The sequence below is a fragment of the Larkinella sp. C7 genome, assembly GCF_006149005.1.
Classification (GTDB): Bacteria; Bacteroidota; Bacteroidia; order Cytophagales; family Spirosomataceae; genus Larkinella.
Window position 1 is genome coordinate 1 of sequence record NZ_VBSL01000017.1, and the last position, 57,671, is coordinate 57,671.

Genomic DNA, 57,671 nt, shown 5'->3' on the forward strand with positions numbered 1-57,671 from the left:
AAAGGAATGATAAAGACCAAATGATAAATGCCAAATGTAAAAGTCAAACGCGTGCAGGGCTACTTTATCATTCATCATTTTGTATTTATCATTTGACATTACAAAATTTCAGATGCATCCCTCAAATCACCCACATCCGCCCCGCTGGGCGCAGCGGCTTCTGGCCTGGCTTCATCCGTCGGAAACGCTGGAGGAAGTCGAGGGTGATCTGGATGAATTGTACACCTACTGGCATCGGCGGGCGGGCAAAACCGAGGCCACGGTGCGCTATGTGCTCAATGTGGTGTCGGTTTTGCCGCCGTTCGTGCGCCGACGTCCTCAAAAAGTTTATTACCCCCAACCCTCGTCGCTTCGCCCGGATATGATCCGCAATTATCTCAAAATCGCTTTTCGCAACCTGCTGAAAAACAAGGTTTTTTCGTTGGTCAATCTGACCGGACTGGTGGTCGGCATTACGGCTTGTCTGATGATTTTGCAGTATGTCAGTTTTGAACTGAGTTTCGACCAGTTTCATACCGACATCGACCGGATCTACCGCGTCACGAACGACCGTTTCCAGCAGGGAAAACTCGTTCAACACGGTACCATTACGTATCCAACCATCGGCAAAACCATGGCGAAGGATTACCAGGAAGTGGATTCCTACACCACGATGGTCAACGGCGGAACGGTCAAGATTCGGCGGGAGAAGTCGATTTTTCAGGAAGAACAACTCTTTTATGTGGATGATCATTTCCTGACTTTTTTCACCTTCCCGTTGTTGGCGGGCGATGCAAAAACCGCCCTGAAAGCGCCGAACAGTATGGTGTTGACCGAAAGCAATGCGAAGCGGATTTTCGGCGTCGAACCAAAGGATTACGCCCGACTGATCGGCCAAACACTGTATGTCGATCTGGACACTGAACCGTTCCGCATCACGGGCATTCTGAAAGAGATTCCGGCCACGTCGCACCTGCAATTCAAGACGCTGATTTCGTACGAAACCCTGGTCAGAACCTGGGGCGACTGGGTGAAAACCAGTTGGGACGGATCGGACATGTGGCATTACCTCAAACTCAAACCGACTGCCAATGCGGCTGCTTTGGAACAAAAATTCCCGGCGTTCAGTGACCGGTATTTCCAGGGCGACAAGGTGTCGGGAAGCGTCGAGAAGTTCTACCTGCAACCCCTGCGGCAAGCGCATCTGTACTCCGACTATGAATATGAAATTGGCATTGTCAACAACGGAAAGGCGGTTTGGACGATGCTGATCATTGCGGCCTTTATCCTGCTCATTGCCTGGATCAACTACATTAATCTGGCCACGGCCCGGTCGCTGGAGCGGGCCAAAGAAGTGGGTGTGCGAAAAGTGGCCGGGGCCACGTCGGGGCAACTGATCGGGCAGTTTTTGTCGGAATCGGTTCTGCTGAATCTGTTTGCGCTGGTTCTTGCCATCATACTAACGGTTTCGCTGCAACCGGTTTTGAATGAGATGGTTGAGAAGCCGTTGTCGCTGTCGTTGCTGACTGGTCAGGGCTACGGTGGAAGTGCCATGGCAATGGCGTTGGTGGGCGTGTTTGCGCTGGGGCTGTTCTTATCCGGTTTTTACCCGGCTTTTGCCTTGTCGGCTTTTCAGGCCATTCAGGTGCTGAAAGGCAGTTTCAAGCGGTCGGCCAAAGGAATCTGGGTTCGGAAATCGCTGGTGGTTTTTCAATACACCGCTTCGGTTGTCCTGATTATCGGGACGTTTATTGTGTTCAGGCAGCTCGAATTTATGCGCAAAGAAAACCTCGGTTTCAACATGGATCAGGTGTTGGTCGTTTCCGGCCCCGATCTGACCCGCTGGGATTCGACCGCCATCGATCGGATCAATACCTTCAAAGCGGAAGCAAAACAGTATCCCGCTATCAAAGCCGCTTCGGCTTCCATGAACCTGTTTGGAAAGCGCCTGCCGCGTTCGTTCAATGTGAAACGGCTCGGATCAAATCAGGAAAAGGGCGTAACCGTTAGCCGAATGGCGATTGACCTGGACTTTTTCGACACCTACCAGATCAAGGTGCTGGCAGGTCGAAATTTCATCCCCACCGACGCCAACCCGGATGGCCGAAAAGTAAAAAATACGGTGATCAATCTCTCCACGGCCCAATTGCTGGGCTTGCCCGATGCGGCTTCGGCCATTGGTCAGAAAATCACGTTTTTTGGCCGGGATTGGGAAATTGTCGGCGTGGTCAGCGATTTTCACCAGCAATCGTTGCGGCACCCGATTGAACCCATTGTTTTCCAGCCTTTCTACACCAACGGCGGTTATTACTCGTTCAAAATCGCAGCAACCGATCCGGAAAAGACGATTGACCAGATCGAACAGAAATACCGGGAGTTTTTCCCCGGTAATAATTTCTCGTATTTCTTTATGGATGAGCAATTTAACCACCAATACCGGGATGATCAGGTGTTTGGTAAAATCACCACGTTCTTTTCTTTCTTAGCGGTTTTGATTGCGTCGCTGGGCCTGTTCGGCTTGTCGTCGTATACGATTTCGCAGCGTGCCAAGGAGATCGGCGTTCGGAAAGTGCTGGGCGCATCGGTGGCCAGTATTGTTGCCCTGCTGTCGAAAGACTTCCTCAAACTCGTGGGGATCGCCATCGTCATGGCTGCACCCATTGCCTGGTATGCGGTTTCGACCTGGCTGGACGACTTTGCCTATAAAATCGATCTGTCCTGGTGGATTTTTGCTTTGGCCGGTATCCTTGCCGTCGGAATTGCCCTGCTGACGGTGAGCTTTCAAAGCATCAAAGCCGCGTTGATGAATCCGGTGAAGACGCTGCGAAGCGAGTGAAAAAGAAAGGAATGATAAAGACCAAATGATAAATGCCAAATGTAAAAGTCGAACGTATACAAGGCCATTTTATCATTCATCATTTTGTATTTATCATTTGATATTAAAAAATTTCAGATGACCTCCACAAATCCCCCAAATCCTCCCCGCTGGGCGCAGCGGCTTCTGGCCTGGCTTCATCCGGCGGAAACGCTGGAGGAAGTCGAGGGCGATCTGGACGAATTGTATACGTATTGGTATAACCGAGCGGGGGAAACTCAGGCGGTTTTACGGTATTTGCTCAATGTGCTGTCAGTTTTGCCGCCGTTTGTGCGCCGACGACAACGTAAACATCACTATAGTAACCCTTCAAACCTGCGTATTTCTATGATTCGGAATTATCTAAAAATCACCTTTCGCAACCTGAAACGACAAAAAGTTTCCACCGGCATCAACATAGTTGGGTTAGCCATCGGATTGGCTACCTGCATACTAATTATGCTATACGTGCAGGATGAATTATCCTACGACCGGTACAATGAGAAAGCAGATCGGATTTTCCGGGTCAGACTCAACTTGCGGTTGAACGGTAAGGACCTTGGTGGAGACGGTTTAGGCCAGAATGCCGCCCGAAATTTGAAACAGGAATTCGCCGAAGTAGTAAACGCAACGCGTATCCGCGGGGGAAGTGAGTTCGTCAGCTATGGAACCACCTCATTCCGACAAGATAACCTGCTGCTTGCCGACTCCTCTTTTTTCGAAGTATTCACCATTCCGTTCCTGAAAGGGAATCCGAAGCGGGCGTTGACAGAGCCAAACACGGTGGTATTGACCGAAGAAACCGCCAGGAAATACTTCGGTAATCAGGAGCCGATCGGAAAAATCCTGTCATTCGGCAGCGACAAGACGCCCTATCGGGTTACAGGCGTGGTCCGAAATGTACCGACGAACTCTCATTTTCAGTTCGATATGCTGGCGACGCTGGTCGGTCGTGACGAAATCATTGATGGGTCGGGCTGGTTGTATAACATGAGCTATCAAACCTATCTGCTTCTGCCCGAGCGCTACGATTATAAACGGCTGGAGGCCAAACTTCCCCAACTCACCGAAAAACAGATTGGGAGTGAAATACAGCAATTCCTGAAACTGACCCCGAAACAGTTTCGTGAGCGGGGTGATGATTTCGGCGTTTTACTGCAACCACTCACCGAAATCCATTTGTATTCCAGGACCGAATCGAACAAGGGTGGGAATATCATGTACATATACGTGCTGACAGCCATCGCCGGCTTTATGTTGCTGATTGCCTGTGTAAACTTCATGAATCTGTCGACGGCCACGGCGGTCCGTCGTTCGCGTGAGGTTGGGGTACGTAAGGTGATGGGGTCGGTGAAAGGACAACTGCAGCAACAGTTTCTGCTCGAATCGGTTCTGTTGGCGCTGTTGGCACTGTTGGTTGGTTTGCTGGTTGTTGGGATAGCACTTCCTTACTTTAATCAACTCACTGGCAAGACCCTGACAATCCATTTATTGACCGAGCCTTACATAGTGGCTGGTTTGGTAGCGGGAACGGTATTGGTGGGACTGCTCGCCGGTAGCTACCCGGCTTTTTACCTGTCTTCCTTTAAGCCGGTTTTGGTCTTGAAAGGGCGGTTTACAGCCGGAAGAGGGAGTTTCAACCTGCGAAGCGGTTTGGTGGTCTTTCAGTTTTTCATCACCATTTCAATGATTATTGCCACCGTTACGGCAGATCGACAACTGCGCTACATGCAAAGCCAGAAAGTGGGTTTTAATCGCGAACAGGTACTGGTGATTCATGATTCGAACATGCTTCGAAGCAACGAAACCGTATTTCGCGATCAGATCATCCGATCTCCGCAAGTCGTCATGGGGAGTATTTCGGGGCAGGTTCCTGTCGGGAAAACCAACCTGGATAACACCACCGTCAGGGCTAAGGAAAATCCGGATCAGGGCGTTATGACCCGGTTCTACTTTGTTGATCCGGAGTACATTCCTACTTTGGGAATGCATATGGTCCAGGGGCGCAATTTTTCAAAACAGTTTCCTACTGATGCTTCAGGGGTTATTCTGAATGAAACCGCTGTTCAGGCATTGGGCTGGCAGAAGAATCCGATTGGAAGGGAGTTGATCGGCTCCACAGACGATAAGGGCGCATATGTAATTTACCGGGTAGTTGGCGTGGTAAGCGATTTCCATTTCGAATCCCTGCGGCAGAAAATCGGGCCATTGGCCATGTTTTTGGGTAGAAACTCCGGCAACATTCTGGTCAAAACCCGTACAGATAACCTTCCGCAGCTTCTCACTTCCTTAAAGCAGCAATGGGAGGAATTTTCGCCCGCAGCCCCTTTTTCCTATTCGTTTCTGGACGACCGGTTTGAACAGGTTTATGTCGATGAGCAAAAAATAGAACAGGTATTAACTCTCTTCTCCAGCCTGACGATCTTCATCGCCTGTTTAGGGCTATTCGGATTGGCAACCTACAACGCCGAACAACGTACGAAAGAGATTGGCGTTCGGAAAGTGCTGGGCGCATCCGTGGGCAGTGTGGTGGCCTTACTCTCCAAAGACTTTCTCAAACTCATTCTGATCGCGCTGGTACTGGCTTCTCCGGTTGCCTGGTGGGGCATGACCCAATGGCTAGAAGAATTTGCCTACAAGGTTACAATCGACTGGTGGATTTTTGCTTTGGCCGGGCTTTTGGCGGTCGGAATTGCCCTGCTGACAGTCAGTTTCCACGGCATCAAAGCCGCGTTGATGAATCCGGTGAAGACGCTGCGTTCGGAGTGAACGGATATTAAATCGAATAACGAATAATAAATGCCGAATATCGAATAACGAAGTTTGACGGCGGTTTTTTTGGTTTTTTGGATAAAAATGGCTGATTGGGCGAATTTGGCACAGGATCAACAGCATTTGGCACAGGATTGACAGGCTATCTGATATAAGGGTCGGAACTTTGGGTATCTTTAGAAACCCAGCTCCCGCTCTTATGAAAAGATACGCTACCTTATTTTTGAGTATTGGCCTGTATGTCATCAGCGTGGTCAGTTGGTCGCAAACGCCACAACTTCGCTTGCAGACCGTTGCGACGGGACTAACCAAACCGGTCGATGTCGTCAGTGCCGGTACAAATCGGCTGTTTGTCGCCGAAATGGGTGGTAAAATCAAAATTATCGAGTCGACCGGTACGGTTCTTTCAACGCCTTTTCTCCATATTCCAGCCGATCGACTGATTGATGTCGAATTCAATGGGGTTTACAGCATCGCTTGCCATCCCAATTTTGCCAGCAATGGCTATTTCTACGTCTTTTATAATCAGAAAGACGGACAAGGTGTTCTTTCCCGGTTTTCCCGGAATGGCAGCAATCCGAATGTCGCGGATTTGGCGAGTGAGCGGGTGCTCATGACCTTTCCTTTTCCGGATCAAGGCCATCGGGGGGGCAAAATCCTGTTTGGACCCGACGGCTATCTGTACATTTTTGTCGGCGATGATGGAAACGTGGGCCGGGGGCAAATGGGCGATGTGCTGGGCAACGCGCAGAATCTTCAGAAATGGTACGGAAAGATTCTGCGCATCGACGTCAACAGCGGGTCACCATACCGCATTCCGCCGACCAACCCGTATCTGACTCCCGGCGATGGGATTCCGGACGAAATCTGGGCCCGCGGTCTGCGCAATCCCTGGCGGTGTAGTTTTGACCGGGAAACGGGTGACCTCTGGCTGGGCGACAATGGGCAGGACGGGTATGAAGAGGTCGATTTTGTGGCGGCCAATGCCAGTAAAACCGTGCCTGCGGCCCAGAATTTCGGGTGGCGTTGTTACGAAGGCGCGCATCCGTATGCAACGGCCGACTGTAACCCGGCGCAAAGTCTGGTGATGCCCCTGCACGAATACGCCGGTTTTTCCAACAATGGCAACCAGTCGGCTTCGGTGGTGGGGGGCTACGTCTACCGGGGCAATGCCTATCCATCCCTGCGGGGTTGGTATGTATATGGGGACTATGCGCAGGGAAAATTGTGGCTGTTGCGCCGGGAGGCCAACAACACGTACCAGACGATTCTGCAAACGCCAGCCTTGGTGAATCCCATTGGTTTTGGCGAAGGGGCGGATGGCGAACTCTACGTTCTGACGCTCAATGAGGGTTCGTTGTACCGGATCACAACGACCGAATCACCGGTGGTAACGAATCGTCCGCCCGTAGCGCCTTCCCCGCCTGCACTGGCCGCAACGGTTGGTCAGGTTTTCACAACCACCCTGCCGGTTTTTACCGATTCGGATGCTGACCCATTAACCTATGCGCTGACAAGCTTGCCTGTGGGGCTGACCTTCAACGCCGGTAGCCGCCAGATCAGCGGGACGCCTACCCGGTCAGGCACGTTTCCGCTGGTTTATTCAGCAACCGACGGTTTCCTGAAAACCGACTTGTCGATTTCTTTGACGGTGGCTGCGGGCGGTGCGTTCGTCACCGGCAATTTTGAAGGCTTTCTGGATGTGGTCAATTGCAGTACCATTTCCGGCTGGGTCTGGAACCGGGACAAACCCAATTTGCCCCTTCCCGTCGAGTTTCTGGACGGTGCCACGAGTGCCACGGCGGTTTTGATCGGGTCGACGCTGGCGAATATCTACCGGCAGGATCTTAAAAATGCCAACAAAGGCAATGGCGAACACGGGTATAGTTTTGTTGTACCGGAAAGCCTGAAGGACAACCAGACGCACACGATCTGGGGGCGGGTACAAGGCTCGACGTACATTTTGAAGTGGGCTCCCAAAACCATCAACTGCGTAGGCACGGGTCTCCCGCCGACCAATGCGGCCCCGGTGGCACCGGCGGTTTCAGCCCTGACGGCTCCGGTCAACGTGGCCTACACTTCGGCCGCCCTGCCTGCTTTCTCGGATGCCGAAAGTGATCCATTGTCGTATTCCCTAACGAGCCTGCCGTCGGGCCTGAGTTTCAATGCCGTTACCCGGGTGATCAGCGGGACGCCCACGCAGCCCGGGACTTTCAACCTGACGTATGCGGCCACGGACGGTAAACACACGCCGGTTTCGACTACGCTGACCCTGACCGTCAATGGAACGGTTGCTCCTCCGCCGGTTGTGACCGGTAATTTTGAAGGATATTTGTCGGTGGTGAACTGTCAGGAAATGCGGGGCTGGGTCTGGGATCGAAACAAACCGAACACACCCCTGACCGTCGAGTTCTTTGCGGATGGCAACGCGATCGGAACCGTCGAAGCCAAAAATTACCGGCAGGATTTGAAAGATGCCGGCAAGGGCAATGGCGAACACGGGTACGTCTTTCAAACGCCTTCGGCGGTGCGGGATAACGTCAATCACCAGATCAGTGCGAAGGTGAAGAGCAGCACCTACACGCTCAAAGGCTCCCCGATAGCGTTACAATGTGCTTCTGCCGCCCGCTTATTGGCATCCTCCGAAGAGTCTCGGCTGGAGGTGATCATTCGGGGAAATCCCGTCACCGGCGATGAACTGGTGGTAGAAGTTCGGGGAGCCGCCGGTCAGCCGCTGCGTCTGCAGCTGAACGACCTGAACGGGCGACTCATCAGCGAGCGACAACTGGAGCAAGCGCAGGAAGTGGAGCGTCACATGCTGGGCTTGAATCATCACCCGGCGGGTCTGCTTTTGCTCCGGATCAGTACGCCGACCCGGAGCAAAACGGTTAAAGTCGTAAAACTAAATTGACCGGTTTGGGAATCAGGCTTCGGCCCGCAGCACTTCCAACGGCGGACGCACCAGCACCCCGCGGCTGTTCAGCAAACCGATGATGATCGTCAGACTGGTGACGATGCCCACAACGGCCAGCAGGGGCGCAAAATTGGGACTGAACGGCACTTCGAAGACGAAATAAGCCAGCGCCCAGGTGCCGAACAACGACAAGACGATACCCGAAAAGGCTGCCAGCAGGCCCAGAAACAGGTATTCGATCAGCGTAATGAGCAGAATCTGACGGCGGCTGGCACCCAGCGTTCGCAGCAGAACGCTTTCCTGAATTCGCTGGTATTTGCTGATAATCACCGAACTACTCAACACGAGCAAACCGGTAATGATGCTGAACAGCGCCATAAACCGGATCACGAACGAAACTTTTTCCAGTACTTCGTCGATGGTTTGCAAAATCAACCCCAGGTCGATGGCCGAGACGTTTGGGAAATGAGTGACCAGATCCCGCTGAAACGAGGCCGATTGCTGGGTGTCACCAACGCGCGTCATCAACACGTGAAACTGCGGTGCCTGATCGAGCACGCCTTTCGGAAAAACAACCAGGAAATTGGTCTGAATGCGGTTCCAGTCCACCTCACGGGTTCCGCCCACGATGGTCGGCACGATCAAACCCTGCACGTTGAACGTCAGTTTATCGCCCAGCTTCAGTTTCATCCGCTCCAGATACCCTTTTTCCACCGAAATGTAAACCTGGTCATTGGTCTGGTAAGGTGCTTTTCCCGCCGTTAGTTTTTCGGAACTGATCAGCGAATCGCGGTAGGTCACGCGGTATTCGCGGGTCAGGGCCCAGTCGGGGATTTTGGCACTCGTATCTTTCTGAATGGCTTCCACCGTCCGCCCGTTGATTTCGGTCAGCCGCATGGTGACCACCGGAACGTTCTGAAGAACGGGCAAACGGTGGTTTTTGACCAGTTGCTGAACCCCGGCTTTCTGCTCATTCTGAATATCGAACAGCACCATATTGGCCTGATTGCCACTGGACGAGAGTTGCACCCGGCTCAACAACAGCGTCTGCGTCAGGTACAGCGTGGCAATCAAAAATGCCCCAAGCCCAATCGAAATCACCAGAATAAGCGTCTGATTCTGGGGTCGATATAAATTCGCCAGACTTTGCCGCCAGATGTAACTCCACGAAACCGGGAAAAACCGGCGTACCAGAACCATCAACAATTGGGCAATGCCGGTCAAGACACCAAAAGCAAAAGCCAAACCGGCCGTAAAACCGACGGCCATCTTCCAGTCGCGGATCTGCCAGTAGGCAAAACCGGTAATCGACAGCACAATCAGGAAATAAACCGCCCACTGAAGCGGATCACGGCCGGTCACATCGTCGTCGTACGAACTGCGGAGCGTGCGTAGGGGCGACACCTTCCGGATCACCAGCAACGGCAGCAGCGCGAACAAAATGGCAATGATCAAGCCCGCGCCGACGCCCTGGGCCACGGCTTTCCAGGATATTTCAGTAACCACATCGACCGGCAGAAAACTCCCGAAAACCGCAGGCAACATCAGTTGCACCACCGAACCCAGAAGCGCCCCGACGATGGCACCCAGCAGCCCCATCAGCGAGGTTTGAATGAGGTAAATCAAAAACGCCTGCCGACCCGTTGCACCCAGACAGCGCAGCACGGCCACCGAAGCCACTTTCTCTTTCACGTAGAGATGTACGGCACTGGCCACGCCCACGCAGCCCAGCAACAGGGCAACAAAAGCGACCAGATTCAGGAACTTGGTCAAATCCGCGAAAGCCCGGCCGGTTTGTTCTTTGCGTTCCGTCACCGTGTCGGAATTGATGCCCAGTTTGTCGAGCCGGGACGAAATCGTTTTGAGGTATTTGTCAACATCAGTACCGGGTGCAAACTGGTAATACGACCGGTAGGTCGCCCGGCTGCCGCGTTGCAGCAGGCCCGTTTCCGGCAGAAAACCGTACGGAATAAAAACCGTCGGCGCCACCGTGGTCGTGACCGCCGACTGCCCCGGAATCTTCATCACCCGACCGGCCACGTAAAACATCAGCTTCCCGACTTTTACCGAATCGCCGGGTTTGGCATTCAGTTGCACGAGCAGCGCATCATCGACCAGCGCAACCCGCTGCCGGTTTTGGTTCGCTTTCCGAAAGAGCGCAACCGCATCGGCGGGCTGGGTGTCCCAGGCCCCGTAATACGGAAATTTGCCCTGAATGGCTTTCACCTGTGCCAGCCGGACGCCCTGGGAACGCGGAAACAGAACCATCGACGGAAACGCCACCTCCCGGCTGCGTTCCGGGCTGATTTTGGCCAGAAACTGCTCCGTGCTTTTATTGATTTCTTTGTTGGACGACAGCACCAGATCGGCACCGATCAGTTCGCGGGCCTGCTCATCGACGCTGCGCGAGAGGTTGTCGCCGAACGAATTGATGGCGACCAGGGCTGCAATGCCGAGCACAATGGCCGACATGAATAAAAACAGCCGTTGCCGGCTCCGGCGACTGTCGCGCCAGGCCATTTTCCACAGCCACGGATCGAAAATCGAGGCAGCCTGCGGTTTTATGTTGGGAATTTCACGATCCATCAGTTGGTAGCGATGCGGTTTCCGGTTAATGTATCTGACACCAGATTGCCGCCCTTGATGCGGATGATGCGCTGGGTGCGGGAGGCCAGTTCGAGGTCGTGCGTCACCAGCACCAGCGTCGTTCCGGCTTCGCGGTTGAGTTCGAAAATCAGGTCAACCACCGTGGCGCTGGTATCGGTGTCCAGGTTGCCGGTTGGTTCATCGGCAAACAGGATTTTGGGCCGGTTGGCAAACGCCCGCGCCAGCGAAACCCGTTGCTGCTCGCCCCCCGACAATTGGGTGGGGTAATGGTGACCGCGCTGGCCCAGACCCACCCGTTCCAGCAATTCCTGAGCGGTTTTGCCCGCCCGTTTCTCGCCCCGCAATTCGAGCGGAACCATGACGTTTTCGAGGGCTGTCAGCGTGGGCAGCAACTGAAAATTCTGGAAAATAAATCCGACGTATTGGTTGCGAACGGCAGCGCGTTCGTCTTCGCTGAGGGTATCTAATTTAATGTTATTCAGATAGATGCTGCCCGAAGAGGCCCGGTCTAACCCGGCACAAAGGCCGAGGAGGGTGGTTTTACCGCTGCCCGAAGGCCCCACGATGGAAAAGGTATCACCGGGCTGGATTTCGAAACTCACGGAATTCAGAACGGTTAATGTTCGACCTCCGCTTTGGTAGGTTTTTGTCAGATTCTCGGCACGCAGAATACTCATAAGTCAGTAGCTTAACGGAATGCTTAGATAACCAATTCGTTGCCGTTTTATTCACCGCGAGGGACGGAATATTTGATAAAGGGCAGGAAATGGGTCTAAATGGATAAATTACCCTTATTTTTGTTGGTAATCGGCTGAAACTTCATCCTGAAAATTGCGTAAACAATGAATTTATTGAAAACCATACCGAATTACAAGGTCTGGATAGCCGGTTTGTCGCTGCTGGCGTCGGTGGTAGGCTGTAATTCCAAAACTGAAACCAGTCAGGCGCAGGAAGAAAAACCGGCTGCGGCCGACAGCACCCAACCGGCCGACAACCCGAAGAAAACGATTTTATTCTTCGGGAACAGCCTGACGGCGGGCTACGGCCTGGACCCGGCGGAAGCCTTTCCGGCCCTGGTGGGCGAAAAAGCCAAGGCGGCAGGTTATGACTATCAGGTTATTAACGCCGGGGTGAGTGGTGAGACCACGGCGGGTGGCAAAAGCCGCATCAGTTGGGTGTTGCGAAAACCGGTCGATGTATTTGTGTTGGAATTGGGTGCCAACGACGGGCTACGCGGTATTCCACTGGCGGATTCGCGCAAAAATTTACAGGCCATCATCGATACCGTTCGGCTGAAAAGCCCGCAGGCGCAGATCGTGATTGCCGGGATGCGCATTCCGCCGAATCTCGGACCCGACTACGGCGAGCAATTTTACCGGATTTTCACGGACATTTCCGCCCAAAACAAGGCTGCGTTGATTCCATTTCTGCTCGAAAATGTAGGTGGAATCCGGAAATTGAATCAATCTGACGGCATTCATCCCACGGCGGAAGGCCATAAAATTGTTGCCGAAAACGTCTGGAAAGTGTTGGAACCGGTGCTTCAGAAACAATCCTTGTGAGTGAATGAATCTACAGACCGGTTGGGTGTTTAAAACCTGGCAGGTCTGCTTCCCCAACCATTTTCATAAACCTACCCTGCTGTGCGCAAACTTCTAAACAACCTGACCTTTCGCGTTCTGGTCGCCATTACGCTCGGGATTCTGATCGGTCACTTTTTTCCCACTACGGCGGCTAAACTCAAACCGCTGGGTGACCTGTTCATCAATCTGATCAAGATGGTGATTGCACCCATCATTTTCCTGACCATCGTGTTGGGAATCAGCAATATGGGTGATTTGAAAAAGGTGGGTCGGGTAGGAGGGAAAGCGCTGCTGTATTTTGAAATCGTGACGACCGTCGCACTCGTGATCGGGATTGTTATTGCCAACTGGGTGAAACCGGGGGCCGGGGTGGATGCCTCTTCGGTGCAGGGTGGTGACATTTCGGCGTATACATCGCAGGGAAAAGACTTGGACTGGGTCAAGTTTTTCATGCACATCGTTCCCGACAACGCCATCAAAGCCTTCGCCGAGGGGGAAATCCTGCAGGTGCTGGTTTTTTCCGTGTTTTTTGGCGTCGGACTGACGCGCATGGGCGAGCGGGGCCATTCGCTGATTGTGACGTTCGAAAAGCTGTCGCGGGTGTTTTTCAACATCCTGAACGTGGTCATGACGCTGGCTCCGCTGGGGGCGCTGGGCGGTATGGCTTACACCATCGGCAAATTCGGACTGGCCACGTTGCTGCCACTGGCTAAACTGATGGGAACGGTTTATCTGACCATGTTCCTGTTCATCTTCGTGATTCTGAACCTGATTCTGCGCTACTACCGCGTCAGTTTGTGGAGCGTTTTGAAATACATCAAGGAAGAACTGCTGATCGTTTTCGGGACGTCGTCGTCGGAATCAGCCTTGCCGCAGGTGATGGATAAACTCGAGAACATGGGCTGTTCGCGGTCGGTGGTGGGGCTGGTGATTCCGGCAGGCTACTCGTTCAACCTGGACGGCACGACCATCTACCTGTCGATGGCGACGATTTTTCTGGCGCAGGTTTTCAGTGTGGATCTGACGCTGGGGCAGGAATTGACCATCATCGGCATTCTGATGATTACGTCGAAAGGCGCTGCGGGCGTGACGGGCAGCGGTTTTATCGTGCTGGCGTCGACGCTGACGGCGGTGCGGGTGATCCCGGTCGAAGGGCTGGCGCTGCTGCTGGGCGTCGACCGGTTTATGTCGGAAGCCCGTTCCATTACCAACATCATTGGGAACACCGTGGCCACGATTTTTATCGCCAATAATGAGAAAGAGTTTGACCGGGCGAAAATGCAGAAAGCCTTCGGTAAAATGGAAAAAGAAGAACTGACGGATTATAAATACTGATGGGAACACGGCTTGGGCGGATCGAACGGATTTGCACAGATGGTAAGAAAGATTTTAGCAGATAAAAACCGTTTTGATCCGTTCGCTCCGCCTAATCCGTGTTCCCATCCCAACACTTTCGCAGACGATACGATAAAAAAGCCCTCCGATCTCGGCATAAAAAATGTATTTTTGCTTTATTCAGTGCAAAAAACAGTTCAGGGGCGCGTCAGTGCATATCAACGTAATGGAATGAGAGTTTCGGGAATTTGGGCGGGAATTATTGCCATATGTATCCTTCTTGGGTGCGATTCGAGTGAAGAGAAAAAATTGAAGCGTTCGGCAAATGCCATGCACAATTGCGCCGAGGAGCAGACCCTGAGTTCGGCGGAGGAGCGTGCCATCCGGCAACAAATTGGAGCCGATGCGAAAATTGCGAAAATTGAAGCCATCATTCGCGGCAAGGTGCGGGCGGGTTTCAACGGCAACGTTTTGATCGCGCAGAAAGGCGTTATTCTTTACAAAAACACGTTTGGGCTGGCCCATTTCGAAAGCTCTTCCCGCGACTCGCTCAACGAAAACTCCAAATTTCAGTTGGCGTCGCTTTCCAAAACCTTCACGGCGGTGGCTACGCTCAAACTGATCGAAGCCGGGAAGCTGAAACTGAACGACACGATTCAAAAATTCTTCCCGGATTTTCCATACCACGGCATTTCGGTCGAGAACCTGCTGTCGCACCGAAGCGGTTTGCCCAACTATGCCTACGCTTTTGAAGACAGCATGCGGACGAATTTTTACAAGTTCGAAAAACCGTATCCGAACAACAGCGAAATCATGTACTGGTTCGCCAATGTGCATCCTACACCCCAGCGCTACAACATTCCGGGCCGCACGTTCAGCTACAGCAACACCAACTACTGCGTGCTGGCGGCCATCATCGAGAAAATTACAGGCATGTCGTTCGACCAGTTTGCCAAGAAAAACATCTTCGAACCGCTCGGCATGAGGAACACCTGGGTAGCCACCACCCGCAACGATTCCATCAACCAGTTTCGCACGGCGGGCTACCAGTGGAACCGCCGGATTCCGAAGGATTATTACGATAACGTGGTGGGTGACAAGGGAATCTACTCGACTGTCGGCGATTTGTTCAAGTGGTATCGTGCGCTCAACGGCGACTGTCTGATGCGGAAATCCCTGCTGGCCGAAGCGTTTTTGCCCCGCAGTTTCGAACGCAAAGGCACGAAAAATTACGGATACGGTTTTCGGATGTACGTCAACAACCAGAACCAGCCGGAATACATTTACCACACCGGCTGGTGGAAAGGCTACAACAGCCTGTTCTGGTTCAGCCCGAAAGACGATTTTGTGATCATTCTGCTGGGCAACCGCTACAACAAGTCGATTTATCAGGTCAAGGAACTGCTCGAAGTGCTGCACGGTCACCCCTCCAACGCCGAACCGGAAGCCGAAACCGGCGAAGTCGACGTTTAAGTGCTTTCTTTCTCGATATCCTGGTTGAAATGCAGTCCCCGGTTGTCGTGCCGGGCCATGGCGGCTTTGATCACCAGATACGCCACTTCGATCATATTCCGCAGTTCGCAAATTCGGTTCGAGACTTTCGACTGCCGGTAGAGCTCTTCATGTTCCAGATAAATCAGTTCCAGCCGGTCCATCGCCCGTTTCATCCGCCGGTTGGTGCGAACAATCCCGACATAGTTCGACATGATCGACTCCAGTTCGCGCTGCATTTCCGTCACCAGCACGAGTTCTTCGGGGTGCGTCGTTCCGGCGTCGTTCCATTCCGGCAGGTTATCCGGGATCGCGGCTTCGTTGAAGTTTTCGACGGTTTTCAGATACGCCCGGTGGCCGAAAACCACCGCTTCCAGTAAGGAGTTGGAAGCCAGTCGGTTGGCTCCGTGTAAACCGGTGCAGGAACATTCTCCGGCGGCATACAGGAAATTGATATTCGTTTGGCCGTATTCGTTTACTTTGATGCCTCCGCAGAGGTAATGCTGCGCCGGGACCACCGGAATATAGTCTTTCCGGATGTCGATGCCCAGGTTATCCTGGCAGTAGGCCGTAATGTTGGGGAAATGCTCGACAAACTTCTCGAAATCGCAGTGCGTCACGTCCAGATACACGTGCGGATCACCGGATTTTTTCATCTCGGAGTCGATGGCACGGGCCACAATGTCGCGAGGAGCCAGGGAAAGACGCTCATCGTAGTGCTCCATGAACGTCTCGCCCTTGATCGTCTTCAGAATTCCGCCGAAACCGCGCACAGCTTCGGAAATCAGGAAGCTTGGTTTTTTGCCCGGTTCATACAAGGCCGTCGGGTGGAACTGGATGAATTCCATGTCCTTGCAGATCGATTTGGCGCGGTAGGCCATCGCAATGCCGTCGCCCGTGGCAATGGTCGGGTTGGTGGTGCTTTGGTAGACGTTGCCAATGCCGCCCGTGGCCAGCAGCGTGGTTTTCGCCAGAAACATTTCGACCTGGCCGGTGTGCGTATTCAGCACGTAGGCCCCAAAACAGCGGTTATCGTTGTCGTAGCGGTGGACGGTTTCGCCGAGGTGGTGGCGCGTGATGAGGTCGACAGCGTAGTAGTGCGTAAAAATCTCAATGGCCGGCAGCGACTGGGTTTTTTCCAGCAGCGCCCGCTCGATTTCGGCCCCGGTAATGTCTTTGAAGTGCAGAATCCGGTGGTCGGAGTGGCCACCTTCGCGGGCGAGGTCATAGTCGCCGTCGTCTTCCTTGTCAAACCGGGTACCGTAGTCGATCAGTTCGCGAATCCGCTCGGGCGCTTCGCGCACCACGATTTCGACCACCTCGCGTTTGCTCAGGAAGTCGCCCGCAATCATCGTATCCTCGATGTGTTTCTCGAACGAATCCTCTTCGGCCCACACGGCGGCAATACCGCCCTGGGCATACTTGGTGTTGGTCTCGTCGGCCCGGACTTTGGTAATGACGGCAATCCGGACGGGCTGGCCGGTTTCTTCAAAGTGAATCGCCAGTTTGGTAGCGTAACTCAGTCCGGCAATTCCGGAACCAATCACGAGGAAATCGAAGTGTTGGGGCATGATTAAGGGGCGGTGTCTAATCGTAGGTTAGCGAGTTCCTGTTCCAGAAGTTGTAGCTCATCGGACCAAAGAGCGTTACCTACAAAGAATGTTTTAATGCGTTTAAAATGAGGATCATCCAGCAAAACCGTCGCGACGGTTGCACTGTACGGTTTTGTAGCTTTGCCTAAATTCATTAGGTTTTCTAACGAAGCGGTTATTCTTATCTCTTCATCAGGAGTCAAACCGTCATCTGCCAGCTTGATAACTTGCTGATACTGCTTGTGCAATTCCGTACGAACAGCAATTCCAATTTCCCGGCGTGGACTGATCAATTGTTGCTCATCGTTCAGTTTAAGAACAATAACTGAATTTTTTCCTTTTTGTGTTCGACCAAACAGAATGTAATCAAGCATGTAGAAATGCTCTTTCGGATTGTCAGTTATCGGATTAACAAGCGGATATTTATTCGGGTCCTTCTCTCTCTTGGCATTGTTGCAGTGACGGCTAGAAGGAAGCAAATTCAGCCAGTCCAGAACTTGATTAGGATAGATTGATTTTGGAAGAAAATGCTCCACCTCCATTAATTTCCCTTCTTCGTGTAATTGGATTTCCGAATAAGCGCATTTGTAAGCGGACATTTCCAGCAATGCTTTCTTCAGGAAAGAGAAATCCCAAACCCGTAATTCTTGATTTGAAATGAATTTGGCGGTTTGCTTCTCAACCCATTCGGCAGTCATTTCGACCGGTGGCTCCGTGCGTACTAATCGAATCATATTTTAAACGGGAATCAGCGAAGACATTTGAATTTGCAATACTTTTCGTTGGTGACTGGAAGGAGAAAGGATTTTATCAAGTTCTTCGTAGGCGGTTTTAGCACCTGCGTAATTCTCTTCCAGTAACGAATCTTCAAATTCCCGCATTAATTCTAAATAACGATCTGAACGGGTTTTCTCGCCCAAATCCATCAATTCCCGCAAAATTTCTTCCACTGTCCAACCTTGAAATGACCCAAACTGTTGGCGAATGTTAATACTTCCCGTCGCTTCGTCTTTTTCCAGCATAACCAGATTAACATTCTCTGCTGATTGGACGATGAGTGGACTGTGAGCGGTCACGATAAACTGGGTATTTGGAAATAAATCACTGAGGTATTTTATGATTTTTCGTTGCCATTCCGGATGGATGTGCAAATCTATCTCGTCAACTAAAACGATTGCGGGGCCGTGAAGAGGGTTTTCTAAATCAGGATAGCGATCAAACATTCTTTTGGCTAAATCAGCAAGCCAAGAAATTGTTATTTGGTATCCATAACCGAGTGATGATAATTTTACCCACCCATAAATTGTATCAACTTCAACAAACGACTTAAGATGTTCATCCGTCGTAAACCTTATATTTCTGATATCAGGTAAAATGTGACTTTTTATAAGAACATCCTCTATATTTTTATAAACTTTTTTAGCGAATGCACTTCCATTTTTTACTGCATAATCAGTTTGAAGGAGCCACTCTTCAGTATTAATTAATTCGGTCTTATCATTTATTAAGTCTTCTAGTGGATCGTTAATTTCACTTTTATTAAAACTTGTTGATGCAGTACGCCTTGATGTTCCATAAGAACAAATGATGAGATCAGTAATCTCGCTGTTTTTAGCGATACCAGCACTTTCATTACTATAATAATAGGAGTCTACAAAGTCTTTATATATTTTATTTAAGGGGATAGTAAATTCAGCCCTTACATGGCCTGAACTATCTCCAAAGATTTCACCTCTATAGAAAAAGCCAGTAGGTACATAAGCCACTCTATGATCGTCGTTAACCTCCGTATCCTTGACCAAATTACCTACACTTTTAGGTTGTAAACCTGCTACCAACTTTAGAAGGGTCGTCTTTCCAGTATTATTATTCCCAATAATTACTGACCATTGATTTGGGTTCTTATCTTTATCAGTAAAATTTATTGTATATGTGTTTTTAAAGCATTTCACGTTATCTAAGTGAAGTGCTTTAAAGTAAATAGTATTATTGGTTGATTGAAGCATTAATTTGATTAGTTTTTAGAATTCAAGAAACCTTATATAAGGTTTCTTGAATTCTAAATTAAGTTCGTACTCTATAAAATATGAGAAGATTGTCTATACCCTTCAAATGAATTGCCAAAAAATTATGTAACCAGGTACAACAATGTTGTGACTGGTCATAAAGAATTAAAATAATTGATCTTTACCCTCCAAAATTGGAGTAAGATCCCGATCCGACCAAACCGATACGGATTGTATTTCTCTTCGGTAGGCGTCCATATCGAACTGGACTGGTTTTTCCTGCTTGTGCAGGAAAAAGTTAACGAAGTCAATCACCTCTTTTTGATGTTCGTCGCTTAACTGTGTATATTTTCCCAGTAAGTCTTTCATAGCTGGTTAATTTACAATCCCTTACTCATTTCCAGCATCCTTAACACCGAAGCCTCAGCTTTCACGCGCACGTCTTCCGGGACAAAAATCTCCGGTTTTTCGTAATACAACGTATTGTACAGCTTTTCGAGCGTGTTCATTTTCATGTATGGACACTCCGAACAGGCGCAGGTGTTGTTCTCACTGGCCGGAGCCGGAATGATTTTCTTATTCGGAACCGACTGCTTCATCTTGTGCAGAATACCGGCTTCCGTTCCCACAATAAACACCTCGTCGGGCTGATCCGTCACGTATTTCAGCAGGGCTGTGGTCGAACCCACAAAATCGGCCTGACTCAGAATGTGTTCCTGGCATTCGGGGTGGGCAATGAACTTGGCTTCGGGGTATTTCTGCCGCAAAGCCGTCAGTTTTTCCAGCGAAATATCGATGTGGACAATGCAGGCCCCATCCCACAACACCATATCCCGACCGGTTTTCTTGGCCACAAACCGCCCCAGGTTGGCATCCGGCGCGAAGATAATTTTCTGATCTTTCGGTAAAGACTCTACGATCTTCACCGCGTTCGAAGACGTGCAGATGATGTCCGACAACGCCTTGATTTCCGCCGAGCAGTTGATGTAACTGATTACGATGTGGTCCGGGTGTTGGGCCTTGAAAGCCGCAAACTGATCGGCCGGGGCCGAGTCGGCCAGTGAACAACCGGCGTTCATGTCGGGAATGACGACTTTCTTGTGGGGTGACAGAATTTTGGCGGTTTCGCCCATGAAATGCACCCCGCAGAACACAATCATCTCGGCGTCGGTGGCGGCTGCCTGCTGCGACAAACCGAGGCTGTCGCCGATGTAGTCGGCCAGGTCCTGAATGTCGCTATCGACGTAATAGTGGGCCAGAATCACGGCGTTTTTCTCCTTCTTCATCCGCCGGATTTCGTCCATTAAAACGTCTTTTTCTTTCGGCGTGGAACGGCTGATATAACCGATTTGCCGGATTTCTTCATCTAAAGTGAGTGGGAGCGTTGCCATAGTGTATAAAAAACTACCTCTGATGTTCTCTGATCAACTCTGTGTAACAAATTTAACTATTACACAGAGTTGATCAGAAAGTTAATATGCTTTTAAACTCATATCTAAACTTTTGACCTGGTGCGTCAGAGCACCGGACGAAATGTAATCGACGCCGGAATCCGCATAGTCGCGCAGGTTGGTTTCGTTGATCCCGCCCGATGCTTCCGTCACCATCCGCCCGTCGATCAGTTCCACCATCCGTTTCAGTTCCGCCGGTGCAAAGTTGTCCAGCAACATCCGGTCGATTTGCCCGATGCGCAGCACTTCTTCCACTTCCTTCTGGTTTCGCACTTCCACTTCAATCGGCAGGGTGCGACCGGTGGTTTTCAGATACTGAACGGCTTTGGTAACGGCCGCTTCGATCCCGCCAGCGTAGTCGAGGTGGTTGTCTTTGATCAGAATCATGTCGAACAGGCCGAAACGGTGATTGATGGCACCGCCAATCTTTACCGCCATTTTTTCGCAAATCCGGAAGTTCGGCGTTGTTTTTCGCGTATCCAGCAGCCTGGTTTTGGTGCCTTCCAGCATGTTTACCATCGTTCGGGTGTGGGTTGCAATGCCACTCATGCGCTGCATGCAGTTCAGCACCAGCCGCTCCGCTTTCAGAATCGATTGCGCCCGACCGCTGACCGTCAGCACAATGTCGCCGTAATGAATGGCCGAGCCATCCTGGATGTTGACATGAACCTGCAAGTCCGGGTCCACTTCCCGAAAAACCGCTTCGGCCACTTCAACACCCGCCAGCACGCCGTCCTGCTTCACCAAAAGCCGGGCGCGCTTATGGGCATCGGCCGGAATGGTCGAGAGCGAGGTATGATCGCCATCGCCGATATCCTCGGCTAAGGCCAGTTTGATAAACTCCTGTAATGTCATTTTTAATTATTTCGGCGAAAGTTAGTGGACTTCTTGAAAAAATACCCGAAAAAAACCGATTTGCTTTCTTGCCGAACTATCACGAAATTTGTTCCCCTCGTTCCGGCGAACCATTTTAAACGTCCATGAAGCAACAGCGTAACGATTATATTCGTTTGATGAGCCTCTTCCTGACCGGCTTGCTACTCCTGGTGGCATCGGGCGGGCCTTCGTGGTTGTCTGTTGAACAACTTCCGGCAAAGCAAACTGTTCAAACGCCGAAGAAGGAAAAGAAAGCCGCCGATGCTCAGCAGGTTGTCGTTCAGGCGACCTCGTTTGATGCTGTTGTCACGCCCGCGTTGACGTTTGGCTTCGCGCAGGCGGTTTATCTGCTGCCACCGCCCGTCTTGTTTTTTGTCCTCAAACAAACGGTTATTCCCCGGTATTCGGAAGTTCCTTACTTTTATTTCTCGTTTTTTCGCTACGTTTTCGGGCATCACATCGCCATCAATGCGCCCTGATTTTTTTCAGAAGTGAGAAGGTAAAGACAAAAACCGCCTTTCACCGGGTTACGATGTCATTTCTTCATCTTTCTCATGCTGCTATTTTTTTCTATTGTCTCACATCTTTTCTCTTTATTCTTCATTACTAATGCAAAACCGAGTCGGAATACTCATTCTGACGGGTGTAGTTGCGCTATTGTGCATTTACTATCTGTCGTTTACGTTCGTGTCGAACAGCATCAAAAATGACGCGACCACCTACGCTACCAACACGAAGGGTGATGTGGATATCACCAAAAAACAGCATTACATCGATTCCCTCTGGAAAGAACCGGTTTATCTGGGCAACACGCTGGAAGAAGTAACCACCCGCGAATTGGGCCTGGGTCTTGACTTGCAGGGCGGTATGCACGTCGTTCTGGAAGTGTCGCCCTCCGAAATCCTGCGCGGTCTGGCCGGTGGCACCCGTGATCCGAAATTCGAACAGGCGCTGAAAAAGGCGACCGAAGCCCAGAAGTCGGGGCAATCGAAATTTGTGGATAATTTTATCAGCGCCTACAAAGAGGTGGCACCCAACACGAAACTGGCGACGATTTTTGCCAACAGCACCAACCGGGGCAAAATCAACTTTCAGTCGTCGGATGCCGAAGTTCGCAAACTGATCAACGACGAAGTCGACGGTTCCATCAGCCGGGCGTTCCAGATCATTCAGGCGCGGGTCGATAAGTTTGGGGTTGCCAATCCTAACATTCAACGGTTGCCGGGTTCGGGCCGGATTCTGATCGAATTACCGGGTGTCGATAATCCTGAGCGTGTTCGTCGTCTGTTGTCGGGGGCGGCCAAACTGGAATTTGCCGAAGTCTATACCCTGAACGATGTGGCTGGTGGGCTGGATCAACTGGGCGCATATCTCGTGCAGATGGAAGCCGAACGGAAAATCGCGGCTACCCAAAAACCGGCTGGAACGACAGCAACCACCACGGACACGACGAAAAAAGACAACTCGCTGGCGGCTCAGCTGGCGCAGAAAAACCAGGCCGCCAAAGGCGACAGCGCTAAGTCGGATACCTCGGCAACAGCGGCCCAGAACGCGGCCCTGACGAGCCTGTTCGTGCCGATGTCGCAGAACCAACTGGGTGTTTATCTGAAAGATACGGCTCGTGCCAACGACATTCTGGGCCGCGCCAACGTGAAAGCACTGTTCCCGGCGGATGCGGTTCTGATGTGGGACCGGAAAGCCATCGTTACCAACGATAACAAAGAGATTCTTCCTTTGTATTTCATTCGTAAACCGGCGGGCCGAGCACCGCTGGAAGGCGATGTGATCGTCGATGCCACCAACGACTACGACGACCGGGGTCGTCCGGAAGTGACCATGCGGATGAACGCAGAAGGTGCCCGCAAATGGCGTGCGCTGACGGCGGCCAACATCAACCGCCCGGTTGCCATCATCCTCGATAACCTGGTGTATACCGCGCCAACGGTGCAGAACGAGATTCCGAACGGTAGCTCCAGCATTTCGGGGAACTTCACCGTGGATGAAACCAAAGATATGGCTAACATCCTGAAAGCCGGTAAGTTACCTGCGCCTACCAACATTGTGGAAGAAGCGGTTGTCGGTGCTACCCTGGGTTCAGAAGCGGTTTCGGCGGGGGTTCTTTCTTCGGTGGTGGGGTTGATCATCGTTCTGATTTTCGTGGTAGCCTACTACGGCAGCGCCGGTTTCATTGCTGACCTTGCCCTGTTTGTCAACCTGTTTTTCCTGCTGGGCATCATGGCCTCGCTGGGGGCGGTTTTGACCATGCCCGGTATCGCCGGTATCGTGTTGACGATCGGTATGGCGGTCGATGCCAACGTACTGATTTTTGAGCGGATCAAGGAGGAGCTGGCATTAGGGAAACCGTTCAAACAGGCCATTGCCGACGGTTTTACAAATGCCTATTCGTCCATCATCGACTCGAACGTAACGACCCTGTTAACCGGTGTGATCCTGTTCATCTTCGGAACGGGTCTGATTCTGGGTTTTGCCACCACGCTCGTCATCGGTATTCTGACATCGCTGTTTGCCGCCATCTTCATCACCCGGATTATCCTGGAACAATATGTGAAGAATGGTAAAACGCTGGCTTTCGGAACGAGCTGGTCGAGAAACCTCTTCAAAGATTCGTCGTTTGATTTTGTATCGCGCCGGAAATTATACTACACGATTTCGTCGGTCATCATCGGCTTGGGGATCATTTCGGTGATTTTCAAAGGCTTCGGTCTGGGGGTCGATTTCAAAGGCGGACGCTCGTATGTCGTTCGTTTCGAAAACAACGTCAGCACCGATGATGTGCGGAATGCACTGGAAAATGAACTGCCTGGTTCACTCGAAGTAAAAACCTACGGCGGAACCGGTGTTGGCGGGGCCAACCAGGTTCGGGTTACGACCAGCTACCTGGCCGATGCCACCACACCGGAAGCCGACAAACAGACGGAATCAAAATTACTCGCCGGTCTGACCAAAATTCAGGGTAATAAAGGGAACATTGAAAGCTCGCAGAAAGTAGGTCCGGCCATTGCCAATGACCTGATCTATTCGGCACTCTGGTCGATTTTGCTGGCCGTTGCCGTGGTATTCTGTTACATTCTGATCCGGTTTAAGAAGCTGGCTTTTGGTTACGGTGCCGTCGTCGCGTTGTTCCACGACGTGCTGATCATTCTGGCTATTTTCTCGATTGGTAATGGCTGGCTGCCGTTCTCACTGGATGTTGATCAGGCGTTTATCGGGGCCTTGCTGACCATCATGGGGTATTCGATGAACGATACCGTCGTCGTCTTTGACCGCGTTCGGGAATACCTGAACGATACGAAAGGCCGCAAGGAAAGCATTCCGGTGATTATCAATAACGCTTTGAACAGCACCCTGAGCCGCACCGCCGTAACGGGTCTTTCGACCATGCTGGTGTTGATCGTGTTGTTCTTCTTCGGTGGCGAAACCATCCGTGGGTTCTCGTTTGCGATGCTGATCGGGGTCATTGTCGGAACGTATTCGTCGCTGTTTGTCGCGACGCCGATTGTGGTCGATGCCCTGAGCCGCGACCAGCTCAACGAAGTAGTCGCCACGCCGGAACCGCCGGCAACCGGCAAAGCAGCCCGCGCCAAAGCCTAAGGGTGATGCATGAAAAAAGGGATAAGGACTATGATCGTCTTTATCCCTTTTTTATATTTCGGTTTTCTTGTATTGACTACAACTACAAAAGCCTTATTTTGCAAAACATTTAATCCGTAAAATTTTATTCGGTTCTATATGGAGTCTACCAAAGCATCAACCCAAACTAAAAATCAACTCTGGGCCAAGAAGTCGATCAGCAAGCTCATGGAAGAGACGGCTGCCGAGCCCAACAGTCTGGATCCAATTAGTCAGGAGGGAACTTTAAAACGCACCTTAAGCTCAACAAACCTGATTGCCCTCGGGATTGGGGCCATCATCGGTGCCGGGTTATTCGTTCGAACCGCAGCCGCGGCTGGCGGTCATGCCGGGCCGGGGGTTACCATTTCGTTTGCCATTGCGGCTTTTGCCTGTGCGCTCGCCGGGTTGTGCTATGCGGAGTTTGCGTCGATGATTCCCATTGCAGGTAGTGCCTATACCTATAGTTATACCACGATGGGCGAATTTATCGCCTGGATTATTGGCTGGGATTTGGTGCTGGAATACGCGCTGGGGGCGGCCACGGTTTCGATTGGCTGGTCGCAATACCTCAATGCGCTGTTCTACGACTTCTTCAAGTTTCACATACCCTATCAATGGTGTCACTCTCCCTTTCAGATCAGCGACGGGCTGGGTATGTATGCCGGTGAAGCGGGTGTACACGGGATTATTAACCTGCCTGCGGTCTTTATTCTGTTGATGTTGAGTCTGTTATTGATCCGGGGAACGCAGGAGTCTGCGACGTTCAACAACATCATTGTGATTGTGAAAGTGAGCATTGTTTTGCTGATCATCGCTCTCGCCTGGAAATTCATCAACCCCGCCAACCACGTGCCGTATCTGATTCCGGCCGATGCGGGAACGGCTACGCTGAGCACCGGCCAGATTCACAACTACGCCGATCCGCTCAACCACGGCTGGCTGGGTGTACTGCGGGGCGCTGGTATCGTGTTCTTTGCGTTCATCGGTTTCGATGCGGTTTCAACAGCCGCGCAGGAAGCCAAGAATCCGCAGAAAGATATGCCCGTCGGTATTCTGGTTTCGCTGGCGATCTGTACATTCCTGTACATTCTGTTTTCGCACGTTCTGACCGGTTTGGCACCCTACAAAGAGTTCATGGGTCACGGGGGCGAAGCGTCGGTTGTTTATGCCATTACGAATTATATGCCCGGTTATGAATGGCTGGCTTCGTTGGTAACGGTAGCGATTCTGGCCGGTTTTTCTTCCGTAATTCTGGTGATGCTATTGGGCCAAACCCGCGTATTCTACACCATGAGCAAAGATGGGCTGGTGCCGGCTATTTTCTCAAAACTGCACCCGAAATACAAAACACCATACCGTTCGCAGTGGGTGTTTTTTGTTTTCGTTTCCATTTTTGCTGCCTTCATTCCCGATAGCGTCGTGGGTGACATGACCAGCATCGGAACGCTGTTTGCCTTTGTGCTGGTGTGTCTGGGCATCATGATTCTGCGCAAAACCGACCCGAATCTGGTTCGTCCGTTCAAAACGCCCTTCTACATGATCGTTTGTCCGCTCGGTGCGCTCATTTGTCTGGCCATGATCCTGAGTCTGGGCTGGGAAAACTGGACCCGCCTGATCGTCTGGATGGGCATCGGTTTGTTGATTTACTTCGTCTACGGACGGTATCATAGCAAGCTGAGGGCTAAATAATTATAAATGCAAAATGCTGAATATCAAATGTAAAAAAACAACCCAAGACCGCACTTTTACATCTGATATTCAGCATTTTACATTTACAATACCCTTATTGTGATGTTGAAAAGGCCTAAAACTCTACCCAGTTTTAGGCCTTTTTATTAAATGACCCCTTGCTTTGCCAAAGTTTTCCCAACTTTGGGCACGGAAATGAATCGTGATGATAATCGAACAACTTTATACCGGATGCCTGGCTCAGGGAGCCTATTATATTGAAAGTGAGGGCGAAGCTGCCGTGATCGACCCTTTGCGTGAAACCGCTCCTTACCAGAAAAAAGCCGAACAGAATGGTGCCCGGATCAAATACGTGTTTGAGACGCATTTCCACGCTGATTTTGTTTCCGGTCATGTTGATCTGGCCAAAAAGACGGGCGCGACGATTGTCTACGGCCCAACCGCACAAACCCGTTTTGAGTCCCATCATGCGCAGGATGGTGAAGTGTTCAAGCTCGGTAAACTATCCATCATAGCCTTGCACACTCCGGGTCACACGCTGGAATCGACTACGTATCTACTGGTGGATGAAAACGGCAAAAACCACGCGATTTTTACCGGCGATACACTGTTCATCGGCGACGTGGGTCGTCCCGATCTGGCCATCAAAGGCAATCTGACCGAGCAGGATCTGGCCGGAATGCTGTATGAAAGCCTTCATGCGAAGATTATGCCGCTGGAAGATGACGTCATCGTGTATCCGGCGCACGGGGCCGGATCGGCTTGCGGGAAGAACATGAGCAAAGAAACGACGGATACGCTCGGGAATCAGAAGCGGTTTAACTACGCACTGCGTGCACAAACGAAAGAGGAGTTTATCAAGGCCGTACTCGACGGGTTAACCACAGCACCGGCGTATTTTGCGGAAAATGCCCGGCTCAACAAGGAAGGCTACGAAGCCATCGACGACGTCATGGAACGCGGCCATCAGGCTCTGTCGCCGGAGGCTTTTGAAGCGGCCGTCAACGAAACCGGTGCGTTGGTACTCGACGTCCGCGACGCGCCGGACTTTGCAAAAGGCTTTATTCCCAACGCGATCAATATTGGGCTAGACGGCCAGTTTGCCCCCTGGGTGGGTGCCTTGATTTCGGATTTGAAACAACCCATCGCGCTCGTTACCGCCGTTGGTGAAGAAGAAGAGGCCGTTCGGCGACTGGCCCGCGTGGGCTACGATCATAGCATCGGCTACCTGGAAGGCGGTTTTTCGTCGTGGCAAAAAGCCGGCAAAGAAGTGGATGCCATCGACTCCGTCTCAGCCGGTGCGTTTGCTCAACAGCATGGCAAAGGAATCGTCGTGGATGTTCGTCGGCCCGATGAGTTTGCCGTCGAACACGTTCGGAATGCCAGGAACTGGCCGCTCGATACGCTGAATGAGCACCTGACGGAAGCGGACAAAACCGAGCGGTTATACATCCACTGTGCGGGCGGTTACCGCTCGATGGTGGCGGCTTCGATCCTGAAAGCCAGAGGGTTCGACAACCTGGTGAATGTGGAAGGGGGAATTGCAGCCATTAAGAAGACCACGGTACCGACGGATTAACGGGAACGTTTCGTGACAACCCATCGCCAGGCGATTTTTAACGGGTTCATGGAGTGAAAATTATTGGGCTTTTTCAACTCGATCCACATACATAGAGAGATTTGGGAGTCCTGTAAAAGAGGTTGAAAGTTTATCCTCGACAATTTTACCCCAAACCCGATAGGCACGTGGTGGATTTAGATACGTTTCTTTTGTATAGGTAGGTGGCAGCTCTTGTACCTTATTTATACAATAATCGCAAAGCAGAATGGCTGCCACAGGAGTTCTCTGACCAATGCGTATAGCATCTTTCAAAACGAATCCCCATCCAGAAAATTCTGGAGGGCCGCTTAAATCAGCGGGCGCGTTTTCAAGATATTGAATGTATTGATATCGATTTTTATCCTGGTCACAGCAGGTACCATCCCAACAGTCGGGTTTAGGCTCTTTTTGGCAACTGGATGTACTCGTTGATACGAGAATACACATTGCCAGGAATACGAGAAGTTGGATCGCTTTCATACTTGATTTCAGCGTGATGGGAATGATCCGTGGTACAGAAAAAAGGTCGCTTACTTCTTCAGCTCATTCATTTCATCCAGTTGAACCGTGTTGAAATGGCGGTATACCTGCAAAATAATCGCCAGGGCGATAGCCGCTTCGGCGGCTGCGACAATCATCACAAACAGGCTGAATAGCTGCCCCTGCAACCGAACCGGGTCGTGTTGACTGAACGCAATCAGGTTCAGGTTTACCGCATTCAGCATCAGTTCGATGCCCATCAGAACCATAATCGCGTGGCGTTTTAAAATCACAATCGCCAGCCCAATGCTGAACAAGGCGGCTCCCACGAGCAGAAACAGGCCGGAATTGATTTCCATCGGTTCGTTATTTAGTTCGGGATGAAGCCGCAATGGTCGTGGCACCAATCAGTGCCACCAGCAGCAGAACGCCCGCTATTTCGAACGGGATGAGGTATTCGGTCATCAACTGCCGCCCAATCGTATCGACCGTCGATCGGTATGAAGGTTCGCCCTGATTCAGCAAGACGAAATTTCCCCGCACCAGTGCCCGGTACAACACGCTGAAAATACCACCCGCCACCAGTAAGGCCCACAGCCAGCTCCGGTGTTTGGTCAGAATGAAGTTCGGTTCCGTATAATCGGTTTTGGCGGTATCGGTTTTGTGCGTTAGCATAACCCCGAAAATGATCAGTACCAGCACTCCGCCCACGTAAATCATGATTTGCGAAACGGCCAGAAAATCGGCACCGGCCAGCACGAACAGCCCTGCAACGCCCAGTAGCGTCAGCAGCAGAAAAAAGGCGGCATACAACACATTTTTGGTCAGCAAAACCGCCAGGGCCGATCCGAGCGTGAAGAGGACGAATAAATAGAAAACGATCTGAACCACTGCTGTAACGGATTTACCGGATGATTAGGGTTGTTCTTTGGGTGGTAGCTTCGGTTTCAGCGTCGGCCGAAAAACCGGGCGCGGCTTTGGCGCTTCGTCCGGTTTTTGTTCATCGACGGGCGGTTCTGAGTCCGCCGGTGTGGTTGGCAGTTCTGCAACCGTTTCTGTCGGCTTCGATTCCGCAACGGGCGGAGCCGGGGCGGTTTTCGGTTTTAAGGTTGGCCGGAAAACCGGCTTGGCTGCCACCGGCTTCGGCTCTTCAGGTTTGGCTGGCTCCGACGAAACCGCTTCCGCCGGTTTCACTTCTTCGGCTGTCGGGGCGGTTTTTGGTTTTAAGGTTGGTCGGAAAACGGGCTTTGCCGCGACCGGTTTGGCTTCTTCAGCCGGTTTTTCCAGGCCTTCCATCGCAATCTTTTCCGCTTCGTCCGGGGTTACGTCGGTCAGCGGGTGTTCAGCCACCGAACCCGCCGAATTTTGTTCCGTCAGCGGTTTTTCTTCCTCTTTCGGCGGTTGAGAAGGCGTTTTCAGCGTTGGCCGGAAAACCGGACGTGGTCTAGGCGTTGGCGGTTCTGCCACCGGCGTGGTTTCAGCCGCTTCAATAGACGGTTCCGGTGTAACGGTTGGCTCAGCAGGCGGTTCGGCCGGTTTGGGAGCGGGCTTCATGCCGGGCCGGAAGACCGGTTTTTTCGGCGTGTCCAGCGTCGGCGAAGGGGCTGGAGCGGCTTTGGCAGCGGCCTGCTGTGCCTTCATTGCTTCTTTCTCCAGCACAAACTGTTCGTACAACCTTCGTTTTTCATCCGCCTGTTCGGGCGTCAGGTTGGCATAATGGTAGGTCATGTTGCCCAGCTCAAACTCGCTGAAGTCGTAGGTCTTCGTCATCGTCAGGCACTCGGTCGGGCAAACCGTCGTGCAAAGGCCACAATAGCAGCACTTGGCCATGTCGATGTCGAACTTGCCCGCATACAGCCGAATCGGTGAACCATCCGACGCCTTTCCGACTTCCTCCGTCGCCTTAATCGCATCGATGGTGATGCAATCGACCGGGCACACTTTGACGCACTTATCACAGACGATGCAGTCGTCCATTTCGTTGTGGAGCCGGTAGCGGCCATTGTCCGGCACCTGGAGCGTCTCAAACGGGTATTGCAGCGTGACAATGCCCGTGTCCTGCCCGAAATAATCCGTTTGCTGGACATTGATCGGTTTCCGGCTCTGGCGGGCATCCAGCAAATGCCGAAACGTGAGCTTCAGCCCTGTCAGCGTCGTTTGGATACCTTCCTGTATGTCTTTAAAATACTGGCTCATTTTGTGTAGAAGAAAGAAGTTAGAATAGAGAATAAAGACATTGGCGCTAAGCAATCTGCTCTTTCTTCTTTCTTCTAACCTCTTTTCTCTCCATATAATTTCGGAAAACGGGCCGGTTCGGCTTCATTCATCAGTTCATACACCACATCAAAAACGTCTTCGGCACTGGGTTTGGAGAAATAGTCGCCATCGGAACCGTAGGCTGGGCGGTGTGCTTTGGCCGACAGCGTCCGGGGAGCCGAATCGAGATAGCGGTAAGCATTTTGTTTTTCAATCACCTCCTGCATCATGTAGGCCGAACCGCCCCCCGGAAAATCTTCATCGGCAAACAACACCCGGCTGGTCTTCTTAATGGATTCCACAATGGAATGCGACCGGTCGAACGGCAGCAAGGTCTGTACGTCGATCACCTCGGCCTCAATGTCGAACTGGCGAAGCTGCTCGGCGGCTTCCAGCACAATCCGGCACATCGATCCATACGTCACAATGGTAATGTCGGAACCTTCGCGCAGGATTTCGGGAACGCCGAGGGGCAGACAAAATTCGTCCAGATTCTGCGGCAACCGTTCTTTTAGCCGGTAGCCGTTCAGGCATTCGACCACCAGGGCCGGATCGTCGCCTTTGATGAGGGTATTGTAAAAACCGGCGGCCTGGGTCATGTTGCGGGGTACCAGAATGTGTAAACCGCGTAAACTATTGACCATCGCGCTCATGGGTGAGCCCGAGTGCCAGATGCCTTCCAGCCGGTGGCCGCGCGTTCGAATGATCAGTGGCGCTTTCTGACCGCCTTTGGTGCGGTAATGCAGTGTGGCCAGATCATCGGTGAGCGTCGCCAGGGCGTAAAAAATATAATCGAAATACTGAATCTCAACGATGGGTTTCAGGCCCCGCATGGCCATGCCGATGCCTTGTCCAATGATGCTGGTTTCACGAATCCCGGTGTCGGTGATGCGCAGGTCGCCGTATTTTTCCTGCAAACCGGCAAAGCCCTGGTTCACATCGCCGATCAGCCCGACATCTTCGCCCAGGGCCACCACGCGCGGGTCGCGGCCGAAGAGGCTGTCGAAATACCGTTGCATCAATTGGTAGCCGTCGATTAGCTGACTTTCATCCGTATAGCGGGCTTCTACCGGCGTTACGTTCAGCGGTGAGTCCGGCGACTGGCTGTATAAATGCGAACTATAGCGTTCTTCGTTTTCGGCGGTGGTGCGCTCCAGCCAGGCCAGCAGACCCTGTTTGGCTTCCGACTCGTCGGTTCGTAAATACCGCAAAGCCCTTTTTACCGCCGTCGTCGCATCCCGCCGGATCGGCACGTGGGTGGTGCGCAACTGGTCGCGGATCCGGGCAATCGGCTCACCCTGCCGGGCGGTTTCGGCGGCCTGTTGCAGCAGCAGCATGGCCTCGTCAAAATCACCTTTTAAGGAGGCCAAATAGGCATTCCAGGCTTCCTGACGGGCCACTTTGGTGACCCGGGCGGCTTCACGTTCGATGGTATCCAGCTCGTCGTGACTGGCGTATCCGTTTTCGAGAATCCATTGGCGAAACTGCCGGTTGCAATCGTGCTGGCGTTCCCATTCCAGGCGTTCGGGGGTTTTGTAGCGTTCGTGCGAACCGGACGTGGAATGGCCTTGTGGTTGGGTAACTTCCTGAACATGAACCAATACCGGAACGTGTTCTTCCCGGCAAATGCGGGCGGCTTTCTGGTAGGTTTCCACCAGGGCCGGATAGTCCCAGCCTTTCACGGTCAGAATTTCAATGCCTTTTTCGGTATCGGTTCGTTGAAAACCGGCCAGGGCTTTCGAAATGCTGGCTTTTGTTGTCTGGTATTCTACCGGCACGGAGATGCCATAGCCGTCATCCCAGACCGACATCAGCAGGGGAACCTGCAAAACCCCGGCGGCATTCATCGTTTCGAAGAACATGCCCTGCGAAGTCGAAGAATCACCGATGGTTCCGAAAATAATTTCGTTACCATTTCGGGAGAACGTCGTCAAAAGATGTAGATGGGGGTTCTGACGATACAGCCGCGATGCGTAGGCCAGCCCAATTGATCTTGGAATCTGGCCTGCCGTCGGGGCAATGTCACCCACGGAATTGTAAAGTTCGGTTTGATTGCGCCAGAGACCTTTTTCGTCGAGCCAGCGGGTGGCATAATGGCCGTTCATCTGGCGGCCCGCCGAGTTAGGGTCAGCTTCGATGTCGGTGTGGGCGTAAAGCTGGGCGAAGAATTCGGTCCACCGAAGTTCGCCGAGTGCTGTCACAAAGGTTTGATCCCGGTAATAGCCGGAACGAAAATCACCGGCTTTGAAGGCATGAGCGGCTGCAAGCTGGGCAATTTCCTTGCCGTCGCCGAAGATGCCGAATTTGGCTCGTCCACCCATCACCTCGCGTCGGCCCAGGAGGCTGGCGTGGCGGCTTTCACAAGCCAGTCGATAATCTTGCAGGATTTTTTCCTGCGTCAGCGTATCGGTCGTATTCAATTGTTCGTTTGCAATCACAGAACGGCCACAGTTTTAGAGGTTCCAGTTAGCTCGATTAATTGCCTGTTCAAGGGTTTGTTGGTGGTTTTCAGGGTGATATCTAAAACCGATGATCATTGAACAAACAAAGTAACTCCGGCGATCGGAGTAAAAATAATATAAAGTTTGACAGCTTTCAAAAAAACGATTTTTTGACTTTCTTTGTTAAGCGAACATATGCCGTAATTTGCCTGGCAAACTTTTATTTGGCAAACCTTTTGTAGTATATACCTAGGATTGTAACGTAGTTTACCCGTTTGTTTGTAACTAAATTTTAAAAAGAAATGAAAAAGGCTTTTTCACTAATCGTGGTATTTTTTGCCATTACGACCATTGCTTTCGCTCAGAAAGGCGTTATTAAATTCACCAAAGAGTCGCATGACTTCGGCAAGGTTCCACAAGGTACGCCCGTTACCTACACGTTTGAGTTTACCAACACCGGCACTGACCCCGTGGTGATCTCGAACGCCCAACCTTCCTGTGGTTGTACAACGCCTGACTGGACCAAGAGCGCCGTTTTGCCCGGTCAGAAAGGATTTGTGAAAGCCACGTACAATGCGGCTTCGATGGGTTCATTCAACAAGAACGTGACCGTGGTGAGCAATGCAGAACGGGCATCGATTCCCCTGAACCTGACGGGTGAAGTAACCGCCAAAGAAGGTGCTTCTACCGCTGCCGCGACACCAGCCGCTGCTCCTGCCGCAGAAAAAAGCAAGAAGAAGAGCTCGAAAACTTCGCGCTAATACGCAAACGAAGACCATTCGATACTGCCAAAAAGGCATCCTGCAAACGCAGGATGCCTTTTTGGCTTTTATAAACCGGTTTCCCTAGTAGTTGATCGAGGTACCCCGGCGACGGCTGAGTTTCAAATCCTGGAGAATCGCCGACTTCACGCGGAGATCGAACGAGTAAAAATTAGACCGATACCGGTTGCCGGAAAACGGCGTGTAACTGAAGTTCATGTCCCAGCAGTGCAGGTCGCGGTGCAGCGTGATCGTGGTCAGCGAAGGGGCTTTGGCCGAAAAGTCGAAACCGGTCTGGAGGGAAAACTTCCATTTGGGAGTCAGACTCAAATCGCCCGTTACCTGCAACGTTTGCAGAATCTGGCTTTCAATGGGCGTAAATTTCGTAAGGCTAAAGGTATAGCTGAGGTTGACGGTCCACGGAATGTTAAAATCGACGTAGTCTTCCGGATTCCGGTTCATGTGCCGCAGTTCGGCCGCGTCGGTAGGCGTCTTGGCATTGGGCACCACCTTTGGTTTCTTCGAGTCCTTGGGCGCGAACTGCGTGCTCAGGTAGAAGTTCAGATTCTGCAAATGCGCGAGTCCCTGCCCCTGGGTGATCGCCAGCTTGTCGATTTTATTGAGCCGGAAGGTATTGACATACGGCCCCGTCTGGTAAAGTATAGATTGGTCCGGTACGTAATAAACACCGGTTGGGGTTTTAGCATCAGCAGAGTACGCATACGGATCGAAAACCGCCGAGAAGTTGAAACTGACTTTTTTCAGAATCTGCGTATTGGCGCTGAAATTTACCTGCGAAAACTTGAACTGGGGAGCGTAGGGGTTGTAGGAACCCGACAAACTGATGTTGTCAAAGAGCGACACTTTCTCAAATTCTTCCTTGGCGGAATCGCTCCGTGCCCGGACTTTCATTTCGATCTGGTTGACAATGTTATAGCTGATGGCAGCCGCCCGGCCCGTAAAACTGGAGGCCCCCGCCGTACCGCCCAATCCCCGGTAGCGCGAAATCTTGAGTACTTTTGTGGTATCGTACGGGTCGCGGAACTGCGACAGGGTGGTCGTAAACGCACTGGACAAATCCGGCGTGTAGCTGACCGAAATCGAGGGCGCAATGGTGTGCCTGATGGCTTCCAGCCGCCCCGCCCGTATGAAGAAGGTACCGTAGGCCCGGGTGTTCATCGAGGCACTGAAAGAGAGAAAATACGTCGCAGAAATACCACTTGCAGTATCCACCTTCACGGCTTTACGATCCGGCAAGTAGGTATATTGCAGGCTTTTGGTGTAAACATCACCGCTCAGCGACACCCCCGGGGTAAAGTTGAGGTACCGGGCCAGCTTGAAGTTGGGTAACGAAATCGGGATCGAATACCGGCTTTGTACCTGCGCGTTCTTCAGAATGGTCGGCAGGTTTTCAACGGTCATCGGAATCAGGTTGGAGTTGGTATAAATCTCCTGATTCGCCACGGCTGCCAGACTATCCCGCAGCCGTTGCAAGGTATCCCCCCGAATTGTCAGTGAGGTCACCACCGGGAAGCCCAGGTTGGTAATATCCACGGTTCGGAGAGTATTGTTGACGGTGGCCTGGGCGTTGAAATCCAGCCCCAGCCGGAAACTTTCGAACCATCGTCCGGTGCCGCCTTTCAGGGCAAAGGGCGCAATCTGGGCCACGCCGAGGTTAAAGCCCGACGAAATGTTGGTTTGCCCGCTCTCGCGCAGGTTGGTAACCGGATTGTATTTCCCGAAGTTCTGGCTGACGTTGATGTTGGCCGAACTGGTCACATACTGCCCAAACTTGTGACTGTAGTTGACGCCGGAGTTGGCCGCATTGGAAACGTAGCGGCCCGACGTCAGCGAGGTATTCAACTGGTTGTAGCTGTTGCTGCTGACGTTGACGTTGGCCGAAAACTGCGAGTTGCCGCGGGGCCGGGGCGAATGCGACCAGACGATGCTGAAGTCGTTGCGCGGTTTCGTGGCTGTATCGACGAGCGACGTAGTGCGGTTTCGGGCGTAGGAAAGGGCAAAGTTACCGCCAAAGCGGTATCGTTTCAGGTATTCCGACGAAAGTCCGAGCCCCCAGCTACCGTTGGAGTAAATCTGCCCCCGAAGGCTCATGCTGATGTACTGGCTGATGGCGAAGTAATAGCCGCCGTCGCGGAGGTAAAAACCGCGTCCGTTGGGTTCTTCACCGTATTGCGGAAAAATCAGCCCCGAGGTTCCGATTTCGTTTTTCTTGGGAATCGGGAAAAAGCCGAATGGGAGCGCTAAAGGGGTCGGAATGTCGTTAATCACTAAGTTGAAAGGCCCGGAGATGAGCTGTTTATTATGAACAACCTTGATCTTGCTGGCGTTGATGTGAAAGTGGGGGGTGGTCAGGTTACAGGTCGTGTAAATGGCATTTCGGATGTATAAATTGTCTTCAGCGTCTTTTTTGACGGTTTTTCCCCGAACATTGCCTTCGCCCTGGGCCGTAATGACGCCCTTGATAAAGCCTTTTTTGGTCTTGAAATTGAAGCGGATTTCCTGCGTATCGTACCGGCCGCTCGCATCCTGAAAAATAGGCAGACCGACCATTTTTTTGGCGGTCGAATCGTAGCGGCCTTTGGCAAAAACCTCGTTGGTGGTCCAGTTTAGTTTGATGTAGGCTGCCGTTAAGTGGATATCGCCGTAATCGACCTTGGCATCGCCGAAAAGTTCGACAATCTGGCCCGTTGCATCAAAGAGCGTGGAGTCTTTGGCTGAATAGTTGACGGTTGTTTGTAAATTACTGCCGTTATCGACCGAATCCGGGCGGCTCACCGTTCCCCGCGTCGTATCGACCACCACCGAATTGCCGGTGACGGTAGCGGAGGAGGGAGTTGCCGAGCGCGGGTTAAAAGCCGGAACGGTACGACGCGCCGGTTGTTGCTGACCGTGAACCACCAGGGGAAAGAGGGCGATCAGGCAGCAAACCAGATTCCGGATAATAAAGTATGGATTTTTCAGTTTTATCAAAAAAATTATATTTGCTCACAATCCAGCGCTGGCTTCCGCTGTCAGCCCGTCCGGTCGAATGGCCAAGAGGGTTCCGGCCTACTCCGGTTTACAAAGTTAGTCGCTAACTTCATTCCAATACTGCCTTGAAACGGTTAAACCTGTTAAAAATTATTAAACTATTCCGGACGGCCCCGAAATCGACTGCCCGGACCCTGTTGCCTGCTTCTTCTTTGGTGGTCCTCGTTCTGTGTCTGCTGGCGTTGCCGGGTATGACCCCGGTTTTACCGCAGGATAATCCAAAACAGGAGCAGGCGGAGGCCCGACCCGGTCGGCTACGAACGGTCGTTCTCGACCCCGGCCACGGCGGGAAAGATCCTGGTACCATGACCAAACGCAACCGCGAATCGCGGATTGTGTTGAAAATTGCGCTGGAACTGGGTCGGCGAATCAAGGAGGAACTGCCGGATGTCAAAGTGATTTACACCCGATCAACGGATGTGTTTATTGAACTGAACGAACGCTCGGCCATCGCCAACCGCAACAAAGCTGACCTGTTTATCTCGATCCACGTCAATGCCAGCCCATCGTCCAGCCGCGTCAACGGAACCGAAACCTACACGATGGGGCTGCACAAAACCACTGGAAATCTGGATGTTGCCAAACGCGAGAACGCGGTTATTTTGAAAGAAAGGAATTACAAGGAGAACTACCAGGGCTTTGATCCGGACTCGCCACTGGCCCACATCATGCTCGCCAACTACCAGCATGCCTTCATGAACAGCAGCGTCGATTTTGCCCAGAAAGTGGAGTGGAGTTTCAAGAAAAATGCCGAACGACCCAGTCGGGGCGTCAAGCAGGCGGGTTTCATTGTGCTGTGGCGAACCACCATGCCCAGTGTGCTGGTCGAAACCGGTTATATCACCAATCCCGACGAAGAACGGTATTTAGCTTCGGAAGAAGGGCAGGACGAAATGGCAAATGCCATTTTCCGGGCCTTTAAGGCATATAAAGACGAAGTAGATGCAGTAGAGTAAGTAAGTTGTTGTTAACTTCGCAACGGTTTTTATTGTTGGATGGATGAATGGTTACATGGTTTTTATGGTTCAATGGTTATTTAGTTATCCAATCCATTTTATCCATTGAACCATTGGCGACCATCTGACCATTCATCCATTCACACTCCGCATGAAAATTTCAAAAGAAGCAAAGGTGGGCATTCTGGCAGTGGTAACATTGGCGATGCTTTATTTCGGATTCAATTACCTCAAAGGTGCCGATATCTTTTCCCGATCGAATAAATACGTAGTCGTTTATGATAATGTCGATGGGCTGACGCCCTCAAACCCGGTGCAGCTCAACGGCCTGAATGTCGGGCGGGTGGATCGGATCGATATTATGCAACAGCAGGGCAATCGCTTGCTGGTTACGCTGGACATCGACAAACGGATTCAGGTGGGCAAAGGCTCCAAAGCCATTCTGGCCGATGCCGGAGTATTGGGCGGTAAGCTCATCATCCTGCAAATTAATCAGTCGGGTGGAGAACTGGCCAAAGGCGATACGCTGGTCAGCGGAAAGGAAGCGGGTCTGACGGCCTTGATCAAGGAGAAAACCCTGCCGGTCTTGAACACCGTCGATTCCCTGACCATCAACCTGAACCGGATCGTCAAGCAGTTCGACCGCACCGGCCTGGTGCTGAACCGGACGCTCGAAGGCGTGGAAGCAACCACCGGCACCCTGCAACTCACCATTGGCGAAAACCGCGAAGGCATCAAGCGTCTGATGACCAACCTCGGCATCCTGTCGGCATCACTGGCCGAAACCGAGAAAGAAATCAAACCGCTGCTGTCGAAAGCCAGTACCTTTGCGGATTCGCTCAACGCCCTGAAACTGAGCCAGACGCTGGCCAGCGCCAACCAATCCATCGCAACCCTGCAACAGATGCTGGCCGATATCAACAGCGGCAAAGGCACGCTGGGCAAGCTGAAAGGCGACGAGGCCCTGTATAAAAACGTCAACAACGCCACCGCCAGTCTGGACAAATTGCTGACCGATTTCCGCGAGCATCCGAAGCGATACGTACATTTTTCGCTGTTCGGCAAAAAGGAAAAGGCGGTTACCACACCGGCCCAGAGCACAACGACTGTGGTGCCGGTTTCGGATTCGACCAAAAACTAGTTTACGGTTTTCCGTAAACCATCTAACCTGCCTGACGACGATGACTCCGCTTCTGGACGAATTACACCGTAAATCTGCCATTACGCAACTGGGTGGTGGACCGAAGAAAATCGAGGATCAGCACCGGAAAGGCAAACTGACTGCCCGCGAGCGCATTGATTATCTGATCGATACGGATTCTCCCTTTATTGAAATCGGATTGTTCGTTGGGGATGGGATGTACGCCGATCACGGCGGTTGCCCGTCGGGGGGCGTGGTGGTCGGTCTGGGCTACGTGTCGGGAAGACAGTGCGTCATCGTGGCGAACGATGCGACGGTGAAAGCCGGGGCCTGGTTTCCGATTACGGCCAAAAAGAACCTGCGGGCGCAGGAAATTGCGATGGAAAACCGCCTGCCGATCATTTACCTGGTCGATAGTGCGGGCGTTTATCTGCCGCTTCAGGACGAAGTTTTTGCTGATAAAGAACATTTCGGCCGGATTTTTCGGAACAACGCCCAGATGTCGGCGATGGGCATTGTCCAGATTGCGGCCATTATGGGCAGTTGTGTGGCCGGGGGAGCCTATTTGCCGATTATGTCGGACGAAGCCCTGATTGTGGAAGGCACCGGATCGATTTTTCTGGCCGGTCCCTATCTGGTCAAGGCGTCGGTGGGCGAGGAGGTCGATGCCGAAACCCTCGGCGGAGCCAGCACCCACAGCGAGATTTCGGGCGTAACGGACAACAAATACCCCGACGAAAAAAGCTGTCTGGATGCCATCCGGCGAAGTTTCGATAAATTGGGTGAACCCGAAAAGGCCGGTTTTAGCTACACGGAACCGGTTTTGCCCGCCAAAAATCCGGAGGAACTGTATGACCTGATTCCGGTCGATCGCGTCAAACCGTACGATATGCGCGAGGTGATTGCCCGGTTGGTGGATAAGTCCGAATTTGATGAATACAAGGAACTGTATGGGCAAACCATCCTCTGCGGCTACGCGCGGATCAACGGCTGGGCGGTCGGCATTGTGGCCAATCAGCGGAAAGTCGTGAAGGCAAAAGGCCGGACGGGGGCGGGTGGCGCTTCCGGACCGGGCGAAATGCAGATGGGCGGAGTCATTTATTCCGACTCAGCCGACAAAGCGGCCCGGTTTATCATGAATTGCAACCAGAAAAAAATACCGCTGGTGTTTTTGCAGGACGTCACCGGTTTTATGGTTGGGAGCCGCTCGGAGCAGGGCGGTATTATCAAAGACGGTGCCAAGATGGTCAACGCGATGGCGAACTCGGTGGTGCCGAAGTTTACGGTCATTGTGGGCAATTCCTACGGCGCGGGCAACTACGCCATGTGCGGCAAAGCTTACGACCCGCGGCTGATTGTGGCCTGGCCCACGGCGCAGATGGCGGTAATGAGCGGAGCATCGGCGGCTAAAACGCTGTTGCAGATTCAGGTGGCGTCGCTCAAAGCCAAAGGCGAAACCATCACGCCGGAGAAGGAGCAGGAATTGCTGCAAAAAATCACGAACCAATACAACGAACAGCTTTCGCCCTATTTCGCGGCTTCGCGGCTTTGGGTCGATGCCGTGATCGATCCGCTCGACACCCGCACCTGGCTTTCGATGGGCATCGAAGCCGCCAACCACGCGCCGATCACGAAGGCGTTTAATGTAGGCGTGATTCAGACGTAGCTCGCCATCGGATTTCGTTGTCCCATTCAGTCCCTTTTTCTGCGGCTTCAATGCCCCTAATCAGCCATTGATGACAAAGCCATCTGGAGAAACGCGCTCCTGAGGCTAGTTTTGCAGCGTTTTATCAGCCACTTCGCCGGTCAGTAAGCGGAGGCTGCTGTCATTGTAACGCTCCACCACCAGCCATGATCACTTCCGCCTTGCAGAAAAACCGCCCGTGGTTTTTGCTATTGGGTTTCTTCGTCTTGATGAACCTGAGCGCCTGTTCGCCCGAGTCCACGCTTTCGCCGGAGCCGGAGCCGGCCGCCCCGCGACTGAAAAAAATTACGGCTGGCGAACGGAACTTCCAGCAATATCACTACAATTCAGCCGGTCTTTTAGCCAAATTTCAATCGAACTGGGCGTATACCGACAGCACAGTAGCGATCCTGAATGCAGACCTGGAATACGACAATGAAAACCGCCTGAGCCGCATCATCAGCAATGGAAGCCTGTCGGTGAAGTTTTATTACGAAGGGAAATTGCTCGACAAAACCGAAGAATACGATCATCGAAACCGGCTGGTGGTTTCGCATTTTTACCTTTTTGGCGCGGAAGACCGACTGGTCGAACTGCTCGATCAGATTCACGATACCGACAACGACACTTTTGATACCGCTACGTTTATCAAATACCGGTATGAGTATGACAGCCGGGGAAACGTGACGCAGACCCAATCGTTCATCCGAAAACCGGGGAGTGCGTCTTTTAAAGCCTGGGAAACGGTTTTGTATGAAGGCTATGACGACAGGAAAAATCCGCATCAACCGCTCGTTCAGTATCCCTATCTACCCCAGGAGCGGACGATGGTCAACAACCCGGGGAAAATTACCGTCAAACGGGCAGATAATCAGTCGGTTATTTCGGTGCTGACCCTGACGTATCAGTATAACCAACAAGGCTATCCGACGCACAAAACCCAGCAGATGACGACGACGAAGCCGTTTCCGGCCAGTACGGTTTATTACCACTATGAGTAGGAGACGACGCGTCAGTTCAGCGACTGCAGAGAATCGGTCTGGACAAAGTGGTGAAGCATTTTGATCACTTTCGGAATGGTGAAATAAAACGTCGTTCCCTGACCAACGGTGCTGTCGATCCAGATTTGTCCCCCGTAAATGTCGATCACTTTTTTGCAGGTAGCAAGCCCGATGCCGGTACCGGAATACTGATTGCGCCCGTGAAGCCGCTGGAAAATCTGGAATACCCGCTCGAAATACTGGCGTTCGATGCCAATGCCGTTGTCACGGATGGCGAAGCGATACTGGTGGCCCTCATCCGTCACCTGGATGCTGACCTGGGGAGCCACGTCGGGTCGGCGGTATTTGAGGGCGTTGGAAATCAGGTTTTGAAACAACTGTTTCAGGTCGGTGCGATGCCCCATAATTGTAGGCAGCGTGCCCAGATCCACCACGGCCCCCGTGGCCTGAATTTCGGCTTGCTGTTCCTCCAGAATTTCATCGACCAGTTCCTGCAGATCGACCTGCCGTAGCGAAATTTCACTGCCAACGCGCGAGAAATCGAGCAAATCGTTGATCAGGTTGCGCATGCGCTCGGCCGCAGCCGTCGACACCCCAATGAGTCGCCGGGCATCCGGATCAAGCTGATCGCCGTGTTTGTTTTCGAGCAGCGACAGGTAGTTGGCGATCGTTTTCAGGGGCGATTGCAGATCGTGCGACGCGATGTAGGCAAACTGCTGCAGTTCCTGATTGGAGCGCGTCAGTTCCTGCATAGCCAGTTGGCGGTAGGACAGTTCGCGGTCGTATTCTTTCGATGTGCGCAGCCCAATTGCTTCGTTGAAATACCGGATCAGGGCAACGACCGTTGCCACCGAAACCACCGCCGTCAGAAAGCGGATCAGGGCGTTGATGCGGTAGGCCGGAATCCAGAACATGGCGGCATCAATCAGGTGCGTGAGGCCACAAAACAGAATGAAGGCCCCAAAAAGCCAGAAAACACCGGCCAAGGGTACTCCTTTTTTGATAAAAATGAAGCGAATCAGAATGAGCGGAATTGCCATGTAGGCCAGCCAGATGGTCAGGTCGGAAAGAATATACAGCCAGCCATGAAAATCGGTCCAGGTACCGCAATACCAGCGGGGCGGCCAGTCGCTGGTATCGGCGAGCCGTTGGAAAAAATCAAATACTTGCTGCATCGTGCAAAACGGGTCAACAGCGCAGGCTCGGCGTCTGCCAGTCACCTGGTAGAGCGTACTGAATCAAACACACTGCCCGGCTATAGAACCACTACTGAAAATGGGGAATTTTGTTGTTAAACTTACTGGAAAGTGCGCTTAATTTATTACAGCAGGCTATTTTTTTTCGCTGATGAATCGCGTTGCGGTTTAGGTAAATGGTTAATTACCAACCAACTGCTCGTTCCCGATTTGTTGACGGATCTCGTCCGGATGCCGCGTTCCGACCAGTAAGGTCCGTTTTTTCCCTTTCAGTTTGATGTCGATTCCCCAATTGCCGGAAACCGTATGGGCGGTTCCGTTCCAGGAAAAACGAATGCCCCACCCGCCGAATTCGCCGAGAGCCGAATAGCTGCGGACAGTAACGTGTTCCATCTGACTCCATTTAATCACCCGGAAGGTTGACTAAAACGGAAACCATCGGTAGGCAATTCCTTTCTGATCGATCCGGGTTTCCAACCGCAGGAACCAGAACAACCCCATAACCCCCGCCATAATGCCCACATTAATGGGTTGCCAGCGATAAATGACCAGGGCCAGGCTGCCGAGCAGCAGCACCCAGAGCCAGGGTTGACGAAAATGTTGTGTTTCCTTGTACATGGCAGACGTTTGTTTCCAGCATTCACACCTGGATTTTGCAGCCGTGAGTGCTGTTTCTCAGTTGATTTTCCAGTGAATTTCCGTCGAGTAATGCCCAGTGTTCCCTGATTCTTCCATCGGTTACTTTAAAACACCGATAGCCCACCACGGAGGCTTCCGCTCCGATGGGTTCGATGCCACGCCAGATGCCGATCTGGCGCACCTGCATGGTGAATTTGATCATGACGGTATCGCCTTCGGTTACCTGCTCTTCAATGCCGGTTTTGTGTTCGAATGCCGCGCTGGTAGCCAGAATCCATTGTTTCAACCCCTGCTGGTTGGCCGGGAACGACGCCGGCAGCGAGTGATCGATAAATTCCGGATGAAGATAATCATCGAGCGTATCAAAGCGGTTTTTATTCCAGATGTTTTCGATAAAATGAGCAACAATCGTGCGGGAATTGGCTGGCGTATCCATGTGGTTTTGGTCGTTAAAGCGTGAAACGGCAGCAAAATTCGGCCTATCTTCTTGAATCAACCTGTGACATAAATCACAAAATGAAACTCCTTACCGGTTTTTACGGATTCGGCTGACCGTTTCCCGGGCCATGCCCAGATAGGAGGAAAGCTGCGACAGCGAAACCCGTTGCAGCAACTGCGGGAAATGGCGGGCCACGTAGGCGTATCGTTCAGTAGGGGAATGAATTCGGAAAAGATTGGCGTGGTCTTCCTGAACGACCAGCATCTGCTCCAGCAAATTCCGTCCAAACGATTCGATCTCGGCCGACTGGCGGTATAAATCCAGCAGGGTTTCTTTCGCAAACTCCCAAACGACGGCGGCTTCACCCGCCTGAATCCAGAAGGCCGACGGAGCCCCCGAACGCAGGCTCTTCAAATCCGTCACAAATTCGTTTTCGAACGAAAACCGGGTGTTGATTTCTTTGCCGTCTTTGTTGTAAAACGTTCGCAGATACCCTTTTTCAACGTACCAGATCGTTTTGCAAACCTGGCCTTCCGGCAACAGAACCTGACCTTTTGCCAGCGGTTTTTGCCGGGTAGAGTGGAGCAACAAATCGGACGCGCCCCGCGAAAGTTCCGCAATAGAGTGAATACCCGCTTCGAGGCTACTGGTCATGGGTTTCTGGTTTAGCAGGATCACTCAAATTCCCATTTACTCACCCACAAATCCTTCGTCTGCTGCTGAAACTGTTTGAGCTTTTCCTGCATCCGTTTCAACGTCGCCCGGTGGTTGGGGTCATTGGCCAGATTGCGGACTTCGTCGGGATCGGTTTGGAGATCATACAACTCGAACCGCGGGCGATTCAGATAGGCGGTCACGGTCCGTTTGCCGTATTGCGTACGACCGGTTTTGCGCACATCCTGCCACGTAAACGAATGGTACAGATCGAGCGCCATCGGAAACGGCAGCGCATGAGCGAGGTTGAAAATCAGCTTGTAGCGTCGTTCACGCAAGACGCGCATCGGATAATACATCGTCACCTCGTGCAGTGAATGCGACGCGTAAACTTCATCCCAGCCCGTCACCTTTTCCTGTTCCACAATCGCTTTGAAACTCCGGCCCTGGCTGTGCGTATCTGACAACGCGCCCGCAAAATCCAGCAAAGTGGGCGTTAGATCGACCCACGAAACCATCGCATCCTGCACAAATCCCGGTTTTTGCGGTTTCGGCAGTTTGACGATGAGCGGCAGTTTCATCCCCGGTTCATACAACGTCGTTTTTGATCCCGGAAATGGGGCGCCATTGTCCGATAAGTACACAATCAGCGTGTTGTCATATTGTCCGGTTTCTTTCAGCAAAGCCACCAGCCGTTCCACACCCTGATCCAGTCGACTGATCGACTCGTAGTATTGCGCCAACTCCATCCGGGCCGCCCGCGTATCCGGCAGATAAGGCGGCACCTGAACCTGAAAAGGCTGGTAAAAAACGTCGTGAACCTGCGGATAACCGCCCGGCCGGTTGCCAAACCGATTGGCTTGATCGCTTTTAAAAACCGGCGAACCACCCGCCGACACGGCATTGCTCCGGTGCGGATCGTCGGTGGCAAAGTAGAGAAAAAACGGTTTTTCGGAGGATTCGGAGAAGAGCGAATAACACAGATCGGCCATCGAAACCGGGCTGCGGCCAATCGACACCGGGTCGTTGACGCCACCGCCCTTCAGCACCTGCTGAAAATGATAGGTTCGTTCGGGAGCCACATGGAATTTGCCGATCCGGGCCGTTCGATAGCCAGCTTTTTCGAGTTGAACCGGCAGGGTTCGAACCGTGTCGAAGGAACTGAAATGGTGTTCCCGGTGCTCCAGACCGTACATGCCGTTGGCGTGGTTGTGAAGCCCCGTTAGCAACACCGACCGGCTGGGACTGCAACTGGCCGTGGTGCAGAAGGCGTTTGTAAACCGGGTGCCTTCGGCAGCCAGCCGGTCGATATGGGGCGTTTTGATGACCGAATTGCCGTAACAACCCACGGCTTCGCGTCCGTGATCGTCGGCCACAATCAGGACGATGTTTGGTCGGGCATCTTTCCGGTGGGTAGTGGGCCGAAAAGCCGTCAGAACGGCCAGAAAGAGCAGCGTCAAGGCGAACAGGAGTCGTACCATCGTTCACTTTTTACCGTAAAAGTAGGGATTTAGGGACGATTCTCACGCAAGCCCCAGCCGCTTTTCATAACAGTAAAACCGCAAACCAGGCCGGAACCCCAGTCCAATTTCACCGGCAAATACATAACCGGCCTTCGGAAAAAGCCGCTGCGTAGCTTCATTCTGGGTGTTCGTATCGATTCGGAGCACGTCGATGCCGCGTTGGCGGGCTACCTCATCGGCCTGCACCAGCAGCAGAGCGGCAATGCCCCGGCCCCGAACGTCGGGATCAACCGCCAGGCGATGCACGACAATGGCCGTTTCGCTCAAATCCCAGCCCACCTGCGCATATTCCGGCTCCTGAGCCGTGGTGATGGCGGCCACCCCGACCGGTTTTCCGTCCAGTTCAGCGACCCAAAGCTGGTTCTGCGCAATGTCTTTTTCGAAAACCGCAGCGTTCGGATACTGGTCGTCCCACTGAAAATTACCAGTAGCCTGCATCAGTGGAACTACGCGCCGGACCAGGTGAAGTAAAGCCGAAATGTCGTTTAAAGTCGCCAGGCGTACGGTCATTGGGTATTGATTCTGATCGTTTAAAAACCGGGGTAAAATACGGAAGTTTTTGGCTATTAACTGCCGTTACGGCGGTTTTATCCCATTTCGTGCAGGACTTTTGCCGGCCGGGTTCTCGTTTTGATGACTTCCGGCTCTACCGGATTTGGAGGCAGTTTCATCCCGGTCAGGAAAAATAGAGACGTAAAAAAGGAGTAAAACACCACCCCGTGTTGTTGCGACCAGACATTCTCGGTGAAGAAGGTAATGGCGACAATCATCAGCAGAATGGCGTAAAGATGATCGCGCCGTCGGAACGCATTGGCAAATTGAACCCCCAGAATGACCAGCAGTAAGCCAATGCCAATCAGGCCAAACGAAAGCCATTGATTGATGTATTCATTGTGGGTATCATAGGCCACCAGCGGAATGTGCAACAGTTTTGAATACACTTCATATTGAGCCCGCAACGCCTGATCTACATAGCCGGGACCCAACCCGGCCACCCAATGTTCTTTCAAAACGTCCAGATCGACCGATAAGATTACCTGCCGCATCTGCACCGAATTGGCATTGGGATTGTCGGTTGGTTTGGCGTTGATCAAAGCCGAAAACTCCCCGATCCGCTGGCTGCTGAACGGAATGGAAATGCAGGCAACCGATACCGAGAGAACCAGTACGGCCAGAATGGGAACAAGCCGGTATTTTTGAGCCCGGTTGATCCAGGCGTAATAGAGCAGCATCACGAACAGCGCAATGACGGGAGCTTTGGGCATCAGCGCCATCAAAAACAGAAACAGCGGAAAGAGCACCGCGCCCAGTTTCCAGCCTTTCAGTTGCTGCCGGTGCTTCGGCGAAATCAACAGAATGGCGGAGGCAAAACACAGGTTGATGCCCATGTAGGTCGGGTGGAAGCTCGTGATTTTTTCAAAATAAAGCCGGTATTGAATGTGGGCTTCCGGGCCGCTGATTTGCCAGCCGTATTCGAGCAGATAAAACAGATTGCCCGCCAAACAGGAAATAAAACAGGCATATACGAAATAAATCAGCTCACCGGAAAGGATTTTGCGCGTTTGGGGCTGTAAAAAAAGAAGGGCAAACGGCACCACAAACAGGCTGGCTTTCTGTTCAAGATCAAAAAGGACGCCGGAGCGGTTGGCGGGATCGGTAAACGGGACATGGAAAGCGTAGAGCAAGTAGACACTGCCCAGTAAAAGAACTCCGCCGTAGGGTCGGAAAGATCGGTTTTTATTGAAAAAAATGTCTCTGACGACCCAAAATAAAAAGATTCCCATCAGAACAAAAATCTGCACCCGGTTGGGCAGTAAAAATGCAAACATCACAATCCGGGCCAAATGCTTATCGTACGCAGTCAAGCTATTCATTCACGTTTTTTTTATTGGAGACTGCGCCATGCGGACAGGCTGGCGTGACCATGAAGTCACAAAACCAGGCTGCTAATCAATTGTTTAGAGGGAGAGTTCGACTTCGAAAAACCGGTTATCCACCCCCGCATGCGATCCCACTGTTTGCTATAAGACCCTGTAGACCGGGAAGTAGTTGTAATTGTTTCGCTAATCTTATCGTATAGCCCCGAAGGTTCCAGCAAAAACCGGGTTAAAGGCTTGTGCATTAGGGCTTCTCGCCCGGCAATGTTTTTAAGACTTTTTGCAGGGTGGTAGCGAGAACCGCTACCGGTTGGTCCGTGTAAGGATTTTCATTACTCGTTAATATCCGCCACATTGTTCTGCGAATTTTCGTCCAACGCGTAACCATACGGATCGATTGCGACGGCTTTTGGCTTTTTGTCGATGGTCAGTTGAACGATGGAACGCGGTTTTATGAAGCGGTATTGTCGGCTGTAAACCGGCTTGGTAACCGCTGTCCATTCGTCCGAAGGCTGATCAAAAACCGCGATTTCCCACACGTCGTCGGGTGGCAGGCTTACCGGTTTTCCATCGTTTCCAGGCTCAGTTTTCGCTGTATTGACTTCCAGCGTGAGCACAAATTGACCTTTGGTGATGGGTTTACAGGAAAGCACCTGAATGGACAAGGCGTTGGTGACGACTTGCCGTAAACCCTCGTCGATCAGGCGGTTTTGTTCTTTCGTTGCTTCCCGTTTCAGGGCCTGCACCAGATCGTCGGGTTTTGGCTTTTTCCGGGGATAGGCGTGGTCGGAAAGCAGTTGGCGCAACGCCCGGTTGAAACGCTCTTCACCCATTTGTTCCTGAATCCGGCACAGCACCAGGCCGCCTTTCTGATACCCGGCAAACGGCTGATTCTCCGTGACAACCAACGGCAATTCCACTTCCGACTGATGGCGGCTGGCAAAATAAAAATTCTTATCTCCCTGAAAATAAAGCCGTAAAAGCATTTTGCCGTACCGTTTTCGGAGAACCGTCGCTTCCGTGTATTTCGCCAGCGACTCCGTCAGCAGCTGATCGCCCGGCCCGGAAACCGGCCGAAGCTGGTGCGCCCACCACTGATGGGCGACTTCGTGTACGACGGTGGCGTAAGCATAATTCACCTTTCGGGTCTCCCGAAAATCCGTCAGGAAATTGAGTTTTTCCCGGCTGAAAATCGTTCCCGGATAGGCCGTTGCCGAACCGCCATACTGCGGAATTTCCGCCAGCGTCAGGTGCCGGAATGGATACGGGCCAAAATGATGGATGCCGTAGGCCAGCGCATCCTTCAAACCCTGCATCATAGCCGGGATATTGGCGGTTTGCCCCGGTTGATACAGAATGCGTAAGGTCACCCCTTTATAAACGTCGGTTTTTTCGGCATACCGGGCCGAACTCAGTGCAAACATGAACGGTACCGGGTGGCCTGATTTATAGGAAAAATACCGTCGGTCGCCCTGAAGCCACGATTTTTGCAGCGTTCCTACCGTGGCAATCTGTTGGTCGGCAGCCGTTGAAATCGTGGTTTCCAGATCGATCAGGTGGTAGTGGTTCGAAGGGTTCAGGACGGTTTGCCGGCCCAAGCCTGCTGCCCGGCGAACGGCTTCATCTTCAGATTCCAGCCGGGCGTTGTAGCCGAAAAACGGCACGTATTTCTCCAGTTCGATATAAGAACCGTTTTCGACCACCGAGTTTTCGCTGTTGAACGGCATAAAACCGGTCCGCAAAACCTCCATCGAGAAATGCAGCGCGGTGGTTTCGCCCGGCCGCAGCGGTTTTGCCAGTTCGAACTGGTATTGATGAAAAACCGGGTCGTAGGTTTTCTCCCGACCGCCGGGGAGCGTCAGTCGAACGGCCGAAACCTCCGGGTCGACACCCAGCCAGATCCGGTTCAGGGGTGTTTTGGATTGATTTTGAAGCTGATAACGTCCCTTTACCCGGTATCGGCGACGTTCCGGGCACACATCCACCTGCATTTTCAGGGCGGTAATCACTGGCTGGGGGCGGTTTGCAAACCGTTTGTAGGTCTGTTCATAGCGAATTTGCCAGTTCTGCCGCGTGGTTTTGCTTTGGTACTTCCCAATCACGTTAGTCTGGTAATAAACCAATCCGCCCACCAGCAATCCGAGCAGGAATGCTCCGCCGAAAAGGATTCTCCCGGTTTTTCCGATCTGTTTTCCGACGGTTTTCAGGCGGTGCCGCGCCCGGATGTGCAGCGTAGTGGGCCAGAAGCCGACGGACAAAATCGTGAGCAAAACCGCACAGCAGCCCCAGTAGGCCATATACCCATCGAAAGCGGGGGCATAATGACCAAAACCGTTCATCGATGAATAATTCAATTCGGGAACGATGGCGTACCGGAGCAGGTAATGTTCGATGCCGAGTCGGCGGCTGAAAACCAGCAGGGCTGCCACCACCAGACTGAGCAGCAGGCCGAAGTATTTGTTCGGGCTGAGGGTTTGGATAAAAACAACCAGGACCGCAAACCACAGCAGGGGCAAACCGCTGTAATAGTAAAGCGACCCGTAAAGCAGGACGCCAGGTTCGAAATAGCCCGCCATTCCCTGAATCGACAACCCGATCCCGATGTTGATGCTGACAATCAGCGCAATGAGCAGGGCTAAAGCCGCCAGTTTGGCTCCGACGAAAACGAGCGGATGTGCGGGTGTGCTGGTGATTAATGCCAGCCGCTGACCCAATCGCTCCCGTCCGACCAGTTCGGCTCCCCAGAAAATGATCAGCAACAGGGCGGGCCGGATCGAGCAGAGGTATTCGACGATTACCCCCGTATCCGGATACGTCACGATGCCAAACCAGCCGTTGCGCAGGTGGTCTTTCAGGTCGATTCCGGTCAGGAAAACCCAGAGAATCAGCATCACCCAAACCGGGAAATTTCCAAAAACTGCCCTGGCTTCTGCTTTTAGTTGCGCTCTGAACGCCATTGCCGTGTGCCGCAATGTGCCGGGCGTCAGTCGGTACCGGCGATACGGCGTTCGTGGGCCAACGGGCAACTCCGGTTTTGTTTTTCGGGAACGGACCGGTTTGGTTTCGCCGAACGAAAACCAGCGATAACTGAACGCCAGCACCAGCAGGGCCAGTCCGCTCCACACCAGGCGGTTGATACCGAATAGACCATTGACGGGAAAAAGCTGATGATTTCGCTGATCGACGGTCCAGAAACGGGTTTCCTGAAAAAACGGTGCCAGTCCGAACGGGTCCATCAGAAACGGCAACAAACTACCTGAATCCGCGCGGGGTGCCGAACCCGCCATCAGGGGCGAATTGCCTAGAACCGAGCCCAGCAGATACAGCACGTAAATCAACACGCCGGTAGTATAAACCGCCCGTGGGCTCCGGCTCAGCAGGGCAGTGCTAAAAATGAGACTGACCGAAAAGAAGAGATTCGGCACCCCGAACACCAGCAACGGCCAGGCGTAAAAAGCCAGGTGAACCGGCCCCCGCCGGGCTGGATCGCTCAGAAAAGAACCCACGAAAAGGCCCAGAACCGCCAGCCCCAGCAGGCTGAAAACCGCCAGAAACAAACCCGAAAACCGGGACGCAACGTAAGAAAACCGCCGGACGGAACTCGTGGCCACCAGCGCGTCCATCCGGTAGGTGGTATCGCGCAACACCACGTTGGCGCACAGCAACGTACTGACCAGAATCGAGAACAGCGAAAGCAGCGCCACCAGGGCATTGACGATGTAGGGGGCATTGGTATACACCGCGTCGCCCCCGAAACCGCCCCGCACGGCGATGAGACCAAACAGGAAGAACAACCCGGCTGCGGCCCGGAAAGAGAGCTGGCGGCTGTGATACCAACTTTCGAAGCGAAGTAAGCGGCTTAGCATATGGTTTTCTGTTCCGGTAAAACCGAAAAATATACTTCTTCCAGACTGGGCAAAACCGGTTCGAAACCAGCCTCAGGGCATTCGTCGGCCAGCACCAGCACCTGGCGTTTTCCCGAAAACCGACGGGTCGACAAAACCGTGTAGGCCGCCTGATACTGCGGCAGCGTGTCGTTCGGGATGGTTTTGCCCCAGACCCGGCCTTGCAGCAGGCTGGTGAGGTGGGCCGGACTACCCTGCGCAATGATTCTTCCCGATGCCAGGATTGCCAGTTGCGGACACAGTTCGTAGACATCTTCCACGATGTGCGTCGACAGAATCACCACTACTTCTTCGCCGATTTCGCTCAGCAGATCGTGAAAATGGTTCCGCTCTTTGGGATCGAGACCCGCCGTTGGTTCGTCCACGATGATGAGTTGCGGGTTTCCCAGCAGTGCCTGCGCAATCCCGAACCGTTGCAGCATCCCGCCCGAAAACGTGCTGACGGCCTGTTTCCGAACGGTATACAGATTGGTTTGCTGCAAGAGCGCATCGACCTGTTCACGACGGTCGTGCTGGTTCAGCAGTCCTTTCAAAATGGCCAGGTGATGCAGGAGTTCGCTCGCCGACACGTTGGGATACACGCCGAAATCCTGCGGGAGGTAGCCCAACTGACTGCGCAAGTGCTGCGGATGCTGGTGAATGTCGACGCCATCGAAGAAAACCGTACCGCTGTCGGGTTGCTGGAGGGTTGCGAGCGTTCGCATGAGGGACGATTTGCCCGCGCCGTTCGGACCCAGCAGGCCAAACAAACCGTTCGGGATGGTAAGCGAAACCGCGTCCAGTGCTTTCACGCCGTTGGCGTATTGTTTGCTGAGTTGGTTGATTTGTAAGCGACTCATACGAAGTTGGTTCGTAACGAAAGAGAGTCGAAAAGTAGTGGAGATCGCCATCAATGACCGGTTTACATGAGCAACGCAGCCGGTTTCGTGACAAACGACGCGTACGGCCTGATTTTAGCCTTCCGGCGACGTTCGTCACCGGCTTCGATCCGTTCGTCATTTTGATTTGTGGATTCCATCGCAACCCGCTTTCTTGATCTTCCCATGACCACGAATACCGTAGTTTACCAACCCGAACGGCTGCTTCGATACCTGGAGATCGGACTTTTTCTGGGGATGGCCAGCGCGTTAAGCATCGCCAATACCCTGACCAACCGATCGACCACCTGGCTGACCTATTGCCAATCCGTGTTGTCTGTCAGCGTATTACTCCTGCCGGTTCTGGTATTTTCCGGAAACAAACCGCACTGGAAACGGCAATTGCCCCGCCGTCGGTATCTGCAACGGTGGCTGGCCTGTTTTGCATTTTACCTCCCGCTCAGCACGGCGGTTTTGGTCTATTTCGTCCCGTTTGGCTTGCCCGGTTCGTTGTTCATCCTGGCCGCTTTCTACGCGCTTCTGCTCGAGTTGCTGCTGGAAAGTGCCGCCTACCTGCAAAAGCAGCTCCGGCGGGTTCCGTGGCTGCAAAAATTCGGCCTGGAAGAAGCCCTCATCATCAGCATGACGCTGATTTCCGTCACACTGGCGGCCATGGCCGTTTCGAGTATGGGCAATCCACTATACGATACGAAGGAGCAGTTGCTGATTGCGTTTACGCTGGATTTGGGTAAGCTATTCCACCATTTCGGCACTTTCCTGAGTTATACGCTGCAGTTTTTGCTGATGTATTTGAGCGGTTATCTGTTTTTTTACCTCAACAGCCACTTTCTGGTTTCCCACGTTCTGAAACAGAAGGGGCTGGTGTTTTACGCCCTGAGCGTGCTGGCCACCATCGCGTTGCTGTATCCGCTGGTTGCCCAGGCGTTGCTGCTGTTGCCCATCAACGAGCGGCTGGGCGGTTTTTTTTCGAGCAATCCGTTTCAGTTGGAAAATGCGTTTGCGGCTCTGGCGGTTATGCTGGTGAGCCTGCCCGTGGTGCTGGCATTGCAGTGGTTCAACCAGAACGCCCGGATCGTGTCGCTGGAGAAGGAAAAAACCGAAGCCGAACTCGATTTGCTAAAACAACAGCTGAATCCGCATTTCTTCTTCAATACGCTCAATAACCTCTACGCCCTGAGCCTTCAGAAATCGGAGCGGGCGCCGGAGAGCATCCTGAAACTGGCCGAGCTGATGCGGTATGTCATCTACAAAGGCCGGGAACGGCAGGTAACCATCCGGCAGGAAATCGACTACATCGAAGGCTATCTATATTTGCAGCAACTCCGGCTTCAACGGCAGGTCGACATCCGGTTTGAACAGGAAATCACCGACGATCGGTGGCCTGTAGCCCCGCTGTTGTTCATTGTGCTGGTTGAAAATGCCTTTAAACACGGGATCGAACCGGCGCAGGACGCGGCCTTTTTGCACCTGCTGGTTCGATCCGATACCCGGCAGCTTTCTATTCGCTGTGAAAACTCGTTTGAGACGCCGGAAAAAAAACAGACCGGGATTGGGTTGCAAAACCTTCAAAGGCGGTTGGCGTTGCTGTATCCGGGAAAGCATACGCTGATCATCACCGCTACGGACCGGCGGTTTACGGCCGAATTAACGCTGTTATTCTCATGAAAATGCGTTGTCTGATTATTGACGATGAACCCCTGGCGCATGACGTCATTCGGACGTATGCGGAGGATGTGCCTTTTCTCGAGATTTGCGGGCAGTGTTACCGGGCCACGGAAGCACTTGACTTTCTGAGCCGGCATCCGGTCGATCTGATTTTCCTGGACATCCGGATGCCCCGGCTCACGGGCCTGGATCTGTTAAAAACCCTGACCCGCAAACCGCTGGTGATCATTACATCGGCCTACGAAGAATATGCCCTGGAAAGCTTCGATCTGGATGTTTCCGATTACCTGCTGAAACCCTTCCGGTTCGACCGGTTTTTGAAAGCCGTCAACCGGGCGCTGGCTGATTTCGCCCGCCAGGAACCGGTGCCTATTTCACCTGCTTTGGTTTCTCCCGCTCCCGCACAGATCTACATCAAGTCCGACAAAAAGCAGGTTTTGGTCACGTTGGACGAGATTTACTACCTGGAAAGCCTGGGCAATTACGTGAAAGTCTGGCGGGAAACCGGTTTTTTACTGACGCCCCGCACCCTGAGCAGTTTTGAAAGCCAGCTTCCTGCGGATGCGTTTATTCGCATTCATAAATCCTACCTGCTCAACAAACCCTATGTGCAGTTTATCGAAGGCAACTCGATTGTGCTCCGGAACGGGAAGCGGTTGCCGGTTGGGAAAAATTACAGACAGGTGGTGCAGAATTGGATTGCGCAGGGTTAAGGACAAGTGAATGTAAAATGATGAATGATAAACGCTAAATGTAAAAGTGAATAGCACGGCAACTTTTACATTTAGCGTTTATCATTCATCATTTTACATTCACTTGTGACAAAAAAAACAGCCCGGCACAAGCAGTACCGGGCTGTCTGAATTATCCCTAAACCCTTAATCTCAAATTCTTACAATTTATTTTTCAAGCAGAACATTGTCCTGTGCATTGGCCTTGAAGGTGTTGACGGTCGAGGCATCTGCGTTGAGTTTTGAACTGTAACTGACGAAGATTCCGTAGCCGCCACCGTTGGCGATCGTGGTATTTTTGACCGATAAATTGCCGCCGTACAAAGCTACATTAGCCTTTTTGCCTGAAACGATGGCCAGACTCCCCCCGTTGCTGATCTCCGCGTTTTCAATCACATTCCGGGAGTTGTTCGAGTAAATCATCAGGCCTTTCCAGGACGCGGAAGTGCGGTCGGCGCCCGTGAAGGTCACTTTTTCGGTGGCCGTTCCTTTGGCAATCAGATAGCCTTTGCTATTGATCATCATGACCACATCGCGGGCTGCTTCGATTGTCACACCGGGGCTCAGTGTTAAGCCGGACTCGACTGCAAAATCACCGGCCAGACGGTAGGGCGTTTTGTCTTTAAAACCGCCCCAGGTAATATCGCTGCCTTCCCGCAGGTAATAGCCCTTGATTTCAACCACATTCCGGCCGTTTTCGCCCGTGAACACCGAGGCCGCATCCAGTTTGTCGACGTTGGCCGGATCGAGAACAATCCCGGCTTCGGTATTTTTCGTAAAGCTGTTGGTTGCAAATTCGCGCAGGATACCGCCTTCCTGCACCAGCAGGCCATAGCCATCGTTCTGCGAGAAAAGGCTGTTTTTCAGTGCGATCTGGGCTTTTCCACCGCCAAACAGGGCCATCCCGGCTTTGGTTCCGCTGATGAGGGCGCGGCTTCCGGCGTGCATCACTTCAATGTTTTCAAACACGTTGGCGTTGCTGCCCGAGTAGATCATGATACCGACCCAGTAGCCTTTGGTTTTCTCGGCACCAATGAAACGGATTTTTTTCTCCGGCGTTCCTTTCGCGATGATCAAGCCACCGCCGTCGTTGATGTCCATGCGGGTATCCCGTTCAAAGGCGATCACGACCCCGGGGTTGATGGTCAGTTCGTGCGAAACCGTGATGCTTTTCGTGACGATATAATCCGGATAATCGGGGTTGGCAATGCGGTCGGTCAGCACGGTTTTAACGGTGATGCTCTTGTCGATGGCAACGGGCTGGGCGACGGAAGCGGCCAGTTTTACTTTATCCTTGCTGGTTCCGTTGGCGTTCGAAACCGTTAGTTCGAGTTCATAATCCCCCACTTCATCGGCGACGAAGGTGGGTTTGGCCGTGGTGGCTGCCGAAATGGCTGCCGTACTTTTGGCGGGTTTGGAAGCAATCGTCCACTGAAAGGTCAACGGGGCCCCTTTGGTGTCGACGGAGGCACTGCCATCGAGTTTCACGGTTTCGCCCACCTGCACTTCCTGATCGGCACCGGCATTGGCCGTCACCGTGTTGGAGGGAGCGGGGGTTGGATCGACGTCGTCTTTTTTACAACCGGTTACGAGGAACGTGGCCGAAAGGAGGATGGCAAAGGCGCGCTGGGTAAATACGGTGTTGACCCACGCGGAGTTTTTCGCGAATGGAATCGCGGCAGGAATTCGTTTTTTCATGATTTGATGTTGTTTACTGTTTTTGCAAGTAGCGTTCAACTACGGGTACAAAGGTGCGGGATTCATCGGATTGCGGCTGTCGCATTTTCCGACAAAAAAGAGACTTTATACGCCACCCCGTGACCACTCGCTCAATCGGCTGAAAAATGGCTTCGGCTATTCCCTGTACTTATACCATATTCTGTTTTATCATACCTTTTGTTATGACCTTTCGCAGATTTGGCGACTACCTTTGCCCTGCGGAAGTCAGGAAAGCTGGTCGAGAATTGCCATCCTGATGAGCAAACACAAACAAATACCATGATCACGACAG

General features: G+C 52.4%; 43 protein-coding genes (1 of these 43 running past the window's edge). 18 read left to right on the forward strand and 25 right to left on the reverse strand.

The annotated features are described in order from the left end of the window. The first annotated feature begins 112 nt into the window (after window positions 1-112). The 3 genes from FH871_RS27090 (at window position 113) to FH871_RS27100 (ending at window position 8,516) form a co-directional block, all read left to right on the forward strand. Window positions 113-2,815 (forward strand): ABC transporter permease, encoded by a 2,703-nt coding sequence (locus tag FH871_RS27090; RefSeq protein ID WP_229317615.1) that lies wholly within the window; start codon window positions 113-115, stop codon window positions 2,813-2,815. Window positions 2,816-2,932: 117 nt separating this feature from the next. Next, window positions 2,933-5,602, forward strand: coding sequence for an ABC transporter permease (locus FH871_RS27095; protein WP_229317617.1), 2,670 nt, complete (start codon window positions 2,933-2,935; stop codon window positions 5,600-5,602). A gap of 202 nt (window positions 5,603-5,804) precedes the next feature. After that, window positions 5,805-8,516 carry a PQQ-dependent sugar dehydrogenase gene (locus FH871_RS27100; RefSeq protein WP_138994552.1) on the forward strand — a complete coding sequence of 904 codons (2,712 nt, stop codon included), beginning with the start codon at window positions 5,805-5,807 and terminating at the stop codon, window positions 8,514-8,516. 12 nt (window positions 8,517-8,528) lie between these two features. On the opposite strand, the gene FH871_RS27105 is transcribed toward FH871_RS27100, so the two are convergent. Both FH871_RS27105 and FH871_RS27110 read right to left on the reverse strand, forming a co-directional pair. Beyond that, window positions 8,529-11,039, reverse strand: a complete 2,511-nt coding sequence (locus FH871_RS27105) for an ABC transporter permease (RefSeq protein WP_138994633.1) — start codon at window positions 11,037-11,039, stop codon at window positions 8,529-8,531. 65 nt (window positions 11,040-11,104) lie between these two features. Then, entirely contained in the window at window positions 11,105-11,803 is a 699-nt protein-coding gene (locus tag FH871_RS27110; RefSeq protein ID WP_138994553.1) for an ABC transporter ATP-binding protein, read from the reverse strand. A gap of 165 nt (window positions 11,804-11,968) precedes the next feature. Here FH871_RS27110 and FH871_RS27115 point away from each other — a divergent pair, with 165 nt between their 5' ends. The 3 genes from FH871_RS27115 to FH871_RS27125 all read left to right on the forward strand — a co-directional run bounded on the left by FH871_RS27115 (window position 11,969) and on the right by FH871_RS27125 (window position 15,517). Continuing rightward, on the forward strand, window positions 11,969-12,688 hold the full coding sequence (locus tag FH871_RS27115; protein WP_138994554.1) for an arylesterase: 720 nt from the start codon (window positions 11,969-11,971) through the stop codon (window positions 12,686-12,688). Between the two features lie 81 nt (window positions 12,689-12,769). After that, entirely contained in the window at window positions 12,770-14,044 is a 1,275-nt protein-coding gene (locus FH871_RS27120; protein ID WP_138994555.1) for a dicarboxylate/amino acid:cation symporter, read from the forward strand. A gap of 309 nt (window positions 14,045-14,353) precedes the next feature. Continuing rightward, window positions 14,354-15,517 carry a serine hydrolase gene (locus FH871_RS27125; protein WP_229317619.1) on the forward strand — a complete coding sequence of 388 codons (1,164 nt, stop codon included), beginning with the start codon at window positions 14,354-14,356 and terminating at the stop codon, window positions 15,515-15,517. Here FH871_RS27125 and nadB read toward each other — a convergent pair. The 6 genes from nadB to nadC all read right to left on the reverse strand — a co-directional run bounded on the left by nadB (window position 15,514) and on the right by nadC (window position 21,439). Next, window positions 15,514-17,106: an L-aspartate oxidase gene (nadB, locus tag FH871_RS27130; protein WP_138994556.1), complete on the reverse strand. Its 1,593-nt coding sequence runs from the start codon at window positions 17,104-17,106 to the stop codon at window positions 15,514-15,516. The two genes, FH871_RS27125 and nadB, sit on opposite strands and share 4 nt — an antisense overlap. Before the next feature lie 2 nt (window positions 17,107-17,108). After that, window positions 17,109-17,861: a hypothetical protein gene (locus tag FH871_RS27135; RefSeq protein WP_138994557.1), complete on the reverse strand. Its 753-nt coding sequence runs from the start codon at window positions 17,859-17,861 to the stop codon at window positions 17,109-17,111. Window positions 17,862-17,864: 3 nt separating this feature from the next. Beyond that, entirely contained in the window at window positions 17,865-19,133 is a 1,269-nt protein-coding gene (locus FH871_RS27140) for an AAA family ATPase (RefSeq protein WP_138994558.1), read from the reverse strand. 165 nt (window positions 19,134-19,298) lie between these two features. Continuing rightward, window positions 19,299-19,502 carry a hypothetical protein gene (locus FH871_RS27145; protein ID WP_138994559.1) on the reverse strand — a complete coding sequence of 68 codons (204 nt, stop codon included), beginning with the start codon at window positions 19,500-19,502 and terminating at the stop codon, window positions 19,299-19,301. Window positions 19,503-19,513: 11 nt separating this feature from the next. Next, window positions 19,514-20,524 carry a quinolinate synthase NadA gene (nadA, locus tag FH871_RS27150; RefSeq protein ID WP_138994560.1) on the reverse strand — a complete coding sequence of 337 codons (1,011 nt, stop codon included), beginning with the start codon at window positions 20,522-20,524 and terminating at the stop codon, window positions 19,514-19,516. 81 nt (window positions 20,525-20,605) lie between these two features. Next, window positions 20,606-21,439, reverse strand: a complete 834-nt coding sequence (gene nadC / locus FH871_RS27155; RefSeq protein ID WP_138994561.1) for a carboxylating nicotinate-nucleotide diphosphorylase — start codon at window positions 21,437-21,439, stop codon at window positions 20,606-20,608. Window positions 21,440-21,564: 125 nt separating this feature from the next. Between nadC and FH871_RS27160 the strand changes: the two genes are divergently transcribed. From FH871_RS27160 to FH871_RS27175, 4 genes are all read left to right on the forward strand, one after another. After that, a complete protein-coding gene (locus tag FH871_RS27160) occupies window positions 21,565-21,939 on the forward strand; it encodes a hypothetical protein (RefSeq protein WP_114408289.1) in 375 nt (124 codons plus the stop codon). 130 nt (window positions 21,940-22,069) lie between these two features. After that, window positions 22,070-25,072, forward strand: a complete 3,003-nt coding sequence (secDF, locus tag FH871_RS27165) for a protein translocase subunit SecDF (protein ID WP_138994562.1) — start codon at window positions 22,070-22,072, stop codon at window positions 25,070-25,072. 138 nt (window positions 25,073-25,210) lie between these two features. Continuing rightward, window positions 25,211-26,782, forward strand: coding sequence for an amino acid permease (locus FH871_RS27170; protein WP_138994563.1), 1,572 nt, complete (start codon window positions 25,211-25,213; stop codon window positions 26,780-26,782). A gap of 205 nt (window positions 26,783-26,987) precedes the next feature. After that, entirely contained in the window at window positions 26,988-28,361 is a 1,374-nt protein-coding gene (locus FH871_RS27175) for a rhodanese-like domain-containing protein (RefSeq protein ID WP_138994564.1), read from the forward strand. 60 nt (window positions 28,362-28,421) lie between these two features. Here FH871_RS27175 and FH871_RS27180 read toward each other — a convergent pair whose 3' ends face one another. The 5 genes from FH871_RS27180 to FH871_RS27200 form a co-directional block, all read right to left on the reverse strand. Then, complete coding sequence (locus tag FH871_RS27180) at window positions 28,422-28,862, reverse strand: hypothetical protein (RefSeq protein ID WP_138994565.1); 441 nt, start codon at window positions 28,860-28,862, stop codon at window positions 28,422-28,424. Between the two features lie 50 nt (window positions 28,863-28,912). Next, window positions 28,913-29,221 carry an NADH-quinone oxidoreductase subunit NuoK gene (gene nuoK, locus FH871_RS27185; RefSeq protein WP_114408283.1) on the reverse strand — a complete coding sequence of 103 codons (309 nt, stop codon included), beginning with the start codon at window positions 29,219-29,221 and terminating at the stop codon, window positions 28,913-28,915. 7 nt (window positions 29,222-29,228) lie between these two features. Continuing rightward, window positions 29,229-29,753: an NADH-quinone oxidoreductase subunit J gene (locus FH871_RS27190; RefSeq protein WP_138994566.1), complete on the reverse strand. Its 525-nt coding sequence runs from the start codon at window positions 29,751-29,753 to the stop codon at window positions 29,229-29,231. Window positions 29,754-29,777: 24 nt separating this feature from the next. Then, entirely contained in the window at window positions 29,778-31,058 is a 1,281-nt protein-coding gene (locus FH871_RS27195; protein WP_138994567.1) for a 4Fe-4S binding protein, read from the reverse strand. A gap of 74 nt (window positions 31,059-31,132) precedes the next feature. Beyond that, window positions 31,133-33,556 (reverse strand): thiamine pyrophosphate-dependent enzyme, encoded by a 2,424-nt coding sequence (locus FH871_RS27200; protein WP_171062968.1) that lies wholly within the window; start codon window positions 33,554-33,556, stop codon window positions 31,133-31,135. 305 nt (window positions 33,557-33,861) lie between these two features. On the opposite strand from FH871_RS27200, the gene FH871_RS27205 reads away from it, so the two are divergent. Further along, the gene (locus tag FH871_RS27205; RefSeq protein ID WP_114408280.1) at window positions 33,862-34,320 is read left to right on the forward strand and encodes a DUF1573 domain-containing protein; all 459 of its coding nucleotides are present in this window, start codon (window positions 33,862-33,864) and stop codon (window positions 34,318-34,320) included. A gap of 84 nt (window positions 34,321-34,404) precedes the next feature. Here FH871_RS27205 and FH871_RS27210 read toward each other — a convergent pair whose 3' ends face one another. Beyond that, complete coding sequence (locus tag FH871_RS27210) at window positions 34,405-37,311, reverse strand: putative LPS assembly protein LptD (RefSeq protein ID WP_138994568.1); 2,907 nt, start codon at window positions 37,309-37,311, stop codon at window positions 34,405-34,407. Between the two features lie 251 nt (window positions 37,312-37,562). Between FH871_RS27210 and FH871_RS27215 the strand changes: the two genes are divergently transcribed. From FH871_RS27215 to FH871_RS27230, 4 genes are all read left to right on the forward strand, one after another. Continuing rightward, window positions 37,563-38,327, forward strand: a complete 765-nt coding sequence (locus FH871_RS27215; RefSeq protein ID WP_138994636.1) for an N-acetylmuramoyl-L-alanine amidase — start codon at window positions 37,563-37,565, stop codon at window positions 38,325-38,327. A 151-nt stretch (window positions 38,328-38,478) separates the two neighbouring features. Then, window positions 38,479-39,468 carry an MlaD family protein gene (locus FH871_RS27220; protein WP_138994569.1) on the forward strand — a complete coding sequence of 330 codons (990 nt, stop codon included), beginning with the start codon at window positions 38,479-38,481 and terminating at the stop codon, window positions 39,466-39,468. A 40-nt stretch (window positions 39,469-39,508) separates the two neighbouring features. Beyond that, window positions 39,509-41,134 (forward strand): acyl-CoA carboxylase subunit beta, encoded by a 1,626-nt coding sequence (locus FH871_RS27225; RefSeq protein WP_138994570.1) that lies wholly within the window; start codon window positions 39,509-39,511, stop codon window positions 41,132-41,134. 185 nt (window positions 41,135-41,319) lie between these two features. Beyond that, on the forward strand, window positions 41,320-42,153 hold the full coding sequence (locus FH871_RS27230) for a hypothetical protein (RefSeq protein ID WP_138994571.1): 834 nt from the start codon (window positions 41,320-41,322) through the stop codon (window positions 42,151-42,153). A gap of 11 nt (window positions 42,154-42,164) precedes the next feature. On the opposite strand, the gene FH871_RS27235 is transcribed toward FH871_RS27230, so the two are convergent. From FH871_RS27235 to FH871_RS27280, 10 genes are all read right to left on the reverse strand, one after another. Then, on the reverse strand, window positions 42,165-43,328 hold the full coding sequence (locus FH871_RS27235) for an ATP-binding protein (RefSeq protein ID WP_138994572.1): 1,164 nt from the start codon (window positions 43,326-43,328) through the stop codon (window positions 42,165-42,167). A gap of 201 nt (window positions 43,329-43,529) precedes the next feature. After that, the gene (locus tag FH871_RS27240; protein ID WP_138994573.1) at window positions 43,530-43,742 is read right to left on the reverse strand and encodes a hypothetical protein; all 213 of its coding nucleotides are present in this window, start codon (window positions 43,740-43,742) and stop codon (window positions 43,530-43,532) included. A gap of 30 nt (window positions 43,743-43,772) precedes the next feature. Next, complete coding sequence (locus tag FH871_RS27245; protein ID WP_138994574.1) at window positions 43,773-43,967, reverse strand: hypothetical protein; 195 nt, start codon at window positions 43,965-43,967, stop codon at window positions 43,773-43,775. 22 nt (window positions 43,968-43,989) lie between these two features. Next, complete coding sequence (locus FH871_RS27250) at window positions 43,990-44,424, reverse strand: ester cyclase (RefSeq protein WP_138994575.1); 435 nt, start codon at window positions 44,422-44,424, stop codon at window positions 43,990-43,992. 90 nt (window positions 44,425-44,514) lie between these two features. Continuing rightward, window positions 44,515-45,081: a Crp/Fnr family transcriptional regulator gene (locus tag FH871_RS27255; protein WP_138994576.1), complete on the reverse strand. Its 567-nt coding sequence runs from the start codon at window positions 45,079-45,081 to the stop codon at window positions 44,515-44,517. Window positions 45,082-45,101: 20 nt separating this feature from the next. Further along, window positions 45,102-46,562, reverse strand: a complete 1,461-nt coding sequence (locus FH871_RS27260) for a sulfatase (RefSeq protein WP_138994577.1) — start codon at window positions 46,560-46,562, stop codon at window positions 45,102-45,104. Window positions 46,563-46,604: 42 nt separating this feature from the next. Further along, complete coding sequence (locus FH871_RS27265; protein WP_138994578.1) at window positions 46,605-47,114, reverse strand: GNAT family N-acetyltransferase; 510 nt, start codon at window positions 47,112-47,114, stop codon at window positions 46,605-46,607. Between the two features lie 77 nt (window positions 47,115-47,191). Beyond that, window positions 47,192-48,478 carry an O-antigen ligase gene (locus FH871_RS27270; RefSeq protein ID WP_138994579.1) on the reverse strand — a complete coding sequence of 429 codons (1,287 nt, stop codon included), beginning with the start codon at window positions 48,476-48,478 and terminating at the stop codon, window positions 47,192-47,194. A 335-nt stretch (window positions 48,479-48,813) separates the two neighbouring features. Continuing rightward, window positions 48,814-52,347 carry a M1 family aminopeptidase gene (locus FH871_RS27275; RefSeq protein WP_138994580.1) on the reverse strand — a complete coding sequence of 1,178 codons (3,534 nt, stop codon included), beginning with the start codon at window positions 52,345-52,347 and terminating at the stop codon, window positions 48,814-48,816. Continuing rightward, complete coding sequence (locus FH871_RS27280; protein WP_138994581.1) at window positions 52,341-53,225, reverse strand: ABC transporter ATP-binding protein; 885 nt, start codon at window positions 53,223-53,225, stop codon at window positions 52,341-52,343. Before FH871_RS27280 ends, FH871_RS27275 begins: the two co-directional genes overlap by 7 nt. Before the next feature lie 204 nt (window positions 53,226-53,429). On the opposite strand from FH871_RS27280, the gene FH871_RS27285 reads away from it, so the two are divergent. Together FH871_RS27285 and FH871_RS27290 are read left to right on the forward strand one after the other, a co-directional pair. After that, the gene (locus tag FH871_RS27285) at window positions 53,430-54,929 is read left to right on the forward strand and encodes a sensor histidine kinase (protein ID WP_138994582.1); all 1,500 of its coding nucleotides are present in this window, start codon (window positions 53,430-53,432) and stop codon (window positions 54,927-54,929) included. Next, window positions 54,926-55,642 carry a LytTR family DNA-binding domain-containing protein gene (locus FH871_RS27290; RefSeq protein ID WP_138994583.1) on the forward strand — a complete coding sequence of 239 codons (717 nt, stop codon included), beginning with the start codon at window positions 54,926-54,928 and terminating at the stop codon, window positions 55,640-55,642. Before FH871_RS27285 ends, FH871_RS27290 begins: the two co-directional genes overlap by 4 nt. A gap of 186 nt (window positions 55,643-55,828) precedes the next feature. Here FH871_RS27290 and FH871_RS27295 read toward each other — a convergent pair whose 3' ends face one another. Continuing rightward, window positions 55,829-57,358: a right-handed parallel beta-helix repeat-containing protein gene (locus tag FH871_RS27295; RefSeq protein ID WP_229317621.1), complete on the reverse strand. Its 1,530-nt coding sequence runs from the start codon at window positions 57,356-57,358 to the stop codon at window positions 55,829-55,831. A 300-nt stretch (window positions 57,359-57,658) separates the two neighbouring features. On the opposite strand from FH871_RS27295, the gene FH871_RS27300 reads away from it, so the two are divergent. Next, a protein-coding gene (locus tag FH871_RS27300; protein ID WP_138994584.1) for an NAD(P)/FAD-dependent oxidoreductase crosses the window boundary here: on the forward strand, window positions 57,659-57,671 show its 5' portion. 992 nt of this gene lie beyond the right edge of the window; 13 of the gene's 1,005 nt are visible here — the first part of the coding sequence; the start codon lies at window positions 57,659-57,661; the stop codon falls past the right edge of the window.

Bases quoted from the DNA above. Each gene is read 5' to 3' on its own strand.
- FH871_RS27215 (WP_138994636.1), top strand. From the start codon at position 37,563: ATGACCCCGGTTTTACCGCAGGATAATCCAAAACAGGAGCAGGCGGAG.
- FH871_RS27290 (WP_138994583.1), top strand. From the start codon at position 54,926: ATGAAAATGCGTTGTCTGATTATTGACGATGAACCCCTGGCGCATGAC.
- nadA (WP_138994560.1), bottom strand. From the start codon at position 20,524: ATGGCAACGCTCCCACTCACTTTAGATGAAGAAATCCGGCAAATCGGT.
- FH871_RS27230 (WP_138994571.1), top strand. From the start codon at position 41,320: ATGATCACTTCCGCCTTGCAGAAAAACCGCCCGTGGTTTTTGCTATTG.
- FH871_RS27280 (WP_138994581.1), bottom strand. From the start codon at position 53,225: ATGAGTCGCTTACAAATCAACCAACTCAGCAAACAATACGCCAACGGC.
- nuoK (WP_114408283.1), bottom strand. From the start codon at position 29,221: ATGGAAATCAATTCCGGCCTGTTTCTGCTCGTGGGAGCCGCCTTGTTC.
- FH871_RS27295 (WP_229317621.1), bottom strand. From the start codon at position 57,358: ATGAAAAAACGAATTCCTGCCGCGATTCCATTCGCGAAAAACTCCGCG.
- FH871_RS27225 (WP_138994570.1), top strand. From the start codon at position 39,509: ATGACTCCGCTTCTGGACGAATTACACCGTAAATCTGCCATTACGCAA.
- FH871_RS27205 (WP_114408280.1), top strand. From the start codon at position 33,862: ATGAAAAAGGCTTTTTCACTAATCGTGGTATTTTTTGCCATTACGACC.
- FH871_RS27175 (WP_138994564.1), top strand. From the start codon at position 26,988: ATGATAATCGAACAACTTTATACCGGATGCCTGGCTCAGGGAGCCTAT.
- FH871_RS27220 (WP_138994569.1), top strand. From the start codon at position 38,479: ATGAAAATTTCAAAAGAAGCAAAGGTGGGCATTCTGGCAGTGGTAACA.
- FH871_RS27255 (WP_138994576.1), bottom strand. From the start codon at position 45,081: ATGACCAGTAGCCTCGAAGCGGGTATTCACTCTATTGCGGAACTTTCG.
- FH871_RS27170 (WP_138994563.1), top strand. From the start codon at position 25,211: ATGGAGTCTACCAAAGCATCAACCCAAACTAAAAATCAACTCTGGGCC.
- FH871_RS27090 (WP_229317615.1), top strand. From the start codon at position 113: ATGCATCCCTCAAATCACCCACATCCGCCCCGCTGGGCGCAGCGGCTT.
- FH871_RS27265 (WP_138994578.1), bottom strand. From the start codon at position 47,114: ATGACCGTACGCCTGGCGACTTTAAACGACATTTCGGCTTTACTTCAC.
- FH871_RS27105 (WP_138994633.1), bottom strand. From the start codon at position 11,039: ATGGCCTGGCGCGACAGTCGCCGGAGCCGGCAACGGCTGTTTTTATTC.
- FH871_RS27160 (WP_114408289.1), top strand. From the start codon at position 21,565: ATGAAGCAACAGCGTAACGATTATATTCGTTTGATGAGCCTCTTCCTG.
- FH871_RS27115 (WP_138994554.1), top strand. From the start codon at position 11,969: ATGAATTTATTGAAAACCATACCGAATTACAAGGTCTGGATAGCCGGT.
- FH871_RS27195 (WP_138994567.1), bottom strand. From the start codon at position 31,058: ATGAGCCAGTATTTTAAAGACATACAGGAAGGTATCCAAACGACGCTG.
- FH871_RS27135 (WP_138994557.1), bottom strand. From the start codon at position 17,861: ATGATTCGATTAGTACGCACGGAGCCACCGGTCGAAATGACTGCCGAA.
- FH871_RS27285 (WP_138994582.1), top strand. From the start codon at position 53,430: ATGACCACGAATACCGTAGTTTACCAACCCGAACGGCTGCTTCGATAC.
- FH871_RS27180 (WP_138994565.1), bottom strand. From the start codon at position 28,862: ATGAAAGCGATCCAACTTCTCGTATTCCTGGCAATGTGTATTCTCGTA.
- FH871_RS27275 (WP_138994580.1), bottom strand. From the start codon at position 52,347: ATGCTAAGCCGCTTACTTCGCTTCGAAAGTTGGTATCACAGCCGCCAG.
- nadB (WP_138994556.1), bottom strand. From the start codon at position 17,106: ATGCCCCAACACTTCGATTTCCTCGTGATTGGTTCCGGAATTGCCGGA.
- FH871_RS27095 (WP_229317617.1), top strand. From the start codon at position 2,933: ATGACCTCCACAAATCCCCCAAATCCTCCCCGCTGGGCGCAGCGGCTT.
- FH871_RS27140 (WP_138994558.1), bottom strand. From the start codon at position 19,133: ATGCTTCAATCAACCAATAATACTATTTACTTTAAAGCACTTCACTTA.
- FH871_RS27145 (WP_138994559.1), bottom strand. From the start codon at position 19,502: ATGAAAGACTTACTGGGAAAATATACACAGTTAAGCGACGAACATCAA.
- FH871_RS27240 (WP_138994573.1), bottom strand. From the start codon at position 43,742: ATGGAACACGTTACTGTCCGCAGCTATTCGGCTCTCGGCGAATTCGGC.
- secDF (WP_138994562.1), top strand. From the start codon at position 22,070: ATGCAAAACCGAGTCGGAATACTCATTCTGACGGGTGTAGTTGCGCTA.
- FH871_RS27260 (WP_138994577.1), bottom strand. From the start codon at position 46,562: ATGGTACGACTCCTGTTCGCCTTGACGCTGCTCTTTCTGGCCGTTCTG.
- FH871_RS27270 (WP_138994579.1), bottom strand. From the start codon at position 48,478: ATGAATAGCTTGACTGCGTACGATAAGCATTTGGCCCGGATTGTGATG.
- nadC (WP_138994561.1), bottom strand. From the start codon at position 21,439: ATGACATTACAGGAGTTTATCAAACTGGCCTTAGCCGAGGATATCGGC.
- FH871_RS27250 (WP_138994575.1), bottom strand. From the start codon at position 44,424: ATGGATACGCCAGCCAATTCCCGCACGATTGTTGCTCATTTTATCGAA.
- FH871_RS27235 (WP_138994572.1), bottom strand. From the start codon at position 43,328: ATGCAGCAAGTATTTGATTTTTTCCAACGGCTCGCCGATACCAGCGAC.
- FH871_RS27110 (WP_138994553.1), bottom strand. From the start codon at position 11,803: ATGAGTATTCTGCGTGCCGAGAATCTGACAAAAACCTACCAAAGCGGA.
- FH871_RS27245 (WP_138994574.1), bottom strand. From the start codon at position 43,967: ATGTACAAGGAAACACAACATTTTCGTCAACCCTGGCTCTGGGTGCTG.
- FH871_RS27100 (WP_138994552.1), top strand. From the start codon at position 5,805: ATGAAAAGATACGCTACCTTATTTTTGAGTATTGGCCTGTATGTCATC.